This window comes from Microbacterium sp. NPDC055599 (genome assembly GCF_053618975.1).
Genome location: NZ_JBSHIM010000003.1, coordinates 132,069 through 182,525 on the forward strand (window position 1 = coordinate 132,069; position 50,457 = coordinate 182,525).

The 50,457-nt window shown below is 70.9% G+C and carries 44 protein-coding genes (1 of these 44 cut by a window edge); 13 read left to right on the plus strand and 31 right to left on the minus strand.

Annotated features, from left to right (window positions below; all coding sequences use genetic code 11):
* From rpoC to ACWGQ1_RS03890, 6 genes are all read right to left on the minus strand, one after another.
* Nucleotides 1-2,448, minus strand: partial view of a DNA-directed RNA polymerase subunit beta' gene (gene rpoC, locus ACWGQ1_RS03865; protein ID WP_136045924.1) — the 5' portion only. The gene continues 1,428 nt to the left of window position 1, outside the view; the window shows 2,448 of its 3,876 coding nt (coding positions 1-2,448); its start codon is at nt 2,446-2,448; its stop codon lies off the left edge, out of view.
* An 81-nt stretch (nt 2,449-2,529) separates the two neighbouring features.
* Nucleotides 2,530-6,033, minus strand: a complete 3,504-nt coding sequence (gene rpoB, locus ACWGQ1_RS03870) for a DNA-directed RNA polymerase subunit beta (RefSeq protein ID WP_136031622.1) — start codon at nt 6,031-6,033, stop codon at nt 2,530-2,532.
* 208 nt (nt 6,034-6,241) lie between these two features.
* A complete protein-coding gene (locus ACWGQ1_RS03875; protein WP_247638394.1) occupies nt 6,242-7,942 on the minus strand; it encodes an ABC transporter ATP-binding protein in 1,701 nt (566 codons plus the stop codon).
* Nucleotides 7,939-8,901: an ABC transporter permease gene (locus ACWGQ1_RS03880; RefSeq protein WP_136031619.1), complete on the minus strand. Its 963-nt coding sequence runs from the start codon at nt 8,899-8,901 to the stop codon at nt 7,939-7,941. The genes ACWGQ1_RS03875 and ACWGQ1_RS03880 overlap by 4 nt, the downstream gene beginning before the upstream one ends.
* A gap of 34 nt (nt 8,902-8,935) precedes the next feature.
* Nucleotides 8,936-9,940: an ABC transporter permease gene (locus tag ACWGQ1_RS03885; protein WP_136035908.1), complete on the minus strand. Its 1,005-nt coding sequence runs from the start codon at nt 9,938-9,940 to the stop codon at nt 8,936-8,938.
* Between the two features lie 130 nt (nt 9,941-10,070).
* The gene (locus tag ACWGQ1_RS03890) at nt 10,071-11,744 is read right to left on the minus strand and encodes an ABC transporter substrate-binding protein (protein ID WP_136032298.1); all 1,674 of its coding nucleotides are present in this window, start codon (nt 11,742-11,744) and stop codon (nt 10,071-10,073) included.
* A gap of 167 nt (nt 11,745-11,911) precedes the next feature.
* Between ACWGQ1_RS03890 and ACWGQ1_RS03895 the strand changes: the two genes are divergently transcribed.
* Nucleotides 11,912-12,835 (plus strand): PfkB family carbohydrate kinase, encoded by a 924-nt coding sequence (locus ACWGQ1_RS03895; protein WP_452312402.1) that lies wholly within the window; start codon nt 11,912-11,914, stop codon nt 12,833-12,835.
* Nucleotides 12,836-12,853: 18 nt separating this feature from the next.
* On the opposite strand, the gene ACWGQ1_RS03900 is transcribed toward ACWGQ1_RS03895, so the two are convergent.
* Genes ACWGQ1_RS03900 through ACWGQ1_RS03920 form a run of 5 tightly spaced genes read right to left on the minus strand, consistent with a single transcriptional unit; the run spans nt 12,854 to nt 18,367 of the window.
* Entirely contained in the window at nt 12,854-13,726 is an 873-nt protein-coding gene (locus tag ACWGQ1_RS03900) for a MurR/RpiR family transcriptional regulator (RefSeq protein WP_136032295.1), read from the minus strand.
* A 14-nt stretch (nt 13,727-13,740) separates the two neighbouring features.
* Nucleotides 13,741-15,261: a glycoside hydrolase family 3 N-terminal domain-containing protein gene (locus tag ACWGQ1_RS03905; protein ID WP_366627114.1), complete on the minus strand. Its 1,521-nt coding sequence runs from the start codon at nt 15,259-15,261 to the stop codon at nt 13,741-13,743.
* A complete protein-coding gene (locus ACWGQ1_RS03910) occupies nt 15,258-16,091 on the minus strand; it encodes a carbohydrate ABC transporter permease (protein WP_136032291.1) in 834 nt (277 codons plus the stop codon). Before ACWGQ1_RS03910 ends, ACWGQ1_RS03905 begins: the two co-directional genes overlap by 4 nt.
* On the minus strand, nt 16,088-17,062 hold the full coding sequence (locus ACWGQ1_RS03915; RefSeq protein ID WP_136032289.1) for a carbohydrate ABC transporter permease: 975 nt from the start codon (nt 17,060-17,062) through the stop codon (nt 16,088-16,090). Before ACWGQ1_RS03915 ends, ACWGQ1_RS03910 begins: the two co-directional genes overlap by 4 nt.
* Nucleotides 17,063-17,077: 15 nt before the next feature.
* The gene (locus ACWGQ1_RS03920) at nt 17,078-18,367 is read right to left on the minus strand and encodes a sugar ABC transporter substrate-binding protein (RefSeq protein WP_136032286.1); all 1,290 of its coding nucleotides are present in this window, start codon (nt 18,365-18,367) and stop codon (nt 17,078-17,080) included.
* Nucleotides 18,368-18,518: 151 nt separating this feature from the next.
* Between ACWGQ1_RS03920 and ACWGQ1_RS03925 the strand changes: the two genes are divergently transcribed.
* From ACWGQ1_RS03925 to ACWGQ1_RS03940, 4 genes are all read left to right on the plus strand, one after another.
* Entirely contained in the window at nt 18,519-19,778 is a 1,260-nt protein-coding gene (locus ACWGQ1_RS03925; protein ID WP_366627111.1) for an LCP family glycopolymer transferase, read from the plus strand.
* A 29-nt stretch (nt 19,779-19,807) separates the two neighbouring features.
* The gene (locus ACWGQ1_RS03930) at nt 19,808-20,668 is read left to right on the plus strand and encodes a spermidine synthase (RefSeq protein ID WP_136032281.1); all 861 of its coding nucleotides are present in this window, start codon (nt 19,808-19,810) and stop codon (nt 20,666-20,668) included.
* Nucleotides 20,669-20,750: 82 nt separating this feature from the next.
* Nucleotides 20,751-21,278, plus strand: a complete 528-nt coding sequence (locus ACWGQ1_RS03935) for a hypothetical protein (protein WP_136045617.1) — start codon at nt 20,751-20,753, stop codon at nt 21,276-21,278.
* A gap of 43 nt (nt 21,279-21,321) precedes the next feature.
* Complete coding sequence (locus tag ACWGQ1_RS03940) at nt 21,322-21,810, plus strand: SprT-like domain-containing protein (RefSeq protein WP_136045618.1); 489 nt, start codon at nt 21,322-21,324, stop codon at nt 21,808-21,810.
* A gap of 44 nt (nt 21,811-21,854) precedes the next feature.
* Here the strand turns inward: ACWGQ1_RS03940 and ACWGQ1_RS03945 are convergent, their stop codons facing one another.
* From ACWGQ1_RS03945 to ACWGQ1_RS03995, 11 genes are all read right to left on the minus strand, one after another.
* A complete protein-coding gene (locus ACWGQ1_RS03945) occupies nt 21,855-22,376 on the minus strand; it encodes a DUF3054 family protein (RefSeq protein WP_452312403.1) in 522 nt (173 codons plus the stop codon).
* Between the two features lie 77 nt (nt 22,377-22,453).
* Complete coding sequence (locus ACWGQ1_RS03950; RefSeq protein WP_247981277.1) at nt 22,454-23,113, minus strand: 2-phosphosulfolactate phosphatase; 660 nt, start codon at nt 23,111-23,113, stop codon at nt 22,454-22,456.
* Between the two features lie 18 nt (nt 23,114-23,131).
* On the minus strand, nt 23,132-24,592 hold the full coding sequence (locus ACWGQ1_RS03955) for an ABC transporter permease (RefSeq protein WP_247638390.1): 1,461 nt from the start codon (nt 24,590-24,592) through the stop codon (nt 23,132-23,134).
* On the minus strand, nt 24,589-25,350 hold the full coding sequence (locus ACWGQ1_RS03960) for an ABC transporter ATP-binding protein (protein ID WP_136029774.1): 762 nt from the start codon (nt 25,348-25,350) through the stop codon (nt 24,589-24,591). The genes ACWGQ1_RS03955 and ACWGQ1_RS03960 overlap by 4 nt, the downstream gene beginning before the upstream one ends.
* A gap of 97 nt (nt 25,351-25,447) precedes the next feature.
* Nucleotides 25,448-26,083: a response regulator gene (locus ACWGQ1_RS03965; RefSeq protein WP_136029771.1), complete on the minus strand. Its 636-nt coding sequence runs from the start codon at nt 26,081-26,083 to the stop codon at nt 25,448-25,450.
* Nucleotides 26,080-27,261 carry a sensor histidine kinase gene (locus ACWGQ1_RS03970; RefSeq protein WP_136037167.1) on the minus strand — a complete coding sequence of 394 codons (1,182 nt, stop codon included), beginning with the start codon at nt 27,259-27,261 and terminating at the stop codon, nt 26,080-26,082. The genes ACWGQ1_RS03965 and ACWGQ1_RS03970 overlap by 4 nt, the downstream gene beginning before the upstream one ends.
* Nucleotides 27,262-27,319: 58 nt before the next feature.
* Entirely contained in the window at nt 27,320-28,111 is a 792-nt protein-coding gene (locus ACWGQ1_RS03975) for a methyltransferase domain-containing protein (protein ID WP_452312404.1), read from the minus strand.
* 37 nt (nt 28,112-28,148) lie between these two features.
* Entirely contained in the window at nt 28,149-29,303 is a 1,155-nt protein-coding gene (locus ACWGQ1_RS03980) for an AMP-binding protein (protein ID WP_452312405.1), read from the minus strand.
* Between the two features lie 23 nt (nt 29,304-29,326).
* Nucleotides 29,327-30,247, minus strand: a complete 921-nt coding sequence (locus ACWGQ1_RS03985; protein WP_452312406.1) for a 1,4-dihydroxy-2-naphthoyl-CoA synthase — start codon at nt 30,245-30,247, stop codon at nt 29,327-29,329.
* 74 nt (nt 30,248-30,321) lie between these two features.
* On the minus strand, nt 30,322-31,299 hold the full coding sequence (locus tag ACWGQ1_RS03990) for a permease prefix domain 1-containing protein (protein ID WP_452312407.1): 978 nt from the start codon (nt 31,297-31,299) through the stop codon (nt 30,322-30,324).
* A gap of 1 nt (nt 31,300) precedes the next feature.
* Nucleotides 31,301-31,633 (minus strand): PadR family transcriptional regulator, encoded by a 333-nt coding sequence (locus ACWGQ1_RS03995; RefSeq protein ID WP_136029762.1) that lies wholly within the window; start codon nt 31,631-31,633, stop codon nt 31,301-31,303.
* Nucleotides 31,634-31,752: 119 nt separating this feature from the next.
* Between ACWGQ1_RS03995 and ACWGQ1_RS04000 the strand changes: the two genes are divergently transcribed.
* Nucleotides 31,753-32,739: an o-succinylbenzoate synthase gene (locus ACWGQ1_RS04000; protein ID WP_452312408.1), complete on the plus strand. Its 987-nt coding sequence runs from the start codon at nt 31,753-31,755 to the stop codon at nt 32,737-32,739.
* Here ACWGQ1_RS04000 and ACWGQ1_RS04005 read toward each other — a convergent pair.
* Nucleotides 32,736-33,359: a TetR/AcrR family transcriptional regulator gene (locus ACWGQ1_RS04005; RefSeq protein WP_136029756.1), complete on the minus strand. Its 624-nt coding sequence runs from the start codon at nt 33,357-33,359 to the stop codon at nt 32,736-32,738. The two genes, ACWGQ1_RS04000 and ACWGQ1_RS04005, sit on opposite strands and share 4 nt — an antisense overlap.
* 131 nt (nt 33,360-33,490) lie before the next feature.
* On the opposite strand from ACWGQ1_RS04005, the gene ACWGQ1_RS04010 reads away from it, so the two are divergent.
* From ACWGQ1_RS04010 to ACWGQ1_RS04020, 3 genes are read left to right on the plus strand one after another with little or no spacing between them, the layout of a single operon-like run.
* A complete protein-coding gene (locus tag ACWGQ1_RS04010) occupies nt 33,491-36,325 on the plus strand; it encodes an efflux RND transporter permease subunit (protein WP_452312409.1) in 2,835 nt (944 codons plus the stop codon).
* Entirely contained in the window at nt 36,322-38,295 is a 1,974-nt protein-coding gene (locus ACWGQ1_RS04015) for a YhgE/Pip family protein (RefSeq protein WP_452312410.1), read from the plus strand. Before ACWGQ1_RS04010 ends, ACWGQ1_RS04015 begins: the two co-directional genes overlap by 4 nt.
* A gap of 18 nt (nt 38,296-38,313) precedes the next feature.
* Nucleotides 38,314-38,904: a 2'-5' RNA ligase family protein gene (locus ACWGQ1_RS04020; protein ID WP_452312411.1), complete on the plus strand. Its 591-nt coding sequence runs from the start codon at nt 38,314-38,316 to the stop codon at nt 38,902-38,904.
* A gap of 27 nt (nt 38,905-38,931) precedes the next feature.
* On the opposite strand, the gene ccsB is transcribed toward ACWGQ1_RS04020, so the two are convergent.
* The 5 genes from ccsB to ACWGQ1_RS04045 are packed head-to-tail and all read right to left on the minus strand — an operon-like array spanning nt 38,932 to nt 43,607.
* Nucleotides 38,932-39,912, minus strand: a complete 981-nt coding sequence (gene ccsB / locus ACWGQ1_RS04025; RefSeq protein WP_136029750.1) for a c-type cytochrome biogenesis protein CcsB — start codon at nt 39,910-39,912, stop codon at nt 38,932-38,934.
* 4 nt (nt 39,913-39,916) lie between these two features.
* Complete coding sequence (gene resB, locus ACWGQ1_RS04030) at nt 39,917-41,683, minus strand: cytochrome c biogenesis protein ResB (RefSeq protein WP_136029748.1); 1,767 nt, start codon at nt 41,681-41,683, stop codon at nt 39,917-39,919.
* A 37-nt stretch (nt 41,684-41,720) separates the two neighbouring features.
* Nucleotides 41,721-42,479, minus strand: coding sequence for a cytochrome c biogenesis CcdA family protein (locus ACWGQ1_RS04035; RefSeq protein ID WP_136029746.1), 759 nt, complete (start codon nt 42,477-42,479; stop codon nt 41,721-41,723).
* A 16-nt stretch (nt 42,480-42,495) separates the two neighbouring features.
* Entirely contained in the window at nt 42,496-43,146 is a 651-nt protein-coding gene (locus tag ACWGQ1_RS04040; protein WP_136029744.1) for a TlpA family protein disulfide reductase, read from the minus strand.
* Between the two features lie 56 nt (nt 43,147-43,202).
* Nucleotides 43,203-43,607, minus strand: a complete 405-nt coding sequence (locus ACWGQ1_RS04045) for a MerR family transcriptional regulator (protein WP_136029742.1) — start codon at nt 43,605-43,607, stop codon at nt 43,203-43,205.
* Nucleotides 43,608-43,659: 52 nt separating this feature from the next.
* Between ACWGQ1_RS04045 and ACWGQ1_RS04050 the strand changes: the two genes are divergently transcribed.
* Complete coding sequence (locus tag ACWGQ1_RS04050; RefSeq protein WP_136029740.1) at nt 43,660-44,565, plus strand: NAD(P)/FAD-dependent oxidoreductase; 906 nt, start codon at nt 43,660-43,662, stop codon at nt 44,563-44,565.
* Between the two features lie 37 nt (nt 44,566-44,602).
* Here ACWGQ1_RS04050 and ACWGQ1_RS04055 read toward each other — a convergent pair whose 3' ends face one another.
* Together ACWGQ1_RS04055 and ACWGQ1_RS04060 are read right to left on the minus strand one after the other, a co-directional pair.
* On the minus strand, nt 44,603-45,244 hold the full coding sequence (locus tag ACWGQ1_RS04055) for a histidine phosphatase family protein (protein ID WP_136029737.1): 642 nt from the start codon (nt 45,242-45,244) through the stop codon (nt 44,603-44,605).
* 1 nt (nt 45,245) lies between these two features.
* Entirely contained in the window at nt 45,246-45,644 is a 399-nt protein-coding gene (locus ACWGQ1_RS04060; protein ID WP_206251731.1) for a DUF5684 domain-containing protein, read from the minus strand.
* A 117-nt stretch (nt 45,645-45,761) separates the two neighbouring features.
* Between ACWGQ1_RS04060 and aspS the strand changes: the two genes are divergently transcribed.
* Nucleotides 45,762-47,543, plus strand: a complete 1,782-nt coding sequence (gene aspS, locus ACWGQ1_RS04065; RefSeq protein ID WP_452312412.1) for an aspartate--tRNA ligase — start codon at nt 45,762-45,764, stop codon at nt 47,541-47,543.
* Nucleotides 47,544-47,635: 92 nt separating this feature from the next.
* Here the strand turns inward: aspS and ACWGQ1_RS04070 are convergent, their stop codons facing one another.
* On the minus strand, nt 47,636-48,418 hold the full coding sequence (locus ACWGQ1_RS04070) for a sulfite exporter TauE/SafE family protein (protein WP_136036377.1): 783 nt from the start codon (nt 48,416-48,418) through the stop codon (nt 47,636-47,638).
* A gap of 107 nt (nt 48,419-48,525) precedes the next feature.
* On the opposite strand from ACWGQ1_RS04070, the gene ACWGQ1_RS04075 reads away from it, so the two are divergent.
* On the plus strand, nt 48,526-49,038 hold the full coding sequence (locus ACWGQ1_RS04075; RefSeq protein ID WP_136029732.1) for a GNAT family N-acetyltransferase: 513 nt from the start codon (nt 48,526-48,528) through the stop codon (nt 49,036-49,038).
* 159 nt (nt 49,039-49,197) lie between these two features.
* Complete coding sequence (locus tag ACWGQ1_RS04080; protein ID WP_452312413.1) at nt 49,198-50,343, plus strand: ABC transporter substrate-binding protein; 1,146 nt, start codon at nt 49,198-49,200, stop codon at nt 50,341-50,343.
* Nucleotides 50,344-50,457: the final 114 nt, after the last annotated feature.

Below are 50,457 nucleotides of genomic sequence, written 5' to 3' on the forward strand. Positions count from 1 at the left end.
CGGGATGATCTCACCCTTGGGGTTGTTCACCAGACCACGCATACCGGCGATGTTCCGGATCTGCAGCCAGTTACCACGGGCGCCCGACGACACCATGCGGTTGATGGTGTTGTCCTCCGGGAAGTGCGCCTTCATCGCGGCCTGCACCTCGTCGGTCGCCTCGGTCCAGATCTTGATGAGCTCCTGACGACGCTCGGCGTCGGTCGTGAGGCCCTTCTCGTACTGGGACTGGACCTTCGCGGCCTGCTTCTCGTAGCCCGCGACGATCTCCGCCTTGTTCGGCGGGGTGAGGATGTCGCTCAGCGCGACGGTGACACCCGAACGGGTCGCCCAGTAGAAGCCGGCATCCTTGATGCGGTCCAGCGTGGCGGCCGTCTCGACCTTGGGATACTCCTCGGCCAGCTTGTTGACGATCTGCGACAGCTTGCCCTTGTCGGCCTGCTCGCGGACGAAGGGGTAGCCCTTCGGCAGCGCGTCGTTGAAGATCGCCTGACCGAGCGACGCGTCGACCAGACCGTGCTTCTCGTAGCCCTCGGGAGCCTCGCCCTCCAGGAAGGCCAGACCCGGGATGCGGATGCGGACCTTCGCCTGCAGGTCGAGCGTGCCCTCGTCGTACGCGAGCTGCGCCTCACCGACGGAGCCGAACGCACGGCCCTCGCCCTTGGCGCCGGCCTTGACCGTGGTCAGGTGGTGCAGACCGATGATCATGTCCTGCGAGGGCAGGGTCACCGGACGGCCGTCGGACGGCTTGAGGATGTTGTTCGACGCGAGCATCAGCACGCGGGCCTCGGCCTGAGCCTCGACCGACAGCGGCAGGTGCACGGCCATCTGGTCACCGTCGAAGTCGGCGTTGAACGCCGCGCAGACGAGCGGGTGCAGCTGGATGGCCTTGCCCTCCACGAGCTGCGGCTCGAACGCCTGGATGCCCAGACGGTGCAGGGTGGGTGCACGGTTGAGCAGAACCGGACGCTCGCGGATGATCTCCTCGAGCACGTCCCAGACCTCGGGACGCGTGCGCTCGACGGCGCGCTTCGCGGCCTTGATGTTCTGCGAGTGACCCAGGTCGATCAGGCGCTTGATGACGAACGGCTTGAAGAGCTCGAGCGCCATCTGCTTGGGCAGACCGCACTGGTGCAGCTTGAGCTGCGGGCCGACCACGATGACCGAACGGCCCGAGTAGTCGACACGCTTGCCGAGCAGGTTCTGACGGAAACGACCCTGCTTTCCCTTGAGCATGTCGCTCAGGGACTTCAGCGCACGGTTGCCGGTACCGGTGACGGGGCGACCACGGCGGCCGTTGTCGAACAGCGCGTCGACGGCCTCCTGCAGCATCCGCTTCTCGTTGTTGACGATGATCTCGGGGGCGCCGAGGTCGATCAGGCGACGGAGACGGTTGTTGCGGTTGATCACGCGGCGGTACAGGTCGTTCAGGTCGGAGGTCGCGAAGCGGCCACCGTCGAGCTGCACCATCGGACGCAGCTCCGGCGGGATCACCGGAACGACGTCGAGCACCATCGCGGCCGGGCTCATGCCGGTCTCGAGGAACGAGTTGACGACCTTGAGGCGCTTGATCGCACGGATCTTGCGCTGACCCTTGCCCTCCGAGATCTGCAGGTGCAGGCTCTCGGCCTCGGCGGTCAGGTCGAACGCGGCCAGGCGACGCTGGATCGCCTCGGCACCCATGTAGGCCTCGAAGTACTGGCCGAAGCGGTCCTGCAGCTCGTGGAAGACATCGTCCTCCGGGCGCAGGGCACCGACCTCGAGCGTGCGGAAGTCCTCCCACACGCGCTCCAGCTTCAGGATCGCCTCGTCGGCACCCTTGCGGATGAGCGACATCTCCTTCTCGGCGGCGTCCTTGACCTTCTTCTTGGCGTCGGCCTTGGCACCCTCGGCCTCGAGAGCCGCGAGCTCCTCCTCCAGCTTGGCCAGGCGCTCCGCGATCTTGGCGTCGCGGCGGTCGCCGAGCGTCTTCAGCTCGAGGCGGATGTTGTTCTCCTGCGTGCCCAGGTCGCGGTGACGAGCATCCTCGTCGACCGAGATGACCATGTAGGCGGCGAAGTAGATGACCTTCTCGAGGTCCTTCGGCGCCATGTCGAGCAGGTAGCCGAGGCGCGAGGGCACGCCCTTGAAGTACCAGATGTGGGTGACGGGAGCGGCGAGCTCGATGTGACCCATGCGCTCACGGCGGACGGAGCTCTTGGTGACCTCCACGCCACAGCGCTCACAGACGATGCCCTTGAAGCGGACGCGCTTGTACTTGCCGCAGGCGCACTCCCAGTCACGGGACGGGCCGAAGATCTGCTCTCCGAAGAGACCGTCCTTCTCCGGCTTGAGGGTGCGGTAGTTGATGGTTTCGGGCTTCTTGACCTCGCCGTAGGACCACGCGCGGATGTGGTCTGCGGTCGCCAGGCCGATGCGAAGCTCATCGAAGGTTGTGGACTCGAGCACTAGTTCTCCTGTGTCGGAAATTCTGTTTGAGAAGTCTGCTTCGGTGAGCCGGGGACACGGCGGTCCCCGGCTCCCGAAGGATTAGATCTCGTCGATCGAGGCGGCCTCGAAGCGGCTGGAGATGTTGATACCGAGTTCCTCTGCGGCGCGGAACGCCTCGTCGTCGGTGTCGCGGAGGTTGACCAGCGTGCCGTCGGCCGAGAGGACCTCGACGTTCAGGCAGAGCGACTGCATCTCCTTCATGAGCACCTTGAACGACTCCGGGATGCCGGGCTCCTGGATGTTCTCGCCCTTGACGATCGCCTCGTACACCTTGACGCGGCCGAGGATGTCGTCGGACTTGATCGTGAGGAGCTCCTGGAGGGCGTACGCGGCGCCGTAGGCCTCGAGGGCCCACACCTCCATCTCACCGAAGCGCTGTCCACCGAACTGCGCCTTACCACCGAGCGGCTGCTGGGTGATCATCGAGTACGGACCGGTGGAGCGGGCGTGGATCTTGTCGTCCACCAGGTGGTGGAGCTTCAGGATGTACATGTAGCCCACGGAGATCGGCGCCGGGAACGGCTCGCCGGAGCGGCCGTCGAACAGCTGCGTCTTGCCGCTCGAGTCGATCAGGCGCAGGCCGTCACGCGTCGGGAGCGTCGAGTCGAGCAGACCGGCGATCTCCTCCTCGCTGGCGCCGTCGAACACCGGGGTCGCGACCTTGGTGCCGGGGGCGGCCTCGAAGGCCTGCTCCGGCAGCTTGGCGGCCCACTCCGGGGTGCCCTCGACCTTCCAGCCCTGCTTCGCGATCCACCCGAGGTGGGTCTCGAGCACCTGGCCGAAGTTCATTCGACCCGGGATGCCCAGCGGGTTGAGGACGATGTCGACCGGCGTGCCGTCCGAGAGGAACGGCATGTCCTCGACGGGCAGGATCTTCGCGATGACACCCTTGTTGCCGTGACGGCCGGCGAGCTTGTCACCCTCGGTGATCTTGCGCTTCTGGGCGATGTAGACCACGACGCGGCGGTTCACGCCGGAGCCGAGCTCGTCGTCGCCGTCCTCGGCGTTGAACTCCTTGACGGCGATGATCGTGCCCTGCTCACCGTGCGGCACCTTCAGCGACGTGTCGCGGACCTCGCGGCTCTTCTCGTTGAAGATCGCGCGGAGCAGGCGCTCCTCGGCCGACAGCTCGGTCTCACCCTTCGGCGTGACCTTGCCGACGAGGATGTCGCCGGGGCGGACCTCGGCACCGATGCGGATGATGCCGCGCTCGTCGAGATCCTTCAGCAGCTCGGGGCTGACGTTGGGGAGGTCACGGGTGATCTCCTCCTTGCCGAGCTTGGTGTCGCGGGCGTCGACCTCGTACTCCTCGATGTGGATCGACGAGAGGGTGTCGTCCTTCACCAGGTCCTGGCTCAGGATGATGGCGTCCTCGAAGTTGTAGCCCTCCCACGTCATGAACGCGACGAGGAGGTTCTTGCCGAGGGCCAGCTCGCCGTTCTCGGTGGCGGGGCCGTCGGCGATGACCTCGCCGACCTCGACGCGCTCACCGGCCGACACGACGACCTTCTGGTTGTAGGAGGTGCCCTGGTTCGAGCGGTCGAACTTGCGCAGGTGGTACTCCTGCGTGCCGCCCTCGTCGAGCATGACCACGACGCGGTCGGCGGAGACCTCGGAGACGACACCGGCCTTCTCGGCGGTGATCACGTCGCCCGCGTCGATGGCGGTGTAACCCTCCATACCGGTGCCGACGAGCGGCGAGTCGCTGCGCAGCAGCGGCACGGCCTGGCGCTGCATGTTGGCGCCCATGAGCGCGCGCTGCGCGTCGTCGTGCTCGAGGAAGGGCACGAGCGAGGTCGCGACCGACACCATCTGGCGCGGCGAGACGTCGATGTAGCCGATCTCCTCCGGCAGGAACAGGTCGACCTCACCGCTACCGCCCTTGGGGCGCGCGAGCACGTGGCTCTCGCGGAAGCGACCCTTCGCATCGAGCGGCGCGTTGGCCTGCGCGATGTTGAAGTCGACCTCCTCGGACGCCGTGAGGTAGTCGATCTGCTCGGTCACGACACCGTCGACGACCTTGCGGTACGGGGTCTCGATGAAGCCGAACGAGTTGATGCGCGCGAAGGTCGCGAGCGCACCGATCAGGCCGATGTTCGGGCCTTCCGGGGTCTCGATCGGGCACATGCGGCCGTAGTGCGAGGGGTGGACGTCACGGACCTCGACGCCGGCGCGGTCGCGGCTCAGACCACCGGGGCCGAGGGCCGAGAGGCGGCGCTTGTTGGTCAGACCCGCGAGCGGGTTGTTCTGGTCCATGAACTGCGACAGCTGCGAGGTTCCGAAGAACTCCTTGATCGCGGCGACGACGGGGCGCACGTTGATCAGCGTCTGCGGCGTGATGGCCTCGATGTCCTGCGTGGTCATGCGCTCGCGGACGACGCGCTCCATGCGGGACAGACCCGTGCGGACCTGGTTCTGGATCAGCTCGCCGACCGCGCGGATGCGACGGTTGCCGAAGTTGTCGATGTCGTCGGTCGCGAGACGGATCTCCGTCTTCTTGCCGCCGCGGATGCCCTCGAAGGTCTCCTCGGTGCCGGCGTGCAGACGCACCAGGTACTTGATGGTCGCGACGATGTCCTGCACCGTCAGCACCGACTCCGTCAGCGGGGTGTCGAGACCCAGCTTGTGGTTGATCTTGTACCGGCCGACCTTGGCGAGGTCGTAGCGCTTCGGGTTGAAGTAGAAGTTGTCGAGCAGCGCGCGGGCGGCCTCGGCGGCCACCTGCTCGCCCGGACGCAGCTTGCGGTAGATGTCGCGCAGCGCGTCTTCCTTGGTGACGATCGTGTCCTTCGCGAGCGTCTCCTCGATGGAGGTGTAGCCGGCGAACTCGGCCAGGATCTCCTCGCTGGTCATGCCCAGCGCCTTGAGGAAGACCGTGACGGACTGCTTGCGCTTGCGGTCGACGCGCACGCCCACCTGGTCGCGCTTGTCGATCTCGAACTCGAGCCAGGCACCGCGGCTCGGGATGACGCGCGCCGAGACGATGTCCTTGTCGGAGGTCTTGTCGGGCGTCTTGTCGAAGTAGACACCGGGCGAGCGGACGAGCTGCGACACGACGACGCGCTCGGAGCCGTTGATGATGAACGTGCCCTTGTCGGTCTGCAGGGGGAAGTCGCCCATGAAGACCGTCTGCGTCTTGATCTCACCCGTGAGGTGGTTCATGAACTCGGCCTCGACGTACAGCGGCGCGGCGTAGGTCTTGCCACGCTCCTTGCACTCCTCGATCGAGTACTTCTCCGGCTCGAGGTACGGGTTCGTGAACGACAGCTGCATCGTCTCGCCGAGGTCCTCGATCGGGGAGATCTCCTCGAAGATCTCGCCCAGACCGCTGTTCTCGTTCACGTCGGTGCGACCGGCGGCCTTCGCCTCGGCCACGCGCGCCTTCCAGGCGTCGTTGCCGACGAGCCAACCGAAGGACTCGGTCTGCAGAGCGAGAAGGTCGGGGACCGTCAGCGTGTCGGAGATCTTGGCGAACGAAAGACGGGAAGCTCCGCGTCCGTTCTTGGTGGTGGTGGATGTGGATGCGTTGGGAGCAGCAGCCAAGGGAATAACCTCCGTGAGCCCCGCAGGGCTTCTCGATTCCTTTGTCGTCAGGTGGAGTTCGCGCTCGAGAGCTCAACGGATGCCGACCACCATATGAGGGCAGGGAGGAGCGAGCGCAACTACCAACTATACCCACGATTCCGCGACATGGCAAGCACAGTCCTTGACCAATCTCAGAACCTGCGGTATTGGCGCTCGCTCCCCCGTCTCAGGACGCGATGCCGAGCTCGTTGCCCGGGATCGAGGCGAGCAGGCGCCGCGTGTAGGGGTCGCGCGGATTCGTGAAGATCTCCTCCGACGTGGCCGCCTCGACCAGCTTCCCGTCCTTCATCACGCACACGTAGTCACTGATGAGCCGCACCACCGCGAGGTCGTGCGAGATGAACAGGTAGCTCAGGCCGTACTCCCGCTGCAGGTCGCCGAGCAGCCGCAGGATCTGGTCCTGCACCAGCACGTCGAGCGCCGACACCGGCTCGTCGCACACGATGAGGTCGGGCGAGAGCGCGAGCGCCCGGGCGATCGCGACGCGCTGACGCTGACCGCCCGACAGCTCCGACGGGTAGCGGCGCAGCATCGACTGCGGCAGCGCCACGTCGTCGAGCAGCTGCCGCACGCGCTTGCGACGGTCGGCGCCACTCCCCCGCCGATAGAACTCCAGGGGCTCGGCGATCAAACGCTCGATCGTGAACATCGGGTTCAGGCTCGAGTACGGGTCCTGGAAGATCGGCTGCACGCGCTGCCGGAACTCCTTCGTCTCCGCCCTGCTGAGCGTCGAGACGTCCTTGCCCTCGTAGCGGATGAGTCCGCTGGTGGGCTCGATCAGCTTGAGCAGCATGCGGGCGGTCGTCGTCTTGCCCGAGCCGGACTCCCCGACGATCGCGACCGTCTCGCCGCGCGGGATCGCCAGCGACACGTCATCGACGGCCACGAAGTCCTCGTGCTTGCCCCGCACCGGATACACCTTCGTGAGGTTCTCGATCTCGACGATGTGGTCGCGCGGCTTCTCCTCCGCGGGCTGCTCCGCGGCGGACGTATCGCGCACGAACGCCTCCGGCCGCAGCCGGGCGACCGCGACCGAGGGCGCCGCCTTCACGAGCGACTGCGTGTACGGGTGCTGCGGGTCCTCCAGGATCTGCCGCGCGGGCCCCTGCTCGACCACCTTGCCGCGGTGCATCACCACGACCCGCTCCGCCCGCTCGGCCGCGAGACCGAGGTCGTGCGTGATGAGCAGCACCGCCGTACCGAGCTCGCGCGTCATCTCGCCGATCTGGTCGAGGATGGTCTGCTGCACCGTCACGTCGAGCGCGCTGGTGGGCTCGTCGGCGATCAGCAGCCGCGGCTTGCACGCCAGCCCGATCGCGATCAGCGCGCGCTGGCGCATACCGCCGGAGAACTCGTGCGGATACTGCTTCGCGCGGCGCTCCGGGTCGGGCAGGCCCGCGGCCGTGAGCGCCTCGACGACCTTCCCCTGCACGTTCTGCCGCGTGGCCAGGCCGTGCGCGAGCAGCGTCTCGGCGACCTGCGTGCCGATCTTGGCGACCGGGTTGAGGTTCGACATCGGGTCCTGCGGGACCAGGCCGATGTCGCGCCCCCGGATCGTGCGCAGCTCGTTCTCCGAGGCGTGCGCGATCTCGCGGCCGTCCAGGCGGATACTGCCCGCCGCGACCTTCCCGCCCCCGGCGAGCAGCCCGATGATGGCCATCGCGGTGGTGGACTTGCCCGACCCGGACTCACCCACGATCGCGACCGTCTCGCCCGGTCGGATCTCCAGGTCGACGCCCTCGACCGCGTGCACGACGCCGTCCATGGTGGCGAAGTCGACCGCCAGTCCCTCGACCGACAGCAGCGGCTCGTCCGACATGCGGTCCTCCCTCGCGGCGCGCGCGGCGCCCTCGTCTCGCGTGTTCATCGTGCCCTCGTCCTCGGGTCCATGGCCTCGCGCAGCGCCTCGCCCAGCAGGGTGAAGCCGAGCGCGGTGACCGCGATGCAGATGCCGGGCAGGAACGCCAGCCACGGCGCGATCGCCAGCTCCGCCTGGGCGTAGGTGAGCATTCGCCCCCACTCGGCGGTCTCGGGGCGGCCGCCGCCGAGCCCGAGGAACGACAGCGCCGCCGCGTCGATCACCGCGGTCGCCAGCGTCAGCGTGCCCTGCACGATCACGGGGCCGATCGCGTTGGGGAGCACGTGCGACATCGTGATCCGGCCGCGGCCGAGGCCCAGCGTCTGCGCCGAGAGCACGTAGTCGCTGGAGCGCTGCTGCAGCATCGACGCCCGCAGCAGCCGCGCGAAGATCGGCACCTGCGAGGCACCGATCGCGATCATGACCGCGAACGGCGTCTGGCCGAGGATCGCCGCGATCGACACCGCCAGCAGCAGGTTCGGCACGGACAGGATGATGTCGACCACGCGCATGATGACCGTGTCGACCCAGCCGCCGAACGTGCCGGCGATGAGCCCGAGCAGCATGCCGCCGACGAGCCCCATCGCGGTCGAGACGACACCGATGAGCAGCGACGCCTGCGCGCCCCAGATCAGCTTCGAGAGCACGTCGCCGCCGAAGCGGTCGAGCCCGAGCGGGAACTCCGGCAGCTCGCCCGGTCCGGGGATGTGCGTCGGGGTGATGAACTTCGCGCCGGGGAGCGCGGTCTCCGGATACGGGGCGATCACCGGTGCCAGCAGGGCGATCGCCAGGAAGACGAGCACGATGACCGCGCCGATCCATGCGGTCGGGTTGCGGCGGAGTCGACGGAACACGTCGCTCCAGAAGCCGCCGCCGTTCTTCAGATCGGCCTGGGCGATCGCGACGGTGTCGATGCTTCCCCCGCTCTCGGCGGAGGGTCCCTGTGCGGGTGGGAGGGCGATGCTCATGCGACCGCCTCCTTTCGGACGATGAGGAGGGACATCACTGCACCCTCACTCTCGGGTCGATGAAGCTGTAGGAGACGTCCACCGCCAGGTTGATCAGCGCGTACGCGATCGCGATGAAGATGATGAAGCCCTGGAGCACCGGGAAGTCCCGCGTGAAGATGGCCCGCGCCAGGAACGAGCCGATGCCGGGGAACGCGAACACCGTCTCGGTGAGCACCGCCCCCGAGATCAGCAGTCCCGTCTGCAGACCGATCGTGGTGATCACCGGCAGCATGGCGTTGCGCAGGATGAAGCGGCTGCGCAGCGTCGACGAGCCGACGCCCTTCGCGCGCCCGGTGCGGACGTAGTCGGCGTTCTGCACCTCGAGCACGCTCGCCCTCGTGATGCGCACGATGATCGCCAGCGGGATCGTGCCGAGCGCGAGCGCCGGGAGGATGAGGTGCAGGATGGCGTCCCACGCCGCGTCGAACTCGCCGGTGATGATGCCGTCCCACACGTAGAACCCGGTGGGATGCGTCGCGTCTATCCGCGGGTTCTGCCGCCCGTCGGACGGCAGCCAGCCCAGCTGCACCGCGAAGACGTACTTGAGGATGAACGCCAGGAAGAACACCGGGATGGTGATGCCGATCAGGCTCAGCACGACCGAGGCGTGATCGGTGAACTTGCCGTGTCGCCGCGCGGCCCAGTAGCCGAGCGGGATGCCGACGCCCACCGCGAAGATGAGCGCCATGACGCTCAGCTCGATCGTCGCGGGGAACCGGCGGAAGAACTCCTCCACCACCGGACGGTTGGTCTGGATCGAGGTGCCGAAGTCGCCCTGCAGCAGGCGCGTGATCCAGATGAAGTACTGCTCGATGAGCGGCTTGTTGAAGCCGTAGAGCTCGTTGACCCTGGCGATCGCCTCGGGTGTGGCCTTCTCGCCGAGGAGGGCGACCGCGGGGCCGCCGGGAAGGGCCCTGACCCAGGCGAACAGCAGGATGCTGAGCCCGAACAGGGTGGGGATGAGGAACAGCAGTCGCCTGCCGATGGTGCGCAGCACGAAGATCTCCGTCGATCAGGCCCGTCGTCTCGCTCCGCTCGTTCAGGGACCGAACCGGGATGGTTTCCCGATCCGGTCCCTGAGCGAGGAGCGGAGCGACGAGACGAAGGGGTCTCGGTCGGTCAGGCCGTTACTTGGTGAGGACGATGTCCGTGAAGACCTCGTCGTTCACCGGGCTGGCAGGGTAGCTCTTCACGCGCGGGTCGAACGCGAGCGTCGGAGCCGGGTGCGCGAGCGGGACGCCGGGGATGAACTCCGCCACCATCTCGTTGATGTCCTCGTACAGCGCGGTCTGCTCCTCCAGGTTGGACACGCCGCGAGCCTCGGTCAGCTTCTGGAACAGCTCCGGGTTGTCGAAGCCCCACTCCGAGCTCTGCTGGCCGAAGAACACGCCGACGAAGTTGTCGGTGTCGTTGTAGTCGCCCGTCCAGCCCAGCAGGTGGATGCCGTGGTCGGAGGTGCCGGTCGTGCGGTCGAGGTACTCGACCCACTCCTCCGACACGGGGGTGGTCTCCACGCCGACCTCGGACAGCTGCGACGACAGCACCGTGAAGATCTGCTCGGGGTCCGGCATGTAGGGACGCGACACGTTGACCGGGTAGTTGAACGTGAGCTTCAGCGGGTTCGACTCGTCGTAGCCGGCCTCCGCGAGCAGGGCCTTGGCCTTTTCGGGGTCGTAGTCGTAGGTCGTGACGTCGGGGTTGTAGCCGTTGACGACCTCGGGCACGAACTGCGTGGCCTTCTGCGTGCCCTCGGGCAGCACCTGGCTGATCAGCGCGTCCTTGTCGACCGCGTACGAGAGGGCCTCGCGCACCTTCGGGTCCTGCAGCTCGGGCACGGCCTGGTTGAACGCCAGGTACAGGATCGTGAACGGCGGGCGCGACACCATCGTGAAGCCGTCGTCCTCGAGCGCCTTGGTGTCGGCGGGACCGACGAGGTCGTAGCCGTCGATCGAGCCGGACTCGAGCGCCTGGCGGCGGGCCGTCGGATCGTCGATCGTGCGGAAGATGATCTCGTCGACCTGACCCGCGTCGCCCCAGTAGTCGTCGTAGGCCTTGAGCGTGACCTGCTCGCCCGGCGCCCACTCCTCGAACTGGTAGGGGCCCGTGCCGACCGGGTGGCCCATCGCGTACTCGGACAGCTGCGGCGCCTCGGCCGACCCGCCGACCTCATCGGCGCCGAACTCCTGCATGGCGGACGGGCTCTGCATGCCGAACGCGGGCAGCGAGAGCGAGGCGATGAATCCGGCGAACGGCTTGTTCAGCTCGATCGTGACGGAGTTCTCACCGTCGGGCGTGCACGACTTGTAGACGGCGTCCGCGGGGTTCGACGCGTAGCCCTTGAAGAGCTTGTTGTAGTAGTAGCCGAACGCCTCGGAGGCGGCCAGACCGGTCCAGTTGTACCAGCGGTCGAAGTTGTAGCAGACCGCCTCGGCGTTGAACGGGGTGCCGTCCTGGAAGGTCACCCCCTCCTTCAGCTGGAACGTGTGCGACATGCCGTCCTCGGACGACTCCCACGACTCCGCCAGCAGCGGCGCGGGGTCGGCGGTGCCCGGCTCGGTGCCCACCAGACCCTCGAAGATCTGGCGGGAGACGCGGAACGTCTCGCCGTCCTGCGCGAACGCGGGGTCGAGGCTCGCCGGATCGGACGACGCGGCGAAGACGAACGTGCCGTCGACGTCGCCCGAGCCCTCCGAACCGTTGTCGCCGCGCTCGCTGGCGACGCATCCGGCGAGAGCGAGAGCCGCGATGGCCGCTCCGGTGACGGCGACGATCCCTCGCCGACGCATGGCTGACTGGTGCATTGTGTGACCTTCCCTGTCGGGCGCTTCGATGCGCGTACCCGGGGCGTCGTCGCCCCGGAGACGGTGATTCCTCGAAGGTACCCAGCCGGATCGCGGATGCCAAATAGCCGGAGGTTGCGATCCGGTATCGACACGCGCGGGACTCGGGATCGGGTACCGTCGAGAACGTGCCAGAGTCCACCCCGCTCGCCGTCTGCTTCGGCGAGGGCATGGTCGCCCTCGTCCCGGCCACCGCCGGTGCCATGGAGATCTGCCGCACGTTCGACCGGTCGCTCGCGGGCGCGGAGTGGAACACCGCGATCGCGCTCGCCTCGGCGGGAGTCGACACGGCCGTGGTCTCGCGCGTCGGCGACGACGGGTTCGGCCGGTTCCTGACGGGCGAGCTCCGCGCCCACGGCGTGGACGACAGCGCGATCGAGGTCGATGCGGACGCGCCGACCGGGCTGTACGTCAAGGAGCTGTCGCCCCGACCGGACGGCACGGTCGAGGGCACGATGCACTACTACCGGGCAGGGTCGGCCGCCGCCGCACTGTCTCCGCGCACCCTCGAGACGCCCGCGGCCGCTGCCCTCCTCGCCCGCGCCGCGCTCGTGCACACCTCGGGCATCACGCCAGCCCTGTCGGACTCGGCCGCCGCCGCGCAGGATGCGCTGTTCCGCGACCACCGTCCCGCTCACGCGCTGCTGAGCTTCGACCTCAACTGGCGCCCGGCGCTCTGGCGCGGGAGGGAAGACCACGCGAAGCGCCTGCTGGGCGGACTCGCCCGCGACGCCGACGTGCTGTTCTGCACCAGGCCGGACGCCGCGGCGGTGTTCGGCACGAGCGACCCCGACGCCCTCCGCGCGCTGTTCCCCGAGCCGCAGTTCGTCGTGGTGACCGACCCGGCCGGCGCCGTGGCGTTCGACCGCGGGGATCGCGCGCAGAGCGACGCCCTCGACGCGCCCGTCGTGGAGACGATCGGCGCGGGAGACGCGTTCGCCGGCGGCTTCCTCGCCGGGGTGCTCGCCGGGCTCTCGCTCAGCGGCAGCCTGGCCCGTGCGCACCGCATCGCCACGCGCGCGATCGCCAGCACCCGCGACCACGTGGACTGAGCCCCCTGCCGCCACCCCCTACGCGCGGCGCGGACGGCGCGGCGGCACGGCATCGTGCGTGCGCTGCAGGGACACGGCCACCGGCTCCCCGCGGTGCTGCACCACGCGCACGAACAGCACGTCGATCAGGGCGAGCTGTGCGATCCGACTCGACATCGCCGCCATGCGATACGGCGACTCCTGCGCCTGGCTGAGCAGCACCACGTCCGCCACCGCCGCGAGCGGGGAGTCCGCATCGCTGGTCACGGCGACCGCGAGCGCTCCGGTGTCGCGCGTCACCTCCAGCGCCCTGACCGTCTCGGCCGTCTCCCCGCCGTGCGAAAAGGCGATCGCGACGTCCTCGGGCGAACGCAGCGACGCGGTCGTGATCGCCAGGTGCGGATCGGCGGAGTGCGACACCGAGCACCCGATGCGCGACAGCTTCAACTGCAGATCCTGCGCCGTCAGCGACGACGCCGCCTGACCGAACAGGTCGATGTGGCGGGCGGCCACCAGCGCACGCGCGACCCGGTCGAGGGCGGCCTCATCGAGCGCACGGGCGGTCTTCTCGATCGCGTCGATCTCCTGCGCCGCGAGCTTCGCCGCGATCGCGCCTGGCCCGTCGTGCGGATCGATCGCGGTGGTGTCCAGGCCGAAGCGCGCCTGCTGCGCCTGGGCGAGCGTGACCGAGCGGGCGACCGCGACCCGCAGCTCGCGGTAGCCGCTGAACCCCAGCGACTGGGCGAACCGCGCCACGGTGGACAGCGACGTGCGGCACAGCTGCGCCAGATCGTTGATCGCGAGGTCGACGACGAGCGTGGGGTCGCCGAGGATGGTCTCGGCCACGCGGCCCTCGGCCGCGCTCAGCCTGGGCAGGGAGCGCCGCACCGTGGCCAGAACGTCGTCGTCCATGCGCTGATCCCGTCTCAACCGGCGGTGGTCGACCTCTGCCGTAGCGGGAAGCGACCCAGGAGTGCCTCCCGTGCGGTCTGCGCCCCGAGCCTGCTGGCCGCCCCGACCTCGACGGTCGGCAGGGGAAGCGGCGTGCGGGCGGGGAGCCCGACGTTCACCACGACCGCGTGCGGGTCACGGGCGGCCGTGCGCTCCACGAGGGCGCGCTGTGCCGGTTCCGCGTCGGGCCGGTCGACCAGGACCACCGTGGCGCCCGGGGCCGCGACGACCTCGGCGATCACGTCGTCCTGCTCCGTCACGGGACGCGCGGCGACATCGAGCCGGACGCGCACACCGTCGCCCGCGAGGGCGCTGGCCACGTACGACGCGGCGCTGTCGACGGCGAGGGTCGAGCGACGGCGGGCGTCGATCACCGCGAGCGCCTCGGCCGACTCCGGCGCCGCGCCCACGAGGGTCACCGCGCGCCGGGCGATGTCCTGCGCGTCGAAGCCGTCCACGGGCTGCTGCCCGGCGTGCTCGCGGGCGGCCTGCGCCTGCAGCTTCGCGGCGAGGGCGGCCACGCGTCCCGCGGCCTCCTCCACGCGCTCGCGCGACAGCGAGCCGTCGCGCAGCGCAGCCACGATCCCGTCGCGCGCAGCACGGAAGTCGCGCAGATCCTGGTCGGGCAGCGCCGCCTCGCCGGGGTTGGTCGGATTGCCGATGCACAGCAGGTCGACGCCGGCGGCGAGGGCGCGTGCCGCGCCGCCGCCGAGCCCGACGGTCTCGCGGATCGCGGCCATGTCGAGCGCGTCGGTGATGATCACGCCGTCGAAGCCCCAGTCGCGCAGGATGCCGAGCACGCGCGGGTTGAGGGTCGCCGGAGCGTCGCCCCACCCGGGAACTACGATGTGCGCGGTCATGACGGCGTCGACGCCCGCCTCCACCGCGGCACGGAACGGCTCCAGGTGCTCGCGCTCGTACTCGTCGAGGTCGAGGTCGATCCGGGGCAGCGCATGGTGCGAGTCGACGTGGGTGTCGCCGTGACCCGGGAAGTGCTTCACGCACGCCGCCGCCCCGCCGTCCTGGATGCCGTCGAGCATCGCGACCGCGTGGCGCGACACGAGCTCCGTGTCCGCGCCGAAGGACCGCACGCCGATGACCGGGTTGCGATGATCGGTGTTGACGTCGGCGACCGGGCCGAGCACGACGTTCCCGCCCACCGCCCGCACGCGGCGGGCGAGCTCCGCACCGGTGCGCTCCGAGGCGACGAGATCGTCGAGCGTGCCGAGCTGCGCCGCGCCGGGGAGCGTGGAACCGGTGGCCGACTCCAGGCGCGTGACGCTGCCGCCCTCCTCGTCGACGCCGATCAGCGCCGCGGGGTTCGCGTCGAGGATCTGGGCGCTCAGCGCCGGCAGCCCCTCTCCGACGTTCTGCCCGAAGTACACGACACCGGCCAGTCCATCGCGCAGCTCATCGAGAAGCCACGCGGGCGCCTCCGTACCGAGGAAGCCCGGCCACAGCACGCCGTTCGCCAGGCGCTCCAGTTCGTCGGTCATCCCTTCACCGCCCCGGCGACCATGCCGGCGGAGAGCCGACGCTGCACGATCACGAAGAAGATCATGACCGGCACGGTGATGATGGTCGATGCGGCCATGATGCTGCCCCAGTCGTTGGAGTAGAGGCCGAAGAACGACTTGAGGCCGATCGACACCGTGTACTGGTCGGTCTGGGCACCGAGGATCGTCATCGCGAAGATGAACTCGTTCCAGGCGGTGATGAAGCTGAAGATGCTGGTCGCGACGAGACCCGGCATCACCAGCGGCAGCAGCACCGAGCGGAACATGCGCCACCAGCTGGCGCCGTCGATGTACGCGGCCTCCTCCAGCTCGACGGGCACGGCGGCGACGAAGCCGCGCAGCATCCAGATGCCGAACGCGAGCGACAGCGCCACGTACACCACCATCAGACCGATGATGCTGTTGAGCAGGCCGAGGCTCTTCACCTGGAGGAACAGCGGGATCACGAGCGCCTCGAGCGGCACCATCTGCACGACCAGGATCATCATGAGGATCGTGGTGCGGAACTTGAAGCGGAAGCGCGCGACGGCGACCGCCGCGAGCAGGCACACCAGCGCGCTGACGAGCACCGTGACGAGCGCGACGATGGCGGAGTTGCGCAGGTAGGTGCCGAAGCCGCCCTCGGTGAGCACGAACGCGAAGTTGTCGAACGTGAACTCCTGCGGCAGGAGCGACTGCCCACCGCTGGAGGCCTTGCCGTCGAGTGCGCTGGAGACCATCCAGTACACGGGGAACAGCGTGAAGATCAGGACGGCGGCGACGCCGATCCCGAGACCGATGCGGGAGCGGAGCCGGGGGCGCGGGTTCACAGCTCGTCCTCCTTCATGAGCGACCGGATGTACACGATCGTGATGCCGATCAGGACGAGGGTGAGCAGCACCGCGAGTGCGGCGCCGAAGCCGTAGCGGTTCTGCCCGAACGACTCCACGTACGACCACACGCCCAGGTTCAGCACCTGGCGGTTGCCGCCGCTTCCGCCGGGCATCAGGTAGACCTGCGCGAAGACCTTGAAGTCCCAGATGGTCGACAGGATGATGACGACCGAGAACACGGGCTTGAGCGTGGGGAAGATGATCTTCCAGAACCGGCGCCATGCACCGGCGCCGTCGAGGGCCGCGGCCTCCAGCATCTCCTTCGAGACGCCGAGGAGCCCGGCGAGGACCGTGATCGCCACGAACGGGAAGCCGTGGTGCACGACGTTGAGCAGCACGATCGCGTAGAACGACCACTGGTTGGTGAACCAGTTGACCTGGCCGTCGATGAGGCCGAGGTCCTGGAGCACCGAGTTGAAGATGCCGCGGTCGGCATCGAAGATGAACGTCCAGACGTAGGTGCCGGTCACGGCGGGCATCGCCCACGCGACCATGATGCAGCTGGACACGATGGTGCGCCACACGGTGCCGAGGCGCGCGAGCAGCAGCGCGACCAGGGTCCCGAGTGCGACGGTGGTGAACACCGCGACGGCCGCGAAGCCGACCGTGTTGGGGAGCACCACCGTCCACAGGGTCGGGTTGGTGAGCGCCTCGACGTAGTTGTCCAGGCCGATCCAGTTGTTCTCGCCGGTGTTGATCTCGCGCAGTCCGTAGTCCTGCAGCGAGTAGATGAACACCTGGACGAGCGGCCAGAGCATGAGCACCGCGAGGATGATCAGCCCGGGCGCGAGGAGAAGCCAGGGACGGGCCGTGACGAGCGAGAGTCCTCGCTTCTTCCGGCCGCCGGCCACGGAGGCGGAGGTGGACTCCGCCTTCGTGGCCGGCAGTGGCGCTTGCACCATCGACATGGAAGGAGTGGTTCCTTACTGGTTGAGCAGTTCGGTCATCTCCGCAGCGGCGTCCTTCGTCGCGGTCGCGACGTCCTTCTGCCCGCTGAGGATGGCCTGGATCATGGCGTTGGTCGTCTTCTTCGCCTGCACGGCGCCGAAGTTCGGGGTGACCGGGACGGACGCGCCGCCGTCGACCATCTGCTCCGCGAACGGGGCGACGAGCGGGTCGGTCGAGGCGAGGGCCTCTTCCATCGCGGACTGCACGCCGGGGAAGTAGCCGGTCTCGTCCGACCACTGCTCGGCGAACTTGCCGGTGGTCATGAGCTTGACGAACTCCCACGCCAGGTCGGCGTTCTTGGTGGTGTTGAAGATCGACAGGTGCGAGCCGCCGAGCACGGACGGGGCGATGCCGCCGTCCTGGCCGGGGATGACCGCGGCGCCGATCTTGCCCTCGAGCTCCGGGTTGGCCTCGACGAGCGCGTTCGGGGTCCACGATCCGGAGAGCATCATGGCGACGTTGCCCTGCGTGAACGCGTCACGGAGGTCGGTCTCCTTCCAGGTGGTGGCACCCGCGGAGGAGAAGCCGTGCTCGGTGGCCAGGCCCGTGTAGAACTCGATGCCGGCCTGCGACTCGGCGCTGTCCAGCTCGCTCGTCCAGGTGTCGCCGTCCTTCGTGGCGATCTCGCCGCCGGCGCCCCAGACCCAGGGGTAGACCTGGAACTCGGCGTCGCCCGCGACCGGGAAGGGCAGCATGTCGGGCTTGGCAGCCTTGATGGCCTCGCCCGCGGTGACGATGTCGTCCCACGTCTTCGGCGCCTCGAGCCCGAGCTCCTCGAAGACATCGGTGCGGTAGACGATCGACCGGACGCCGGCGTACCACGGCATGCCGTAGAGCTCGTCGTCGTACGTGCCCGCGACAGAGAGGCCCTCGACCAGGTCGTCGCGCAGGCCCTTCTCGCCGTCGACGTACTCGTCGATCGGGAGGAGCGCGCCGGCGTCGGCGAACTCGGCGGTCCAGGTGGTGCCGGTCTCGGCGATGTCGGGGGTGGTGCCGCCGGCGATCGAGGTGACGAAGCGGTCGTGGGCGTCGGCCCACTGGATCTCCTCGATCTTGACGGTCGCGCCGGTCTCCTCCTCGAAGGCCTCGGAGACCTTGTCGTAGAACGCGGTCGCGTCGGGGTTGGTCCCCTTCATGATCCAGACGGTGAGCTCCTTGCCCTCACCGTCGGCCGAGCCGTTGTCGCCACTGCCGCCGGCACAGCCGGCCAGGGCGATCGTGGCGGCGGCGCCGAGCGCCACTGCCGGAAGAATGCGCTTGTGCATGAAGGGATCTCCTCTTTGAAAAAGTCCAGGTAGGCATCGGGTGCAGACCGGGGGATAGGAAAAAGTATCCACGACTAACTAATTCCCTGCAAGTTCCTCCCAGAATCGTCACACCCCCGTAACATCGGGCTCCGCCGGTAGGCTCGCGCCTATGCCACGCCGCGGACACGACGCCGATCGCCCGACCATCGCCCGCCACGCCCCGCAGCGCACGCGCAGCACCGCCGGACGGGTCTTCCGGCTCCTCGGCATCTCCCTCGCCGTCGTGCTGGTCTCCGTCATCGGCGTCGGCACGTTCCTGATCGTCGACCTGTTCGCCCGCATCGGCGACGACGCCGTGGTGCTGGAGGGAGCCCCCGAGGTCGACCCGCCCACCATCGGCGCCTACCCCGCCGACAAGTCCTTCAGCATCCTGATCGCCGGGACGGACGAGTGCGGAGAGCGCGCGACCGCGCTGTTCGCGGAGCGGTGCGAAGAGGCCGACGGACTCCGCCGCAACGACGTCACCCTCCTCGTGCACGTCTCGGCCGAGCCCCGCAACGTCACGGTCGTCTCGCTCCCCCGCGACCTCGGCGTCGAGGTGCCGGAGTGCACCCGGCCCGACGGCTCCGTCGCATCGGCCATGCAGAAGGCGCGCATGAACTCCCTGTTCGAGCACGCCGGGCTCTCGTGCGTCGCGAAGACCGTCAGCACGCTCGGCGACATCCCGATCGAGTTCGCCGCCGCCATCAGCTTCGACGGCGTGATGGCCGTGACCGACGCGATCGGCGGCGTCGAGGTGTGCATCGCGGGAGAGGGCATCCGCGACCGGCACACGGGCATCGACTGGCCGGCGGGCATGCGCACCGTGTCGGGCGTCGAGGCACTGCAGTTCATCCGCACCAGGCACGGCGTGGGCGACGAGAGCGACCTGGCGCGCATCTCCAACCAGCAGCAGTACATGTCGCGCCTCGCGAAGAAGGTGCTCAGCGAGGAGACGCTCACCGATGTGCCGACGGTGCTGCGCATCGCGAACGCCGTGGCCGACAACATCGACCCCAGCGAATCGCTCAACGACCCGCTCCGGCTCGCGCAGCTCGCGCTCGCCCTGAAGGACGTGAAGTTCAGCGACTTCGTCTTCGTGCAGTACCCCAACGTGGTCGACCCCGACGACGACGACCGCGTGGTGCCCAACGAGGCCGCGGCCGAACAGCTGTGGGCGGCCATCAAGTCCGGACAGCCGCTGCAGCTGACCGGCGACGTGGCGACCCGCCGCGGCGTGGAGCTCGTGACACCGGCGCCGGGCGAGACCGACGGCACCGCCGCGACCCCCGCGCCGACCGAGACGCCCGACGCGCGGGCCACCCTGCCCCCGGACGTCTCCGGTCAGACGCTCGAGCAGGAGACGTGCGCGGTCGGCAACCAGCGCTGAGCGGTCGGCGCAGCGCGTAGGCTCGGAGCATGGGCCGGACGCGCGCGCGAGACACCGAGCACCCGCAGACCCGGCTCGATCACGGCGGCATCGCCCGCATCGTCCCCTCGGAGTTCACGAGCGGCTTCGAGCTCATCGTCGACGACACCCCGCAGTCGCACGTCGACCTCGACGACCCGACCCACCTGCACTTCGAATACATCGTGCGGATGGGCGCCGTGATCGACCAGCTGCCCGCCGGTCCGCTCACCGCCGTGCACCTCGGTGCCGGCGCGCTCACGATCCCCCGCTACATCGAGGCCACGCGACCCGGCTCGCGTCAGCAGGTGATCGAGCTGGAGGCACCGCTCGTGCAGCTCGTCCGGGAGCACCTCCCCCTCCCGAAGGGCGCGGCCATCCGGCTGCGCATCGGCGACGCACGGGAGGGTGTGGGGCGCCTGCCCGCCGCACTGCACCACGCCTGCGACCTGGTGGTGTCGGACGTGTACTCCGGCGCGCAGACGCCCGCCCATCTCACGAGCGTCGAGTTCTACCGCGAGCTCTCCGGGCTGCTCGCCCCCGGTGGCGTGCTGCTGGTGAACGTCGCGGACGGACCGGGGCTCGCGTTCGCCCGGCGCCAGGCCGCGACCATCGCCGCCGTGCTGCCCGAGCTCGGCATCCTCGCCGACACGCAGGTGCTCAAGGGACGGCGATTCGGCAACCTCGTGCTCGCGGCATCCGCCGCGCCGCTGCCCACCGAGTGGCTGCCGCGACTGCTCGCGGCCGGACCCCACCCCGCCAAGATCGCCCAGGGCGCGGAGGCGGAGGCGTTCCTCCAGGGAGCTCGCGTCGTGACGGACGCGGACGCCGTCGCGTCGCCCCGCCCTGACGCATCGCTGTTCCTGCGCTGACCAGGGCGCGCCGCCTTCGAGACCGCGCAGACGCCAGGCACACTGGACGGGGACGCGGCGGGGACGCATCAGAAGGAGAGCAATGAGTTTGATCCGGGGTTACGACCGGGAGACCCTCCGCGAACTGGTCGATCTCGACGAGTGCGCTGCCCGCCTGACCGAGATCGAGGAGCAGCGCTCCCTGCCCGCACTGCTCGAGCGCGTGTGGCTGCTGAAGGTGCTCGACCGTCTCGACGAGGCGCTCGTGCTCGCCGAGGAGACCGTGCGCCAGGCGCGGATGGCCGGAACCCGCCGGGACGTGCTGCGCGCCCGTGTGCTGCACGCCACGATCCTGCAGTACCGCGGCGCCCATGCGGCCGCCGAGCAGGAGCTGGCCACGTGCGCCTCCGAGGCCGAGGGGCAGCGCTGGCTGTCGATCGCCGCGTTCGCCTACCAGCACCACGGCAAGAACGCCTACGAGGCCGGCGACTTCGACACCGCGCGGGAGAGCTTCAAGCAGTCGCTGTTCCTGCGGCGCGAGTCGGGCGCGGACGACAGCGAGCTGGAGACCGTGCTGCTGGCGATCGAGGCCGCCGAACGGCACCGACCGTCGCAGCTCATCGCGGGCTGAGCCGCAGCACCCCGATGTCCCCGCCGTGGATTACCCTGAGCCCATGGCGGAACTGACCCGAGTGCGCGTCTGGGGCGAGGCACTGATCCGGCTGCACCTCGACGACAGCTGGACGTTCGACTTCGACCATGCCAAGCGCCGTGCCGGGCAGTGCGACTACACGAACAAGCGCATCACGGTGTCGCGCTACCTCGCCGCCCGCTTCGAGGACGACGAGATCCACCAGGTCCTTCTGCACGAGGTGGCGCATGCGCTCGCGGGTCACGCGGCGGCGCACGGCCCCGCGTGGAAACGCGTCGCCGCCGACCTGGGCTACGTCGGCGGCACCACCCACCACGGCGAGACCGCGGTCGAGCTGGCGCCGTGGGTGGGGCACTGCCCCGCGGGGCACGTGACCTATCGCCACCGCCGCCCGACGCGGGCCACCTCGTGCGCCCGGTGCTCGCGGACGTTCGACTCCCGGCACCTCTTCGCCTGGACGCGCCGCGAGATCACCACGGACGCCCGAGTCGCGGCGCAGCTGCCGCGCTGACGACACCCGCGGCTCCGCGCAGTCGCCGTCCGCCGCGACCCGGCTCAGGCGGGATCGGGGTCGCGCGACTCCGGCGCCTCGGCGGGATCGTCCGCCGCCGACGCCTCCGGGGCACGCGTGGCCGCCACACCCGGTTCCGGCACGGCCGCGGGGAACGCCGCCGCCGACGGGCGGGTCTGCGGCGCGGAGGCCGAGCCCCGGTCGGACGACGCGCGCAGACGCCGCACCAGCGCCGCGAGCCCCCGCCAGCCCACCAGGAACAGCCCCAGCACGATCGACGCGACCACGATGAAGGGCACCTCGGCCGTGTCGCCGCTCAGCACCCGCAGCAGCATGCCGCCCGCGACCGTGACGACCCACACGACGGCACCCCACGCCAGCGACCACGGTCGCCGCGGTCGTGCCGGCAGCAGCAGCGCCACCGCGTATCCGACCAGCAGCGCGACCAGGAAGGGCCAGGCGGTGAGGAGGAACCCGGCCGGGTCTTCCTGATGGGATGCCCGCCCGATCGCGGCGAAGACCAGGACGAGCACGGCGTCGACGATGAGAGCGGGGAGGTATCTCATGCCCCGACCCTACGCCGCGCCACCGTCATCGGCTCGTCGGCGCGGCGGTCCGCCGTGCGACCGGTGGCACCGCGCGCTCAGGTGTGACGGACGAACCGCCCCTCGCGCAGCACCGGCACCGCGTCGATCGCATCCAGTGCCGCAGCCTCGACGGGGGCGAAGGGGGTGAGCCCCGCAGCGGTCAGGCGCTCCGTGGCCGCGACGCCCGCCGCGAGCTCGCGCGCGGAGCCGGTGGCCCCCACCAGGTGCCGCAGCGCCCGCCGCAGCGCCCGGAAACCCTCGGCCGCGACGGCCGCATCGGGTGCCGTGTGGTCGATGCCGCGGTCGGTGAGCGCCGCCGCGATCGCTCCGGCCCCCAGCAGGTCCTCCGCGGCGAAGCGCAGCTCCCCTGCCTCGTCGAGCTCTCCCGCCGGGATGATCGCGACCGAGGTGCGGCCCTGACGACGCTCCTGCTCCGCCTGCACCGCTGCGGCCACGGCCCGGGCGTTGCGCAGCGAGCCGAGCAGCACCGTGGCCTCGGCCGGAGCAGCGGCCGCGACCGCCGCCCCGTTGCGCGACCACTCGAGCGCTCCGGCCAGCGGGACCTCGGCGCCCTCCGCGACAGCCTCCGCCACGACGGACGAGAACCGCAGCACGTCGACCACCACGATCACGTCGGACGGCGCGAGCCGCCGGAGCCCGGCGACCCCCCAGTCGAGGCGGACCTGATACGTGGACTGATCGAACGGCGACGGCACCCGTCCAGCCTAGGGGCGTCAGTCCGCGGCGAGCGCCTCGACCGGTGCCACGCGCGTCGCGAGGCGCGTGGGCGTCGCGGCCGCCACGAGCGTGAGGACCGCGGTCGCCGCGACGATGATCACGACCGGCAGCCACGGCACCTGCGGGGCGACGAGGCCGGCCGGGGTGAACTCCGGCAGCGTGGGCACCGAGCCGAGCAGCGACTGCGCCGCGATCCAGCCGTAGGCCACGCCGAGCACGAGCCCGGTGAGGGTCGCGGCGACCGTGATGTGCGTCGCCTCCAGCAGCACCAAGCGGCGCACCTGTCCGTTGGAGAGGCCGATCGACCGCAGCAGCCCCAGCTCACGCCGACGCTGCACGACCCCGATCGTGAGCAGGTTGACCAGACCGACCGCGGCGATCACCGCCGACACCGCCACGAGCACCATCATGATGGCCGCGAAGGCGTCGAACGGCGCGAAGAACTCCGGCGGGATCTCCTCGGTGGTCTGGCTCATCATGAGGCGCTTGGCGGACTCGAGGGCCACGGCGAACATGGTCACGAGGGTCACGCCCATCACGACGCCGATCGCCATGCGCGACGAGCGCTCCGGGTAGCGGAGGGCGTTCTCGGCCGCGAGCCGTGCGGTCGCGCTCGATCCGAACAGGCGACCGACGAGCCGCAGCACGGGCGGCATGAACAGCACCGACCCGAGCGCGAGCCCGGTGAACGACAGGATGCCGCCGAAGAACGCCACGACCACGCCGAGCGGGGTCACGAGCCCGAGGATCACGCCGCCCGCGAGCAGCGCGGCACCCGAGATCAGCAGCACCCACGCCCCCACGTGGCGCCCCGTCCGGCCCGAGACCTCATCGTGCGTGCGCTCGACCGCTCCGCCGAGCGCCTGCAACGGCGTGACAGCGAGCACGCGGCGCGACCCCACCCACGCGGCCGCCCACGTCGTGAGCGCGACGCCGATCGCCGGGAGTGCGAGCGCGGGCTGCGCGAGCGTGAAGTCCGTCGGGGCGTTGGCGACGAACCGTCCCCCGATCTCGACGGCCGCCGCGGAGAGCGCGAGGCCGGCGAGGAGCCCGATGGCGGCACCGAGCAGACCCACCATGAGTCCCTGTCGTCCGACCTGTCCGCGCTGCGAGCGCGCGGTGGCACCGATCAGGCGCAGCAGGGCGATCTGACGGGTGCGGCCGGCGATGATGGTCGAGAACGTGTTGGCCGTGACGATCGCGGCCACGTACATCGCCACCGCCGTGAGCAGCACCGAGAGGATCGCGACGACGACGGCGAGGGTGCCGCTGTCGCCGATGAACGGGTCGGACTGGAGCACCGCGCCGATGTAGGCGGTGATCTCGACGAGGAAGACGCCGAAGGCGGCCGACAGCGCCGCGACCAGGATGCTCGCACCCATGCCGCGGTCGCGCAGCCAGCCCAGGCGAGGACCGGTCGCCCTGGTCTCCGGGACGACGGTCGCGACGGCGGTCATGCCGTCACCTCGGCGGCCAGCATGTACGCGGAGATCTGCTCGGCGGTCTGGCGGGGGTGGTCGGCGACGATGCGGCCGTCGCCCAGGTACAGCACCCGGTCGGCGTGGCTCGCGGCGATCGCGTCGTGCGTGACCATCGCGATCGACTGGCCGTGCTCGCGGCTCGCGGAGGCGAGCAGGCGCAGCACCTCCCGGCCGGTCTTCGAGTCGAGGTTGCCGGTGGGCTCATCGGCGAACACGAGGTCGGGGGCCGTGGCGAGCGCCCTGGCGATCGCGACGCGCTGCTGCTGGCCGCCCGACAGCTGGTGGGGACGGTGCCCGAGGCGCGGCCCGAGACCGAGGGTGTCGATGAGGCCGTCGATGCGGGCCCGCTCGATCGCGCTCGGCCGGCGACCGTCGAGCTCGAACGGCAGCAGGATGTTGCCGAGGGCGTCGAGCGTGGGCACCAGGTTGAACGCCTGGAAGATGAAGCCGACGCGGCGGCGCCGGAGCAGCGTGAGGTCGAGGTCGCTCAGCCCCGTGATCTCGGTGTCGCCGATCCACGCCCGGCCCTCGGTGGGGCTGTCGAGCCCGGCCATGATGTGCATGAGCGTGGACTTGCCGGAGCCGGACGGCCCCATGATCGCGGTGAACTGGCCGCGGCGGATGCCGACGCTCACGTCGTCGAGCGCGTGGACCGTGCCCTCACCGGAGCCGTAGGTCTTCTTCAGGTGCTGGACGCGGGCGGCGAGCCCGAGGTCGCTGGTCGTGATCTCCATGTCCTCGACGCTATTTCCGCCGTCCAGGGCACCGCGTCGCCCATCGGGAGCATCCCGATACATCGGAAGGATGATCTCGCGGAGGACGCGGTCGCGCTCAGGCCAGACCGTGCTCGAAAGCGAACACCACCAGCTGCACGCGGTCGCGCAGCGCCAGCTTCGTGAGGATCCGGCTGATGTGCGTCTTCACGGTCGCCTCGCTCAGGAACTCCCGCGCCGCGATCTCCGCGTTCGACAGACCCCGCGCGGCGAGCGCGAAGATCTCCCGCTCGCGCTCGGTCAGCTCGCCGTACTGCGGCGGGACGGGGCGGGGCGCCTCGGCGAAGTGCGCGAACAGCTCGCGGGTCGCCGACGCCGCGATCACGCTGGACCCCGCGTGCACCGTGCGGATCGCCGCGAGCAGGAACTCCGGATCGGCGTCTTTGAGGAGGAAGCCGCTCGCGCCCTGCCGGATCGCGCGGGCCGCGGCCTCGTCGAGGTCGAACGTGGTGAGCATCACGATCCGCGGAGGCTCCGGACGGGCGAGGATCTCCGCGGTCGCGGTCAGGCCGTCCATCACCGGCATCCGGATGTCCATCAGCACCACGTCGGGACGCGTCGTGGCGACCACCGCGAGCGCCTCCCTGCCGTCGCCCGCCTCCCCCACGACCTCGAGGTCGGGCTGCGAGGCCACCAGCATGCGGATCCCGGCGCGGAACAGGGCCTGGTCGTCGACGAGCACGACTCTGATCACTGGGAGGCTCCGATCGGCAGGCTGCTCTGGACGACGAACTGCGCACCACGGCGCTCGGTGTGCAGACTACCGCCGACCAGCTGCGCGCGCTCCCGCATCCCGATCAGTCCGTGCCCACCCGGTGCGGACGGCGGGGCGTCGGCCGCCACCGTGTTGCGCACCTGGATGTCCACGCGGTCGGGGAGCCAGGCCAGGTGCACGTCGACCGCCCCGTCGCCGTGCCGGATCGCGTTCGTCAGGGCCTCCTGCAGGATGCGGTAGACCGCGAGCTGGATCGCCCCCGGCGGCTCCCCCGGCGGCATCGGGTCGACCGTGACGCGCGGCTCGATACCTGCCTGGCGCACCTGCGCGAACAGCGTCTCCAGATCGGCGAGGGTGGGCTGCGGACCGTCGCCCTGGCGGTGCCGCAGCTGGGTGAGCAGCATCCGCACGTCGCTCAACGCACCGCGGGCCGTCTGGGCGATCGTGCCGAGAGCCTCGGTCGCCATCTCGGGCTTCACGGCCGCGGCGTACCGGGCCCCGTCGGCCTGCGCGATCACGACCGCGAGCGAGTGCGCCACGATGTCGTGCATGTCGCGGGCGATGCGCACGCGCTCCTGCTCCTCCGCCGCGAGCGCCTCGGCCTGCAGCTGCGCCGCCCTGGTGCGCCGCGACCGCAGCACCACGCGCCACAGCAGACCGCACACCCACGCGAAGCCGAGGGCCATGATGGATGCCGCGAGCAGCAGCGTGCCGCCCGTCACGAGCTCCCACCCGGTGCCGGTGCCGAACGCGACCCCGCTGACGAACACCATGTAGAGCGCCGCGATCACGCCGCCGACGATCACCGAGCCGAGGCCCCACCACAGCACGCGGCGCGACCCCCAGGCCGACGTGGCGTACAGCACCAGCAGGATCGCGAGGTCGATCGGCAGCGGCCCGAAGCCGGCGAGCATCTGGACGATCGCGCCGGCCCAGGCGCCCACGAGCGCCAGCCCGGGAGACAGCCGGCCAATCGCCACCGCGCCGAACATCAGGAGCCCGGCGACGACCACCGCCGCCACCGCGGCGCCCGCGACCGGCTCTCCGGTGACCGGCGGCGCGTAGAACACCACCGACATCGGAGTGAAGATGACGAACAGCAGCACCGCCCCGACGATGTCGAGGATGAGCGCCGTGCGGGAGAGCGGCCGGATCACTCCCCCACGCTACGCGAGCACGCCGGGCGAGACATCCGTCTGCCGATGTATGCGCCGCTCACGCCCGCGCGAGGATCTCGCCGTGCGGCACGAGGAACCAGCCGTCGCCGTCGCCCGCCCACCGTCGCCACGCCTCGCTGACGTCGCGCAGGTCGGCCGGGGTCGCCAGGCCCTCGTCCACGAGCTGCCGGGCGAGGGCGGACTCCAGGATGCGGTCGGCCCACATGCCGCCCCACCAGTCGCGCTCCTCCGGGGTCGCGTAGCACCACGTGGACGCGGTCGTGGTGACCTCGCGGAAGCCCGACGCGCGGGCCCACGCCAGCAGCCGCCGCCCCGCGTCCGGCTCGCCCCCGTTCGCACGCGCGGCCCGGCGGTAGAGGTCGAGCCACCGGTCGAGCTCCGGCAGCACCGGGAACCACAGGAAGCCCGCGTAGTCGGCGTCGCGCGCGGCGACGAGGCCGCCCGGCACGGTCACACGCCGCATCTCCCGCAGCGCCTGCACCGGATCGGCCACGTGCTGCAGCACCTGATGCGCGTGCACCACGTCGAACGTGTCGTCGGCGAAGCTCAGCGCGTGCACGTCCTCCACCGAGAAGGAGAGGTTGTCGAGGCCGCGCTGCGCCGCCAGGTCGCGCGAGAGCGACAGCGCCGACTCGTCGATCTCGGTCGCGGTGACGTGTGCGACCGCCCCGGCGAAGTCGACCGTGATGCTGCCGGGACCCGCCCCGACGTCGAGCAGTCGCGTCTGCGCGGTGAGGTGCGGGCGGAGGTACGCGGCCGAGTTGGCGATGTCGCGCACGTTGTGCGAGCGGAGGACGGATTCGTGGTGTCCGTGCGTGTACGTGGCCATGCGCCCCAGTCTGGCAGGACCGCGGGCGGGCGACGCCTCAGTGCAGTTCCGCGACCGACCGGCGGATCGCCTCGCGGTCGGGCTTCCCCGACGACAGCACCGCGAGCTCGTCGACCAGGACGAGACGCGAGGGACGGGCGTGCGCGCCGATCTCGGCCGCCACCGCCTCGCGCGCCTGCCCCAGCTGTTCCGCCTCGCTGCGCCGCAGCACCTCGCCCCGCGGCGCGACGATCACCGACGCCTCACCCCAGCGCTCGTCCGGCACCGGCACCACCACCGCCTCGTGCAGCCCCGGCACGCGCCGCACGATGCCCTCCACCCTGTCCAGCGAGATGTTGATCCCGCCCGACACGATCACGTTGTCCGCCCGGCCGTGCACGCGCACGACCCCGTCCTCCACGAGGCCGAGGTCGCCCGTGCGGTACCACCGGATGCCGTGCTCATCGTGCAGGAAGGTGCGAGCCGTGAGCGAGCCGTCGCCCAGGTAGCCCTCCGCGAGCATGGGTCCGGCGATGCGGAGCTCGCCGTCGACCACCCGCACCGCGACCGTGTCGAGCGGCACGCCGTCGTACACGCAGCCGCCGCTGGTCTCGGTCGAGCCGTAGGTGCGCACGATCCGCACGCCAAGGTCGCCCGCGCGCTCCCTGAGCGGCTCCGGCAGCGCCTGCCCGCCCACGAGGATCGCCCGGTACGCCTGCAGTGCGGCGCGCACGGCGGTGTCCTCCGCCGCGTCGAGCAGCGTGGCGATCTGGGCGGGCACGAGCGAGGTGTACAGCTCGGGAACACCCGCCGCACCCGCCGGGCGCAGCATGGCCAGCGTCGCGTCGGCAAACGACACCGGGGAGAAGCGTCCCTCGATCTGCCGCGGCTCCGTCCCGGCGAGGAGCGAGCGCACCATGACCTGGAGTCCGGCGACGTAACCGGCCGGGAGCGCGAGCAGCCACCGCCCCTCGCCGATGCGCGCGGCCGTGGCCTCGGCGCTCGCCCGCAGCGCCTCCGCGCTCAGGGCCACGCGCTTGGGGATGCCGCTCGACCCCGAGGTCGCGATGACCGCCGCTATGCCGTCCGCCACGTGCTCCGGAGCGCCGCCCAGCATGCCGAAGCCGAGCGCCGGGCCGCCGTCGAGCGCCCGCTGGAGTGCGTCCCGCAGCTGTCCCGTGTCTTCCGCATCGGTCGGGATCAGGGCGGTCATGCGTGCCTCCGGGATGTGCTCGGTCAGTAGTGCCAGGGGAAGGAGGACCAGTCGGGCGCGCGCTTCTCCAGGAACGAGTCGCGACCCTCGACCGCCTCGTCGGTGCCATAGGCGAGACGGGTGGCCTCTCCCGCGAACACCTGCTGGCCCACCAGCCCGTCGTCGACCGCATTGAACGCGAACTTCAGCATGCGGATCGCCGTGGGCGACTTGGTGAGCACGGTGCGCGCCATCTTCAGCGCCTCGCGCTCCAGCTCGGCATGCGGCACCACACGGTTCACAGCGCCCGCCTCGTACGCCCGCTGCGCGGAGTACTCCTCGGCGAGGAAGAACACCTCGCGCGCGAACTTCTGCCCGGTCTGTCGCGCCATGTACGCGGAGCCGTAGCCGGCGTCGAAGCTCCCCACGTCGGCGTCGGTCTGCTTGAACCGCGCCTCTTCGGCCGACGCGATCGTGAGGTCGCACACGACGTGCAGCGAGTGTCCTCCGCCGGTCGCCCATCCGGGCACGACCGCGATGACCACCTTCGGCATGAAGCGGATCAGGCGCTGCACCTCCAGGATGTGCAGGCGCCCGACGGCCGCGCGCGACTGCCCGTCGACCAGGGCGGTCTCGGAGTCGGAGTACTTGTAGCCGTCGCGGCCGCGGATGCGCTGGTCACCGCCGGAGCAGAACGCCCAGCCGCCGTCCTTCGGGCTCGGGCCGTTGCCGGTGAGGAGCACCGCGCCGATGCGGGCGTCCTGCCGGGCGATGTCGAGGGCGCGGTACAGCTCGTCGACCGTGTGCGGCCGGAACGCGTTGCGCACCTCGGGCCGGTCGAACGCGATGCGGGCGACACCGCCGTCGCGCGACACGTGCGCGGTGATGTCGGTGTAGTCCTCGGCGCCGGGCGCGAGCACCCATTCGGACGGGTCGAACAGGTCGGAGACGAAGGCATCGGTCACGTCTCCCAGCCTATTCCCCGCCTCCGAGCGACACGGAGTGCACCCACCCGGTCCGGGTGGGTGCACTCCGCGGGTCAGCGCCGGCGAGCCTTGCGCCAGCCGTCGACGATGTCCCAGCCGACGCCCAGTGCGATGCCGAATCCGAGCAGCACGGCGAGGATGCGGAAGATCCCGCCCTCGTCGGCGGCCTCGGCGTCACCGGCGGCGAATCCGTCGCCGCCGGCCGCGACGATGTGCGCGAGGAAGTCCGGGTTCACCAGGTCGCCGGTGAGGAGCAGGGTCAGGGTCCAGGCGAGGAAGGCCACGGCGAGGACCGTGTTCACCACGGCGAGCGCGGTGCTCCACCCGCGGCGACGGTAGACGACGATCGCGAACACCGTCTCGGCGACGATGAGGAGAAACAGCACACCGATCCCCCACGGCCACAGACCGGGGTCGAGGATGGGCAGTGCCTCGCCGTCGACCACCACGAAGCCGCGGAACCGATCCCAGAGCAGGGCGCCCACCGCGAGCCCGAGGAACACGAGCGAGGCGATCAGCTCGTTGCGGCCGACGCCGTCGTCCGACGCCTCGGGCAGCTGGTCGACGTCCCATTTCATCCCGGCGTCGGTGCCCGACCGTTCCAGGATGACGAACACGAGCGTGGTCCAGAAGCAGACGTGCAGGATGGTGCCCCCGGTCGCCAGGACGGCGCTGGAGATCACCTCGCCGACAGGGGCTCCCGCGATCGTCTGTCCGAGCGCCACGCCGCCGAGCGCGCAGACCGGCACGATCATCAGCAGCAGCTTCAGCAGCCGCCACCAGGCAAGGTAGTACCGCGGGCCGATCAGGTGCAGCGGGCGGTCGGCGTATCCCGCGGCGAGGGCTCCGGGATCCCCCAGCGCCGTCAGCGCGGCGCGCTCGGCCTCCTGCGGGTCCTCCCCCAGGTCGATGCGGGCTTCGACGGCGTCGGCGATGGACGCCTCGAGCTCGGCACGCACGTCGCCCTGCGTCTCGGGCGGCAGACTGCGGATCGTCGCGCTGATGTAGCGCTCGGTGAGAGTGGCGGTCATGTCAGTTCTCCTCGGTGGTGAGGGAGGCGATCGCGGCGGTGAGCGCGCGCCATTCGTCGGTGAGGGTGTCGGCCAGGCGCATGCCGGCCTCCGAGGTGCGGTAGAACTTGCGCGGCCGTGCCTCGTCGGTGTTCCACTCGCTCGTCAGGTACTCCTGCTTCTCCAGCCGGCGGAGAAGGGGGTACAGCGTGTTCGCGTCGGTCGCGAAGCCGCGGCGCTCGAGCTCTTCCAGCAGCCCGTAGCCGTAGCCCGCCGTGCGCAGCAGCTGCAGGCAGGCCAGCACCACGGTGCCGCGGCGCAGTTCCTGCAGGTGCGTGTCGAGCGTCTCGTTCATGTCGATCACATTACTGTGCGTCACACACCATTGTCAATGGCACGTGTTCGTGCGGCGCACGCTCCGGGTCGTCGGCGCGTGGATCCGTCCCCGCGCGGCCCGTGGCGCAGAATGAGGGCATGATCCCTCCGCTCGCAGAACTGCTCGACACGGCCAGGGTCGTCGCCCTCCCGATGCACACCCGGTTCCGCGGCGTCGACACCCGCGAGGCGCTGCTGTTCGAGGGGCCGGAGGGGTGGGCCGAGTTCTCGCCGTTCGTGGAGTACGACGACGCCGAGGCCGCGACGTGGCTCGCCGCCGCGATCGACTACGCCTGGCGCGCGCAACCGGCCCCCGTGCGCGATCGCATCGGCGTGAACGCGACGGTGCCCGCGGTCGAGCCCGGCCGCGTGCCGGAGGTGCTCGCCCGCTTTCCCGGGTGCCGCACCGCGAAGGTCAAGGTCGCCGAGCCGGGACAGCTGCTGGCCGATGACGTCGCCCGGGTCCGTGCCGTCCGCGAGGCCATGGGACCGGAGGGGCGCGTCCGCATCGACGCCAACGGACTGTGGAACGTGGACGAGGCCGAGCACGCGGTGCACGCCCTGGCGGAGTACGACCTGGAGTACGTCGAGCAGCCGTGCACGACCGTGCCCGAGCTGGCCGAACTGCGCACCCGCGTGAAGTACATGGGCATCCCGGTGGCCGCCGACGAAAGCATCCGCAAGTCGGACGACCCCCTCGCCGTCGCCCGCGCCGGGGCCGCGGACATCGTCGTGATCAAGGCGCAGCCGCTGGGAGGCGTCACCCACGCGCTGCAGATCGTGACGGCAGCGGGACTCCCGGCGGTCGTGTCCAGCGCGCTCGACACCGCGGTCGGTCTGTCACAGGGCGCCGCACTGGCGGCCGCGCTGCCCTCACTCGGCTTCGACTGCGGCCTCGGCACGGGCTCGCTGTTCCTCGACGACGTGGCCGGCCTCCGCCCGGTCGACGGCGCGATCCCGGTCGGGCGCGTCACCCCGGACGCGGATGCACTCACGCGCCTGGCCGCGGCGGACGAGCGGCGCGAGTGGTGGCTGGCCCGCCTGGCCCGCTGCCACCACGAGCTCGCGACGCGGAACCCGGGCTAGGACTCGACGAGCAGTTCCACGAGGCGACCGAGCTCCTCGCCGCCGGAGTGGCGCAGCTCGGCGTCGTCGCGGCCGGCCATCGCTCCGCGCACGGTCATGCCCTCCCAGATGATCATGAGCATGCGCGCGGCGTCGGTCGCGGGCAGGCGCAGCCGCAGCGACCCGGCCTCGACGATGTCCTCCACGATCCGGGCGATGCTGCCGACCATCTCGCGCTCCTGCGCCAGATAGGCCTCACCGAACGCGGGATCGCGCAGCGCGCGGATGCGGATCTCGCTCATGAGCATCACGCCGAGCCGGTCGTCGCTGCCGAGCTCCATGATCTGCTGCACGAGGTCGGTCGGGTCGCACCCGTCGCCGAGCTCGCCCTCCGCGCGCATCTGCTCGACGCGCGTGCGCACGGCGGCCACGCGGGCATCGGCCACCCGCGCGGCGAGCATCAGGAACAGCTCGTCCTTGGAGTCGAAGTTGGAGTAGAACGCGCCGCGCGTGAAGCCCGCGCGCTCGCAGACCGCCTCGACCGACGCCCCCTCCAGGCCCACCTCGGCGAACACCTGCGCCGCCGCGTCGAGCAGGCGCGCCCTCGTGTTCTCACGGCTGCGCGTGGCCGTTGCCGCCATGCGTTCCCTCCCGGTGCGGTTCGCCTCGTGTTCACACCCGGCACACAGAATCGCGATGCCGGATCACCTTACGATACATCTATGTATTGGATACACCTGTGTATCCAGCTCACCCCCACCGAGGAGAACCCGTGTCCACACTCCTGTCGTCCCTCGGACGCTGGTCGTTCCGGCACCCCTGGCGCGTGCTGGTCTCCTGGCTCCTCGCCCTCGGCATCGCCGGCGCGGGTGCCGTCGTGCTCGGTGCGGGCACGGACAACACGTTCTCCATCCCCGGCACGGAGTCGCAGGCGGGCCTCGAGCAGCTGTCCCGCTCCTTCCCGCAGGTGAGCGGCACCAACGCGCAGTTCATCGTGGTCGCCGCCGACGGCGACAGCATCGACGACGACGCGTACCGCGAGCCCATCGACGACGCCGTGTCCGCCCTCGGCGATCTCGACCAGGTGCTGGCGGCGACCTCGCCGTACGACGAGATGGTCGACGGCATGATCAACGACGACGACACCGCGGCGATCGTGCGCGTGCAGTTCGACGGCGAGTCCACCGACGTGTCCGACGAGACGAAGGACGCCCTGCGCGCCGTGGTCGCTGACCTCGGCGCCGAGCTGCCCGATGGCGCCCAGACGTCGCTCGGCGGCGACCTGTTCGCGATCTCCATCCCGGGCGTCACGCTCACCGAGGCCGTGGGGCTGCTGATCGCCCTGCTCGTGCTCATCGTCACGTTCCGCTCGTTCGTGGTCGCCGGGCTGCCGCTGCTCACCGCGATCCTCGGCGTCGGCATCTCCATGGCGGGCATCTTCACCGCGACCGCGTTCGCCACCGTCTCGTCCACCACGCCGCTGCTCGCGCTCATGCTCGGGCTCGCCGTCGGCATCGACTACGCGCTCTTCATCGTCGCGCGGCATCAGGATCAGGTGCGCGACGGCGTCGACCCCGAGGAGTCCACCGCGCGCGCCGTCGGCACCGCCGGTTCCGCCGTCGTGTTCGCCGGCGTCACCGTGCTCATCGCGCTGATCGGCCTCGGCTTCGCCGGGATCCCCTTCCTCACCACGATGGGCATCGCCGCCTCGGTCGCGGTCGCGGTGGCCGTCGCGATCGCCGTGACCCTCACGCCCGCGCTGCTCGGCTTCCTCGGCCACCGCGTCGCCGGGCGCCCGAAGAAGCCCCGGGCGAAGACGTCGCGGAAGACGAAGAAGGTCAGGGCGGCCACGGCCCGCGCGGCGTCGGAGGCCGCCGACGGCGCGGAGGCGCCCCCGGCCGAACCCCGCCCGCGGGGCAGCCGCCGCTGGGTCGCCGGCGTCACCCGACGCCCGATCCTCGTGTCCCTCGCGATCGTGCTCGGTCTCGGCGTCGTCGCCGTCCCGGCACTCAGTCTCGACCTCGCGCTGCCGAACGCGGGCGTGCTGCCGAAGGACTCCGAAGCGCGGCAGACCTACGACCTCGTGGGCGAACAGTTCGGTCCCGGGTTCAACGGCCCGCTCATCCTCACCGGCACCATTGTCACCTCCACCGATCCGCTCGGTCTGATGGAGGACCTGGGCGACGCGGTCGCCGAGGTCCCGGGGGTCAAGGAGGTCGCGCTCGCCACCCCCAACGAGACCGCCGACACCGGCATCGTGCAGATCATCCCGGAGACGGCGCCCGACGACCCCGCCACCGCCGACCTCGTGCGCGAGCTGCGCAGCCACCACGACGAATGGCTCGACGAGTTCGGCATCGACCTGAAGGTCACCGGCTTCACGGCGGTCGGCATCGACATCTCCGACCAGCTCGGAGCCGCCCTGCTGCCGTTCGGCATCTTCGTGATCGGCCTGTCGCTCATCCTCCTCACGATCGTGTTCCGCTCGCTCTGGGTGCCGATCACCGCGGCCGCCGGTTACCTGCTGTCGATCGTGGCCGCGTTCGGCGTGGTGGGTGCCGTGTTCGAGTGGGGCTGGTTCGCCGACGCCCTGCACGTCGCGAAGGTCGGCCCCATCATCAGCTTCATGCCGATCATCCTGATGGGCGTGCTGTTCGGCCTCGCGATGGACTACCAGGTGTTCCTCGTCTCGCGCATGAGAGAGGACTTCGTGCACGACCCCGACGCGAAGAGCCCGGACCGGGCGACCCGTCGCGCGGCCGCGCTGCGCGCCGTGCGGAGCGGCTTCTCCGGCTCCGCGAAGGTCGTCACGGCCGCCGGACTCATCATGTTCGCGGTGTTCGTGGCGTTCGTGCCCGAGGGCGACTCGTCGCTCAAGCCCATCGCGCTCGGGCTCGCGGCCGGCATCGCGATCGACGCGTTCCTGGTGCGGATGACCCTGATCCCCGCGCTCATGGCGATCCTCGGCGAGCGCGCGTGGGAGATCCCGGCCTGGCTCGAGCGCATCCTGCCGAGCGTGGACATCGAGGGCGAGGCGGTGGAACGCGAACGACACCTCGCCGCGTGGCCCGGCGACGGCTCCGTCGTGGCAGCCGACGACCTGACGGTGGGCGGCGACATCGCCGCGCTCGACGGCCTGTCGCTGCGCCTCGCACCGGGGAGCGCGGTGGTGACCACCGGGCTCGACGCCGCCACGCTGCGGGTGCTCGCCCTCACGATCGCCGGACGGGTGCCGCCGGGCGAGGGTCGCCTGCGTGTGGCGGGGCACCTGCTCCCCGGTCGCGCCGCGTGGGTGCGTGCCCACGTCGGCTGCGTGCTCGTGGACGACCAGGACGCGTCGGCCCCCGACCTCGCCGAGGCGCTGCGCGGACGCACCGAGCTCGTGGTGCTCGACGGCATCGACCGACTCGACGGCGCCGCCCGGGATCAGCTCGCGGCCCGACTGCGCGACACCGCGGCCCGCCGCCCCCTCGCCGTGTTCGCCACCGCGGTCGACGCGACCGCGGCGCGCTCCCTCCTCGCGGACGCCGGATGGTCGTCCGCCGACACCCTGGACCTCCGCGACCCGCACCGGGCCGCCGCCGACACCACCGAGGTGACCGCATGACCCTCCCCCTCGAGCGCGCGCGCTCCCGCAAGCCCATCACCTGGCTGACGATCCTCGGCGTGCTGCTGCTGCCCGCCGCGATCGGCGGCATCCTCATGGCCGCGCTGTACAACCCCACGGAGCGGCTGGAGTCGATGACCGCCGCGATCGTGAACCTCGACGAGCCGGTCGAGATCGACGGGCAGGTCACCCCGCTCGGACGACAGCTCGCCTCCGGGCTGGTCGAGGGCTCCGACGACCTCGACTCGAACCTCACGTGGGTCATCTCGAACGAGGAGGATGCGGCCGACGGGCTCGCGGACGGCTCGTACCAGGCCGTCATCACGATCCCCGAGGACTTCTCGGCCGCCGCGACCTCGGGCGGGCAGGCCGTCGCGGACGGCGGCGGCGACGCGGAGCAGGCGACCATCCGCGTCACCACCCCCGACGACGGTCTCGTCGCCGACGACCTCATCACGAACCAGATCGCGAACGTGGCCGCGTCGACCCTCGGCACCATGCTGTCGAAAGCCACCACCGAGAACATCCTCGTGGGCTTCACCACGATCGGCGACCAGATCGGCGACGCTGCCGACGGTGCACTCCAGCTCGCGACCGGCGCCCGCGACGCCGCCACCGGGGCGGCGGAGATCCCCGACGGCGCGACACAGCTCGCCTCCGGCGCTGCACAGCTCGGCACCGGCGCCTCCTCGCTCGCGTCGGGGCTCGACACGATCGCGGGCAAGACGCGCGAGGCCGCGGCCGGCGCGGGGCAGATCGGCAGCGGACTCACCGCGGGTGCCGCGCAGCTCCAGGCCAGTGTCGCCCCGACGCAGCAGCTCGTCGGCGGGATCCAGTCCGCCGCCGGGTCGGCGCAGACGGCCGGCACCGACGCAGCGGCGCTCGCCCAGAGCCTCGGCGCCCTCGCGGCGAGCGCGTGCACGCCGCCCGTGACCGACCAGGCGCAGTGCGACCAGCTCACCGCGCTCGCGACCCAGGCCGGGTCGGTGGCGCGGTCGGCGGGCACCGCGGCGGGCATCCTCACCAGCCCGGAGGTGTCGGGCGGCGTGGCGGCGCTCCCCGGCACCCTCGGCACCCTCGCATCGAGCATGGGGCAGGCCGGGACCGGGGCGACCCAGCTCGCGGACGGCCTGACCCAGCTCGCCAGCGAGGGCATCGGCCCCTCGGCGGCCGGGGCACGGGCTCTGGCGACCGGCGCGACCCAGCTCACGGACGGCGCGAACCAGCTCGCGGAGGGTTCCACCGAGCTCGTCGCCGGCCTCGACACGCTCGCCACCGGCACGGGCGATCTCGCGGGCGGCCTGCGCACCGCGGCCGACTCGCTCCCCTCGTTCAGCGACGACGAGTCCACCTCGCTCGCGTCGGTGATCGCCGACCCGGTCGCGGCGGACGCCCCGGAGAACGCGATCTTCGGCCCGACCGCGATCCCGCTGCTCACCGCGGTCGTGCTGTGGTTCGGCGGCCTGGCGTCGTTCCTGGTGCTGCGCGCCCACACCGCCCGCACCCTCACCTCCCGCCGCTCCTCCGCGGCTCTGGCCCTGCGCGGGTTCTGGCCCGCCGCGGCCATCGGCGCCGCGCAGGGTCTGCTGGTGTCGCTCATCGTGCAGACCGTGGCGAGCTACGACGCCGCCCAGTGGTGGGCCTTCGCCGGCACGGCCGTGCTCGCCGGGGTCGCGTTCGCCGCCGTGAACCAGGCGCTCGTGGCCGTGTTCGGCGGGATCGGGCGCTGGATCGCCGCGCTCGTGGGCGTGCTCGCGGTCGCGACCGGCCTCATCTCGACCGTGCCCGACTGGCTCGCCGCGATCGGTGCCGCCCTGCCGACGGCTCCCGCGTTCACGGGCCTGATCTCCGCAAGCGGCCCGGCGGTGGCCGCGCTCATCGTGTGGGGCGTGCTGTCGCTCGTCGCCACGACCGTGGTGGTCGCGGTCCGCCGCACCACCACGGCGACCGCGGTCCTCGCCCCCGCCTGACTCCCCTAGGCTCCTGCCATGCGTCGACCGTTCATGGACACCCCCGAACAGCTCGCCGGCCTGGAAGGGCAGCAGTACGTCGTGCTGCGCCCCACCGCCGCGGTCGCCGAGACCTATCGGAATGTCCAGGACGCGTCACTCGCTCGCCTCGGCGCCCCGATCCGGCGCCCGCACACCGGTCACGTCACTCTGCGTGGATTCGCCGAGCCCGATCGGCGCGACGAGCTCGCGGCGCTGATCCGCACCTGGGCGTCGCAGCAGACCCCGATCGAGGTCAGAGCCGAGGCCACGGACGAGTTCTCCGCTCCATGGCAGATCCTGATCGTGCGTCTCGCCCGCACCGCGTCACTCGTCTCGGCGTACTCGACCCTGACGACCGCGCTGGACGAGACGGACTTCCGCCGGCTGGGCGAGCTGCCGCTGGAGGACTGGACCTTCCACCTTTCGGTGATCTACGGCAAGACTCTCGACCCGGCCGAGTGGAGACGATTCGCCGAGGCCGAGTCCCGCGTCTTCGAGCCCGCTGTCACCGAGACCATCACCGAGGCCGAACTGGTCTGGTACGACCGCGGCACCGAGCACGCCGAGGTCCTGCCGCTCGGCGGCTGAGACCTGGCGTTGCCCGGGGGCAGCGGATCAGCTCAGGCCGGAGTAGGCGTGCAGGCCCTTGAAGAACACGTTGACGATCGTGAAGTTGAAGATCACCGCGGTGAAGCCGACGATCGACAGCCACGCCGAGGGGTTGCCGCGCCACCCGCGCGTCGCCCGCGCGTGGATGTAGCCCGCGTAGAGCACCCAGATCACGAACGTCCAGGTCTCCTTCACGTCGAAGCCCCAGAAGCGGCTCCACGCGTAGTACGCCCAGATCGACCCGGCGATGAGGGTGAACGTCCACAGGATGAAGCCGATGATCGAGAACATGTACGCCAGGCTCTCCAGGCGCTCCGCGGTCGGGAACGTGCGCAGGAAGCCCGGTCCCGTCTTGGCGGCGCCCTCGCCGAGCAGACGCTCGCGGCGGGACTGCATCAGCTGGATCACCGACAGCGCGAACGCCAGCGCGAAGAACGCGGTCGCCAGCGACGCCACGAACACGTGGATGATGAGCCACACGCTCTTGAGCGGGTCCATCAGCGGCGAGACCTCGACGTAGAAGTTCGTCGCCCCCAGCCCGAGGAGCACCACCACGAGCCCCGTGATGAACGTGCCGAGGAAGCGCAGATCGAGGCGCGTGAGCACCACGAGGTACACCGCGATGATGAGCAGCGTGCCGACCATCGCGAACTCGTACAGGTTGGCCCACGGCACCCGGCCGGCGGCGATGCTGCGGGTCACGGTGGCCGCGAGGTGGAACACGAACCCGAGCACCGTGAGCGACGTGCCGATGCGCGCCATCACGAAGCGCTGCGGGGCAGCGGTCGCGGCCGGGGCCCCGGTCGCGGGGGATGCCGCGCCACGGACGCCGCCCGCCGCCACCAGTTCGCCCTCCCGCACGGAGACGGCGTCGGCGGAGGCCTGGGAGCGGCGCGCGAGATCGAAGGCGTACGCCACGAAGGCGGCCGCATAGATCGCGATCGCGGTCCACAGCAGGACAGGCGAGATCACGGTGAGCTCGAGCATGGTGTCAGTCTACTTTCGTGGTGTCGGCGGCCGGGGGTGCGGTTTCCGCGGACGCGGTCTCGGCCTCCGCGTCGTCGGGGGTGCGGGCGACGGTGCCGCCCGCGGCGTCGAGCAGTCGGGCGTGACCGTCGCGGATGTCGTCCACGGCCCGCGCGAGCGTCGGGTCCTCGCCGCGGGCGAGCGCCGCGTACTCCAGCTCCACCGCGCCGTCGGCGGCCGTGGCCTTGACCCACACGCGCCGTCGCGGCACGAACAGCGCGAGCATGAGCCCGGCCAGCGCGAGGATGGCGAAGCCCAGCACGAACACGCCGGATTCGTCGCGGTGGATCTGCAGGGAGGCGAAGCGCTTCACCGACTGGGAGGCATCGGTCGCGCCCTCCGGCGACTCGTCCTCGAAGGTGACCGAGCCGAGCCCGTTCGGCAGCTCCGCGGTCTCGCCCGGCGCGAGCTCGATCGACTCGACGTCGGTCGAGCGCCCCGTGAGCTTGGTCATGTCGGACGTGTCGAGCACGTACACCGAGCGCGGCACCCCGTCGTTGATGCCGAGGTCGCCCGTGTACACGTCGAGCGTGAGGGTGGGGTTGGTCAGGTCGGGGTAGCCGGAGAAGAACGCACCGGAGTCGAGCACACCCGTCGTCGGGTAGAAGAAGCCGACGAGGCCCACCTGCTCGGCGAGGCCGTCCGGCACCTTGAGCACCCCGAGCGAGGTCATGTTCGTGTCCTGCGGGAGGAACGGGGTGCTGCCCGTGAACACGACCGTGCCCTCGGGGTCGCGCACGGTGACGGTCGGCGCATAGCCGTTGCCGAGCAGGAACACGTCGTCGTCGGCGACGCCCAGCGGCTCGTTCACCTTGACGGAGCCCTCGCGCTCCTCACCGTTCTCGAGGATGGTCATGTTGGCCGAGAAGTTCCCCGCCTGACCCGAGCCGGGCTCGCCGAACGGCTGGTACGTCACGTCGAACGAGTCGAGGCGCATCGAGTAGGGCGCGAACGCGTCGTCGGTCACGAAGCGGCCGCGGTTCATGGAGTCGTAGTCGAGCAGGGTGTTCGCGAACGTCTCCCCCTCCACCAGCACCCGCTGCCCGGTGTACGCGAAACCGCCGCCGACGCCGATCGTCACGAGCACGCCGACCAGAGCCAGGTGGAACAGCAGGTTCCCGGTCTCGCGCCAGTACCCGCGCTCGGCCGACACCGAGAACGTGCGGCCGCGGTCGTAGCGCTCCACGCGGTAGCCGAGCGCCTTGAGCTGCGTCGTCGCGACATCGATCGCGGCGGCCGCCTCCGCCTCCGCGTCACCGGTGCCCGTGCCGGAGCCGGCGACCGGGTCGCGCGTGACCGACCGGTGGTCCTCCAGGCGCTGGAGCCGGGCGGGAGTCCGCGGCGGACGCGCACGCAGCGCCTTCGCGTGGTGCTTGATGCGCGGGATCACGCAGCCCACGAGCGACGTGAACAGCAGCAGGTAGATGGCGGAGAACCACGGCGACAGGTAGACGTCGAACAGCTTCAGGCCGTCGAGGATCGGGAACAGGTCGGGGTTGTCGCGTTCCCACTGCGTGACGCCGTTCGGGTCGGCCATGCGCTGGGGGAAGATCGAGCCGGGGATGGCGGCGATCGCGAGCACGAGCAGCAGGATCAGCGCGGTGCGCATCGACGTCAGCTGACGCCAGCCCCACCGCAGCCAGCCGACGACCCCGAGCCGCGGCTGGGTGATCGAGTCGTCGCCGTCGACGTGGTCGGACGGACGGAGCGGATCGCTGGAGTCGCTGTTCACGGCACCCTTGTTCTTCGTGGTGGTGTGCTCTGCGCGGTCAGAGCGGGAGGATGACACTGCCGATCACCGCCGTCAGCCGGGACATGATGTCGGTCCACAGCCCGGTGACCATCAGCACACCGAGCAGGATGAGCATGACGCCGCCCACGATGTTCACGATGCGCACGTGGCGGCGCAGGAAGCCGATCGCCCTGGTCGCCCAGCCGAAGCCGAGGGCGACCAGCAGGAACGGGATGCCGAGGCCGAGGGAGTACGCCAGGCCGAGGAAGCCGGCGCGCACCGGGTCGCCGGCGTTGAACGACAGCGCCAGGATCGCGGCGAGCGTCGGCCCCATGCACGGCGCCCAGCCGATGCCGAGCGCGACACCCAGCAGCGGGGCCCCGATGATCCCGGCCTTGGAGTCGACGTGGAAGCGGAACTCGCGCTGCGCGAAGCCGAACAGGCCGAGGAACACCAGCCCCATCGCGATGATCACGACGCCGAGGATGCGCGTGATGAGGTCGCCCCAGCGCAGCAGGAACGCGCCCGCCGTGCCGCCGAGCACCGTGAAGAGGATGAACACGACCGTGAAGCCGAGGATGAACAGCAGCACGCCCAGCACGAGGCGACTGCGGGTCGCGGTCTGCGTCGTGCCGTCGGCCGAGCCTCGCGGGGCCACTGCTCCGCCCAGGAATCCGAGGTAGCCGGGGACGAGCGGGAGCACGCACGGCGACACGAACGACACGAGCCCGGCGAGCATCGCCACGGGCAGCGCGAGCCAGAGGGCGCCGGAGCCGATGATGACGTCGGGGTTCACGGCGCCTCCGCGCGGGTCACGAGTCCTCCGCGAGGGCGTCCTTGACGAGCGTGGAGAGCACGGAGGTCCCGTCGATCGGCCCGATGATCTTCGCGGCCACGCGGCCCTGCTTGTCGAGCACGAGGGTGGTCGGGGTGGCCGAGATCGGCACGGCCTCCGCGAACGCGAGCTTGGCCTCCGCGGTGTCGACGTCGATCAGGCTCGGGTACGTGACGCCGTACTCCTCCGCGAACGCGGTGGCCGTGTCGGCCTGGTCGCGCGTGTTGACGCCGATGAAGGACACGCCCTGGTCCTCGTACTCCTTCCAGACGCTCTCCAGATCGGCCGCTTCGAGGCGGCACGGGGCGCACCCGGCGTACCAGAAGTTGACGACGGTGACGTCGCCGGCGACGTCGGCGCTGTCGAAGTCGTCACCGGTCTCGGTGACCCCGCCGAACTCGACGGGTTCGCCACGTTCGGCGACCGGGATCTCGACGATCGCGCCGTCCGCGGCGACGTAGCCGGTGTTCTCCCCGCTCAGGAAGGATTCGCTGACGGCGTCGGGGGCGCACGCGGTCAGGCCGACGGCGAGCACCGCGGCGAACGCGGCTCCGACCGCTCGGCGGGCATGCCGGGGGTGGGAGGTGCGGCCGCGGCGAATCGGAGGGATTCTGGGGGCGAGGGGCACGGCTCCGAGTTTACGCAGAGCATCCTATGCATCGGCCGGGTACCCCCCGGGGGGAATCAGAGGCGCGCGAGCACGTCGGCGACGCTCGCGCGGAAGCGCGGGCACGTCGCGATGTCGTGCGCACGGCAGCCCATCGCGTGCTCGGTCATCTCCCGCGAGCGCCGCATCTCCTCCATGCGCCGGTCGAGGTCGTCGAGGTGCTGCTGCAGCACCTGGTGCCGGCCCGCGCTGCCGTCGTCGAGCAGCACGGCGATCTGCTCGAGGCTCATGCCGGCAGCCTTGCTGCGCTGGATCACGGCGATCCGCACGACCTCGTCCTCGCCGTAGCGTCGCCGACCTGCCGCATCACGCGGCGGGCGGAGCAACCCGACCGACTCCCAGTGCCGCAGCACGTGGGTGGGCAGGTCGAAGCGGGCGGCGACCTCGCCGACGGACCAGGGGTGGCTGTCGCTTGACTTCATGTTGACATGAAGTCACACACTGGCGAGGAAGGCAAGAAGAGAGGACGACACCATGCACGACGCGATCGTGATCGGGGCGGGACCGGCCGGGCTCCAGGCGGCCCTGACCCTCGGACGCATGCACCGCTCGGCGCTGCTGCTCGATTCGGGCGAGTACCGCAACGGGACGGTGCAGCACATGCACAACATGATCGGCGAGGACGGCACACCCCCGGCGGAGCTGCGCGCCCGCGCCCGGCGGGAGCTCACCGCCTACGACACGGTGACCGTGCGCGACACCGCGGCGCAGCGCATCGAGGGTTCCGCCACGGAGGGCTTCCGCGTGACGCTCGCCGACGGCTCGGTCGAACGCGGACGACGCGTGGTGCTCGCGACCGGCGTGGCCGACGACCTCCCCGCGGTGCCGGGACTCGCGCCGCTGTGGGGGCTGAAGGCGTTCACCTGCCCGTTCTGCGACGGCCACGAGCACGCCGGTCGTCCGATCGCGATCCTCGGCCCCGCCCCGCGCGCGGAGCACCTGATCGGACTGCTCGGGCCCGTCGTCGGCGACATCACCGTGGTGCCGGTGGACGCGCCGCTCGGCGACGACGACCGCGCTCGGCTCGAGGGCCTCGGGGTGCGGGTCGCCGGGCCCGCGGCCGAGGTCTCGGAGCACGGCGCGGGGGTGCGCGTGCGCACGGCCGACGGCGACCTCGACGTGGCCGGGGTCTTCGTCGCCGCGGCCTCGGCGCGCCAGCGCGCCCCCTTCGCGGCCGACCTGGGACTGCGGATGCTCGACTCCGGCTCGATCGAGATCGACGAGCTCGGGCACACCTCGGTCGGCGGCGTCTTCGCGGCGGGCGACCTCGCCCATCGCGCGACCCTCCCCGGGCCGATGGCCGCGGTGCTGCTCGCCGCCGCGGCCGGTCAGCTCGCGGCGATCGGCGTCATCCGGTCACTGCTGGAGGACGCCCGCTGAGACCGAGGCCACGGGCGCGTGCGGTGACGGCGGCGGGTCAGACCGCGCCGACGTCGACCGCGTCGCCCGTGGCGGCGGGCTCCGCGTAGGCGACCTCGCGCCACACGTCACCCACGCGCTCGAACGAGGTGACGCTCGACAGGGCGCAGCGCCGCGTGCGGGGGTCGTGCTGCAGCGGAAGCCCCGCCACGCGCAGGTGCGTGATCCAGATGGGCGCCTGGTGCGACACCATCACGATGTCGCCCTCGGTCGTGCTCTCCAGCGCGGCCGTCCACGCCTCGTCCATGATCCCGAGCATGCGCTCCGCGATCGACGCGTACGGCTCGCCCCAGCTGGGGACCGACGGCTGCCGCAGATGCCACCAGTTGAGCGGGTTCATCAGCGACCGGCGCATGCGGGTGCCCTCGAAGACGTTCGTCGGCTCGATCAGACGGATGTCGATCTCCGGCACCAGGTCGAACCGCTCGGCGAACGGCTCCGCCGACTCCTGCGCGCGCTCCAGCGGTGAGGCGTACAGCGCCGCCACGGGGTCGCCGAGCTGCGCCACGTGCGCGGCCGCCGACGCCGCCATCCCGCGGCCCGCGCGGCTCAGGTGATAGTCGGGCAGCCGGCCGTACAGCACACGGGCGGGGTTGTGCACCTCACCGTGCCGCACGAGGTGCAGTCGCGATACCCCCACGTCAGATCTCGCGGTAGCGGGAGTCGCCGAAGCCGAGGATGAAGTATCCGATGAACGAGAACACGAAGAGGAGGAAGAAGGAGAAGACGCCGCCCTTGCCGAAGCGGGCGCCGACCTTCACGGCCACGACGATCGCGAGCACCACGTTGGCGATCGGCACCAGGTAGAGCAGGACCCACCAGCCCGACATCCCGGCGATGCGCAACAGGAAGATCGCGTTGACGATCGGGATGAGGGCGAGGATGCCCGGATATCCGGCCTTGGTGAACACCTTCCACCAGGCGACGGCGAGGAGGATGTAGAAGATCAACGCCACCACGCCGGTGGTCCCGGAGAGGATCTGGCCGAGGAAGTCGGGGACGACCGGGACGTCGGCCGCGGGGACGAGAGCGAGGTTCATGGGGGCACCTTCCGTTCACAGACACCCTACTGAGGGACGGGCCGTCCCGTGAGAAGGGGTCGCGCACCCCCGTAGACTGGGCGGGTTCTCCATTTCCCAGATCAGAAGGAATACTCCGTGCTGCGCACCCACACCGCAGGCTCCCTGCGCGCCGAGAACATCGGTCAGACCGTCACCCTCACCGGGTGGGTCGATCGTCGTCGTGACCACGGAGGCGTCGCGTTCATCGATCTGCGGGATGCCTCGGGCATCGCCCAGGTGGTCATCCGCGACGAGGAGGTCGCCCACCCGCTGCGCAACGAGTTCGTGCTCAAGGTCACGGGCGAGGTCTCGCGCCGCCCCGAGGGCAACGCCAACCCGAACCTCCCGTCGGGCGAGATCGAGGTCATCGCGGCCGAGGTCGAGGTGCTGAACCCCTCGGCTCCGCTCCCCTTCCAGGTCTCCACGGCGCTGGCCGACACCGAGACCGTGGGCGAGGAGGCGCGTCTCAAGTACCGCTACCTCGACCTGCGCCGTCCGGCCGCGGCCTCCGCGCTGCGTCTGCGCTCCGACGTGTACAAGGCCGTCCGCGACGTGCTGCACGCCGACGGCTTCACCGAGGTCGAGACCCCCACCCTCACCCGCTCCACCCCCGAGGGCGCCCGCGACTTCGTGGTGCCGGCGCGGCTGCACCCGGGCAGCTGGTACGCGCTGCCCCAGTCGCCGCAGCTGTTCAAGCAGCTGCTCATGGTCGGCGGCGTGGAGAAGTACTACCAGATCGCCCGCTGCTACCGCGACGAGGACTTCCGCGCCGACCGGCAGCCCGAGTTCACGCAGCTCGACATCGAGATGAGCTTCGTCGAGCAGGAAGACGTGATCGCCCTCATGGAGTCGCTCATCGTGGCGATGTGGAAGACGATCGGCGTGGAGGTGCAGACCCCGCTGCCGCGCATCACCTACGCCGAGGCGATGGCGAAGTACGGCTCCGACAAGCCCGACCTGCGCTTCGGGCTCGAGCTCGTCGAGGCGACCGAGTACTTCGCGGACACCCCGTTCCGGGTGTTCCAGGCCGAGTACGTCGGCGCGGTGCGTATGCCCGGCGGCGCCTCGCAGCCGCGCAAGGTGCTCGACGCCTGGCAGGACTGGGCCAAGCAGCGCGGCGCCCGCGGTCTCGCCTACGTGCTGTTCAACGAGGACGGCACCCTGGGCGGCCCCGCCGCGAAGAACCTGTCCGAGGCGGAGCAGGCGGGTCTCGCGGAGTTCGTGGGCGCCGAGCCGGGCGACTGCGTGTTCTTCGCCGCCGGATCCGCCAAGGAGAGCCGGGCGCTGCTCGGCGCCGCGCGCGTGGAGATCGGCCGCCGCCTGGGTTACCTGAACCCGGACGAGTTCGCGTTCACCTGGGTCGTCGACGCCCCGATGTTCGAGCCCGCCGCCGACGCGGTGGCCTCGGGCGACGTCGCGGTGGGCGCGGGCGCCTGGACGGCCGTGCACCACGCGTTCACCGGCCCGAAGCCCGAGTTCGAGGACACGTTCGACACCGACCCCGGCTCGGCCCTCGCCTACGCGTACGACATCGTGTGCAACGGCTCCGAGCTCGGCGGCGGCTCGATCCGCATCCACCGCGAAGACGTGCAGAAGCGGGTCTTCGAGGTCATGGGCATCAGCGACGAGGTCGCGCAGGAGCAGTTCGGCTTCCTGCTCGACGCGTTCTCGTTCGGCGCTCCCCCGCACGGCGGCATCGCGCTGGGCATGGACCGCGTGCTGCAGCACCTGTCGAAGACCGACTCGATCCGCGACGTCATCGCCTTCCCGAAGTCGGGCAACGGGTACGACCCGCTGACCTCCGCGCCCGCCCCGATCACCCCGGAGCAGCGCGCCGAGGCCGGCGTGGACTATGAGCCCGACGACGACGCGGCCTGAGCCGCTCGCGCACGATCAGGCACTCGCGCCGGGTCGGGCGGTTCCCCACGGAACCTGCCCGACCCGGCGTCGTCGTGTGAGCCGCGGACGGTTCAGCGGAGCGAGGCGAGAGCCGGGACGATGTTCTCGTTCCACACGTCCACGCCCAGCTTCGCGATGAGCGCGACGACCACCACGAGGAACACCACGCGGATGAACGTGGTGCCGCGCGAGATCGCCATGCGCGACCCCAGGTAGCTGCCCGCGACGTTCGCGACCGCGAGGATGCCGCCCAGCAGCCACAGCACCGACCCGTGCGGGATGAACAGCAGCAGCGCGCCCAGGTTCGTGGCGAGGTTCACGATCTTCGCCTTCGCGCTGGCCTGCAGGAAGTCATAGCCGAGCAGCGCCACGAGGGTGATCACCAGGAACGTGCCGGTGCCCGGCCCGATCATGCCGTCGTAGAAGCCGATGCCGAGGCCGGCGAGGCCCGCCATGAGGTGGTGCTTGTGGCCGTGGAAGCGCAGCTGCGTCGCGGCGCCGAGCTGCGGGCGGAGCGCCGTGAACAGGGCGACCGCGAGGAGTGCGACCACGATGATCGGCTTGAACGCGGCGGGCGGGAGCACCGTGGCGACCGCGGCTCCCCCGAACGAGCCGAGCAGCGCGATCACCGCCATGGGCAGAGCCGTGCGGATGTCGGGTTTCGCGCGACGGTAGTACGTGACACTGCTCGTCGCCGTGCCGAACACCGACGCGAGCTTGTTGGTGGCCAGGGCCTGCACCGGCGCGATACCGGGGATCAGCAGCAGCGCGGGCAGTTGCAGCAGACCCCCGCCGCCCACGACCGCGTCGATCCAGCCGGCGCAGAACGCCGCGACGATCACGAGGATCAGCATCCCCCAGGTGAGCTGCTCGAGCCCGAGCACCGTGCCGATATCCACCCGGCCATGATTCCAGAGAGTGCACCCTCCTCCCGCATCCGCGCCCCTGAGAGACTGGTGCCATGCTCGACGCCCTCCCCCTGCCCTTCCCCTTCCCGTCGCGCGTCGGCGAGGCCGTCCTGCGGCGGGCCACCCTGGACGACACCGATGCGGTGATCGCGCTGCTCGCCGACGACCCCATCAGCGCCGCCCGCGGTGATGTGGCCTCCGACGAGGATCGCCCCGCCTATGAGCGCGGCCTGAGGGAGATCCTCTCCGAGCCCTCGAACGACCTGCTGGTGGTCGAGCTCGGCGGGGCCGTCGTCGGCACGCTGCAGCTCACGTCGATCCCCGGCATGGCACGCCGCGGAGCCCGTCGCCTGCTGGTCGAAGCCGTGCGCGTGCGCAGCGACCTGCGTTCGGCGGGTCTCGGCGGGGCCGTGATGCGCTGGGTCGGGGAACAGGCCGCGCCCGCGCTCGGCGCCGCGATGGTGCAGCTGACCTCCGATGCCGCCCGCACCGACGCGCACCGCTTCTACGAGCGTCTCGGCTACGTCGGCTCGCACCGCGGCTTCAAGCTCACCGTCCCGCACTGACCGGCGGCCGCGCCGGCCCGCCTGTCGGTCCCGCGCCCGCGCGCCACCCATCGGACACCGTCCGTTCACCGCGGCCGCCACGAGCGGCAACCTCCGGCTCGTAGTGTCCTCTCGCAACCCGACCCCGGCGAACCCGCGCCGGGCACCGAGAGGATACTCATGGCACGCTTCACCCGCCGCGCGCGCATCGGCGCCGGCATCGCCCTCGCCACCACGGCCGCGCTCGCACTGAGCGCCTGCTCCGGCGCCGCCGACGCATCGGGCTCCGGCTCCGGAGAGTCCGCCGTCGACGCGTCGGCGGCCACGTCGGTGGCCGACTTCGGCACGTTCGCCGATCTGGAGGCCGCCGCCACGGCCGAGGGACAGCTCAACGTCATCGCGCTCCCGCGCGACTGGGCGAACTACGGCGAGATCCTCGATCTCTTCGCCGAGAAGTACCCCGAGATCACGATCAACGAGGCCTCGCCCGACGTGTCCAGCGCGGAGGAGATCCAGGCCGCCGAGACGAACAAGGGCCTCGACACGGCGCCCGACGTGTTCGACCTCGGCCTCACCGTGGCCCTGCAGAACACCGACGCCTTCGCGCCGTACACGGTGCAGACGTGGGACGACATCCCCGACGAGCTCAAGGAGCCCAGCGGGCTGTTCGTGGGCGACTACGGCGGGTACATGTCGATCGGCTACGACTCGTCGAAGTACGACGCACCGTCCGAGCTCGACGACCTGCTCTCCGCCGACTACAAGGGCGCGGTCGCGATCAACGGCGACCCCACGCAGGCCGGTGCCGCGTTCGCCGCGGTGGGCCTCGCGACCGTGCAGTCGGACGGCACGCTCGACGACTTCCAGCCCGGCATCGACTTCTTCTCCGAGCTGCAGAAGGCCGGCAACCTGCTCAAGGTCGACGTGACCACCGCCACCATCGCCAGCGGTGAGACCCCGGTGGTGTTCGACTGGGACTACCTGAACGCCGCCCACACGGCCGACAACCCCGACTGGAAGGTCGTCGTGCTCGACGGCACCGGTTACGCCGGCTACTACAACCAGGCCATCAACGCCGACGCCCCGCACCCGGCCGCCGCGCGACTGTGGCAGGAGTTCCTCTACAGCGACGAGGTGCAGAACCTGTGGCTGAAGGGCGGCGCCCGTCCGGTCCGCATGGAGGCCATGACGGAGGCGGGCACGATCGACGCCGACCTCGCCGCCGCGCTGCCCGAGGCACCGGCGGAGACCGTCGTGCCGACCGAGGAGCAGTCGACGAACGCCGGCACGCTGCTCGGCGAGAAGTGGGCCGCGGCGGTCCAGTGACCACCGTCGTCGCACCGGGGGCGGACGTCGCGGTGTCCGCCCCCACCCCCACCAACGGGACCGCGCGTGGAGCGGGGGCCCAGCGGTCCGCGCCGTTGTCCTTGTGGCTTGGGT

Coding starts and splice junctions, on each gene's coding strand:
- ACWGQ1_RS03875 (WP_247638394.1), bottom strand. CDS start 7,942: ATGAACACGCGAGACGAGGGCGCCGCGCGCGCCGCGAGGGAGGACCGC.
- ACWGQ1_RS03880 (WP_136031619.1), bottom strand. CDS start 8,901: ATGAGCATCGCCCTCCCACCCGCACAGGGACCCTCCGCCGAGAGCGGG.
- ACWGQ1_RS03890 (WP_136032298.1), bottom strand. CDS start 11,744: ATGCACCAGTCAGCCATGCGTCGGCGAGGGATCGTCGCCGTCACCGGA.
- ACWGQ1_RS03900 (WP_136032295.1), bottom strand. CDS start 13,726: ATGGACGACGACGTTCTGGCCACGGTGCGGCGCTCCCTGCCCAGGCTG.
- ACWGQ1_RS03905 (WP_366627114.1), bottom strand. CDS start 15,261: ATGACCGACGAACTGGAGCGCCTGGCGAACGGCGTGCTGTGGCCGGGC.
- ACWGQ1_RS03915 (WP_136032289.1), bottom strand. CDS start 17,062: ATGTCGATGGTGCAAGCGCCACTGCCGGCCACGAAGGCGGAGTCCACC.
- ACWGQ1_RS03920 (WP_136032286.1), bottom strand. CDS start 18,367: ATGCACAAGCGCATTCTTCCGGCAGTGGCGCTCGGCGCCGCCGCCACG.
- ACWGQ1_RS03925 (WP_366627111.1), top strand. CDS start 18,519: ATGCCACGCCGCGGACACGACGCCGATCGCCCGACCATCGCCCGCCAC.
- ACWGQ1_RS03930 (WP_136032281.1), top strand. CDS start 19,808: ATGGGCCGGACGCGCGCGCGAGACACCGAGCACCCGCAGACCCGGCTC.
- ACWGQ1_RS03935 (WP_136045617.1), top strand. CDS start 20,751: ATGAGTTTGATCCGGGGTTACGACCGGGAGACCCTCCGCGAACTGGTC.
- ACWGQ1_RS03940 (WP_136045618.1), top strand. CDS start 21,322: ATGGCGGAACTGACCCGAGTGCGCGTCTGGGGCGAGGCACTGATCCGG.
- ACWGQ1_RS03945 (WP_452312403.1), bottom strand. CDS start 22,376: ATGAGATACCTCCCCGCTCTCATCGTCGACGCCGTGCTCGTCCTGGTC.
- ACWGQ1_RS03955 (WP_247638390.1), bottom strand. CDS start 24,592: ATGACCGCCGTCGCGACCGTCGTCCCGGAGACCAGGGCGACCGGTCCT.
- ACWGQ1_RS03960 (WP_136029774.1), bottom strand. CDS start 25,350: ATGGAGATCACGACCAGCGACCTCGGGCTCGCCGCCCGCGTCCAGCAC.
- ACWGQ1_RS03975 (WP_452312404.1), bottom strand. CDS start 28,111: ATGGCCACGTACACGCACGGACACCACGAATCCGTCCTCCGCTCGCAC.
- ACWGQ1_RS03980 (WP_452312405.1), bottom strand. CDS start 29,303: ATGACCGCCCTGATCCCGACCGATGCGGAAGACACGGGACAGCTGCGG.
- ACWGQ1_RS03990 (WP_452312407.1), bottom strand. CDS start 31,299: ATGACCGCCACTCTCACCGAGCGCTACATCAGCGCGACGATCCGCAGT.
- ACWGQ1_RS03995 (WP_136029762.1), bottom strand. CDS start 31,633: ATGAACGAGACGCTCGACACGCACCTGCAGGAACTGCGCCGCGGCACC.
- ACWGQ1_RS04000 (WP_452312408.1), top strand. CDS start 31,753: ATGATCCCTCCGCTCGCAGAACTGCTCGACACGGCCAGGGTCGTCGCC.
- ACWGQ1_RS04005 (WP_136029756.1), bottom strand. CDS start 33,359: ATGGCGGCAACGGCCACGCGCAGCCGTGAGAACACGAGGGCGCGCCTG.
- ACWGQ1_RS04015 (WP_452312410.1), top strand. CDS start 36,322: ATGACCCTCCCCCTCGAGCGCGCGCGCTCCCGCAAGCCCATCACCTGG.
- ACWGQ1_RS04020 (WP_452312411.1), top strand. CDS start 38,314: ATGCGTCGACCGTTCATGGACACCCCCGAACAGCTCGCCGGCCTGGAA.
- ccsB (WP_136029750.1), bottom strand. CDS start 39,912: ATGCTCGAGCTCACCGTGATCTCGCCTGTCCTGCTGTGGACCGCGATC.
- ACWGQ1_RS04045 (WP_136029742.1), bottom strand. CDS start 43,607: ATGAAGTCAAGCGACAGCCACCCCTGGTCCGTCGGCGAGGTCGCCGCC.
- ACWGQ1_RS04050 (WP_136029740.1), top strand. CDS start 43,660: ATGCACGACGCGATCGTGATCGGGGCGGGACCGGCCGGGCTCCAGGCG.
- ACWGQ1_RS04060 (WP_206251731.1), bottom strand. CDS start 45,644: ATGAACCTCGCTCTCGTCCCCGCGGCCGACGTCCCGGTCGTCCCCGAC.
- ACWGQ1_RS04070 (WP_136036377.1), bottom strand. CDS start 48,418: ATGCTGATCCTCGTGATCGTCGCGGCGTTCTGCGCCGGCTGGATCGAC.
- ACWGQ1_RS04075 (WP_136029732.1), top strand. CDS start 48,526: ATGCTCGACGCCCTCCCCCTGCCCTTCCCCTTCCCGTCGCGCGTCGGC.
- ACWGQ1_RS04080 (WP_452312413.1), top strand. CDS start 49,198: ATGGCACGCTTCACCCGCCGCGCGCGCATCGGCGCCGGCATCGCCCTC.